Source organism: Streptosporangium sp. NBC_01469 (assembly GCF_036227305.1).
Lineage (GTDB): Bacteria > Actinomycetota > Actinomycetes > Streptosporangiales > Streptosporangiaceae > Streptosporangium.
In genome coordinates, this window is record NZ_CP109465.1 from 1725755 (window position 1) to 1782872 (window position 57118).

51 protein-coding genes and 2 tRNA genes (1 of these 53 only partly in view) are annotated in these 57118 nt (G+C 69.1%); 26 read left to right on the top strand and 27 right to left on the bottom strand.

The genetic code is table 11. The annotated features are described in order from the left end of the window. The 4 genes from OG587_RS07690 to OG587_RS07705 all read left to right on the top strand — a co-directional run. On the top strand, window positions 1–2260 hold the 3' portion of the coding sequence (locus tag OG587_RS07690) for a helix-turn-helix transcriptional regulator (protein ID WP_329088188.1). The gene continues 545 nt to the left of window position 1, outside the view; only the last 2260 of its 2805 coding nucleotides appear in the window; its start codon lies beyond the left edge, outside the window; the stop codon is at window positions 2258–2260. Then, on the top strand, window positions 2257–4332 hold the full coding sequence (locus tag OG587_RS07695; protein ID WP_329088190.1) for an ATP-binding protein: 2076 nt from the start codon (window positions 2257–2259) through the stop codon (window positions 4330–4332). Before OG587_RS07690 ends, OG587_RS07695 begins: the two co-directional genes overlap by 4 nt. A gap of 9 nt (window positions 4333–4341) precedes the next feature. Beyond that, window positions 4342–5001: a helix-turn-helix transcriptional regulator gene (locus OG587_RS07700; RefSeq protein ID WP_329088192.1), complete on the top strand. Its 660-nt coding sequence runs from the start codon at window positions 4342–4344 to the stop codon at window positions 4999–5001. A 73-nt stretch (window positions 5002–5074) separates the two neighbouring features. Further along, entirely contained in the window at window positions 5075–5872 is a 798-nt protein-coding gene (locus OG587_RS07705) for an alpha/beta hydrolase (protein ID WP_329088194.1), read from the top strand. A gap of 239 nt (window positions 5873–6111) precedes the next feature. On the opposite strand, the gene OG587_RS07710 is transcribed toward OG587_RS07705, so the two are convergent. Both OG587_RS07710 and OG587_RS07715 read right to left on the bottom strand, forming a co-directional pair. Next, complete coding sequence (locus OG587_RS07710; RefSeq protein WP_329088197.1) at window positions 6112–6780, bottom strand: response regulator transcription factor; 669 nt, start codon at window positions 6778–6780, stop codon at window positions 6112–6114. Then, the gene (locus OG587_RS07715; RefSeq protein ID WP_329088199.1) at window positions 6777–8087 is read right to left on the bottom strand and encodes a sensor histidine kinase; all 1311 of its coding nucleotides are present in this window, start codon (window positions 8085–8087) and stop codon (window positions 6777–6779) included. Before OG587_RS07715 ends, OG587_RS07710 begins: the two co-directional genes overlap by 4 nt. A 146-nt stretch (window positions 8088–8233) precedes the next feature. Here OG587_RS07715 and OG587_RS07720 point away from each other — a divergent pair, with 146 nt between their 5' ends. The 5 genes from OG587_RS07720 (at window position 8234) to OG587_RS07740 (ending at window position 13694) form a co-directional block, all read left to right on the top strand. Beyond that, on the top strand, window positions 8234–9859 hold the full coding sequence (locus tag OG587_RS07720) for an alpha/beta fold hydrolase (protein WP_329088200.1): 1626 nt from the start codon (window positions 8234–8236) through the stop codon (window positions 9857–9859). A 166-nt stretch (window positions 9860–10025) separates the two neighbouring features. Then, window positions 10026–10613, top strand: a complete 588-nt coding sequence (locus OG587_RS07725; protein WP_329088202.1) for a hypothetical protein — start codon at window positions 10026–10028, stop codon at window positions 10611–10613. A gap of 71 nt (window positions 10614–10684) precedes the next feature. Continuing rightward, window positions 10685–11740: a peptidoglycan-binding protein gene (locus OG587_RS07730; RefSeq protein WP_329088205.1), complete on the top strand. Its 1056-nt coding sequence runs from the start codon at window positions 10685–10687 to the stop codon at window positions 11738–11740. After that, complete coding sequence (locus OG587_RS07735; protein ID WP_329088207.1) at window positions 11737–12501, top strand: ABC transporter ATP-binding protein; 765 nt, start codon at window positions 11737–11739, stop codon at window positions 12499–12501. Before OG587_RS07730 ends, OG587_RS07735 begins: the two co-directional genes overlap by 4 nt. Further along, a complete protein-coding gene (locus tag OG587_RS07740) occupies window positions 12498–13694 on the top strand; it encodes an ABC transporter permease (protein ID WP_329088210.1) in 1197 nt (398 codons plus the stop codon). The genes OG587_RS07735 and OG587_RS07740 overlap by 4 nt, the downstream gene beginning before the upstream one ends. A 57-nt stretch (window positions 13695–13751) precedes the next feature. On the opposite strand, the gene OG587_RS07745 is transcribed toward OG587_RS07740, so the two are convergent. The 5 genes from OG587_RS07745 to OG587_RS07765 all read right to left on the bottom strand — a co-directional run bounded on the left by OG587_RS07745 (window position 13752) and on the right by OG587_RS07765 (window position 19571). Then, complete coding sequence (locus OG587_RS07745; protein ID WP_329088211.1) at window positions 13752–15317, bottom strand: GMC oxidoreductase; 1566 nt, start codon at window positions 15315–15317, stop codon at window positions 13752–13754. Between the two features lie 325 nt (window positions 15318–15642). Further along, entirely contained in the window at window positions 15643–16230 is a 588-nt protein-coding gene (locus OG587_RS07750) for a calcium-binding protein (RefSeq protein WP_329088213.1), read from the bottom strand. 383 nt (window positions 16231–16613) lie between these two features. After that, window positions 16614–17834, bottom strand: coding sequence for a cytochrome P450 (locus tag OG587_RS07755; protein WP_329088215.1), 1221 nt, complete (start codon window positions 17832–17834; stop codon window positions 16614–16616). Between the two features lie 70 nt (window positions 17835–17904). After that, complete coding sequence (locus OG587_RS07760; RefSeq protein WP_329088217.1) at window positions 17905–19296, bottom strand: NAD(P)/FAD-dependent oxidoreductase; 1392 nt, start codon at window positions 19294–19296, stop codon at window positions 17905–17907. Further along, window positions 19293–19571, bottom strand: a complete 279-nt coding sequence (locus tag OG587_RS07765; protein ID WP_329088219.1) for a ferredoxin — start codon at window positions 19569–19571, stop codon at window positions 19293–19295. The genes OG587_RS07760 and OG587_RS07765 overlap by 4 nt, the downstream gene beginning before the upstream one ends. Before the next feature lie 261 nt (window positions 19572–19832). Here OG587_RS07765 and OG587_RS07770 point away from each other — a divergent pair, with 261 nt between their 5' ends. Genes OG587_RS07770 through OG587_RS07780 form a run of 3 tightly spaced genes read left to right on the top strand, consistent with a single transcriptional unit; the run spans window position 19833 to window position 23150 of the window. Beyond that, a complete protein-coding gene (locus OG587_RS07770; protein ID WP_329088221.1) occupies window positions 19833–20450 on the top strand; it encodes a helix-turn-helix domain-containing protein in 618 nt (205 codons plus the stop codon). After that, window positions 20443–21453: an ABC transporter ATP-binding protein gene (locus OG587_RS07775; protein WP_329088223.1), complete on the top strand. Its 1011-nt coding sequence runs from the start codon at window positions 20443–20445 to the stop codon at window positions 21451–21453. Before OG587_RS07770 ends, OG587_RS07775 begins: the two co-directional genes overlap by 8 nt. Further along, window positions 21450–23150: an ABC transporter permease gene (locus OG587_RS07780; protein WP_329088225.1), complete on the top strand. Its 1701-nt coding sequence runs from the start codon at window positions 21450–21452 to the stop codon at window positions 23148–23150. Before OG587_RS07775 ends, OG587_RS07780 begins: the two co-directional genes overlap by 4 nt. A 204-nt stretch (window positions 23151–23354) precedes the next feature. Here OG587_RS07780 and OG587_RS07785 read toward each other — a convergent pair whose 3' ends face one another. From OG587_RS07785 to OG587_RS07795, 3 genes are all read right to left on the bottom strand, one after another. Continuing rightward, window positions 23355–23879 carry an ATP-binding protein gene (locus OG587_RS07785; RefSeq protein ID WP_329088227.1) on the bottom strand — a complete coding sequence of 175 codons (525 nt, stop codon included), beginning with the start codon at window positions 23877–23879 and terminating at the stop codon, window positions 23355–23357. A 193-nt stretch (window positions 23880–24072) separates the two neighbouring features. Then, complete coding sequence (locus OG587_RS07790; RefSeq protein WP_329088228.1) at window positions 24073–24444, bottom strand: STAS domain-containing protein; 372 nt, start codon at window positions 24442–24444, stop codon at window positions 24073–24075. Window positions 24445–24657: 213 nt separating this feature from the next. Beyond that, on the bottom strand, window positions 24658–25002 hold the full coding sequence (locus tag OG587_RS07795; protein ID WP_329088231.1) for an STAS domain-containing protein: 345 nt from the start codon (window positions 25000–25002) through the stop codon (window positions 24658–24660). 352 nt (window positions 25003–25354) lie between these two features. Here OG587_RS07795 and OG587_RS07800 point away from each other — a divergent pair, with 352 nt between their 5' ends. From OG587_RS07800 to OG587_RS07815, 4 genes are all read left to right on the top strand, one after another. Beyond that, window positions 25355–25639 (top strand): GNAT family N-acetyltransferase, encoded by a 285-nt coding sequence (locus OG587_RS07800; RefSeq protein ID WP_329088232.1) that lies wholly within the window; start codon window positions 25355–25357, stop codon window positions 25637–25639. A 412-nt stretch (window positions 25640–26051) separates the two neighbouring features. Beyond that, entirely contained in the window at window positions 26052–26201 is a 150-nt protein-coding gene (locus tag OG587_RS07805; protein ID WP_425580427.1) for a DLW-39 family protein, read from the top strand. 29 nt (window positions 26202–26230) lie between these two features. Further along, on the top strand, window positions 26231–26968 hold the full coding sequence (locus tag OG587_RS07810) for an HAD-IA family hydrolase (RefSeq protein ID WP_329088234.1): 738 nt from the start codon (window positions 26231–26233) through the stop codon (window positions 26966–26968). A gap of 114 nt (window positions 26969–27082) precedes the next feature. After that, a tRNA-Ala gene (locus tag OG587_RS07815) sits at window positions 27083–27155 on the top strand. Between the two features lie 182 nt (window positions 27156–27337). Here OG587_RS07815 and OG587_RS07820 read toward each other — a convergent pair. The 5 genes from OG587_RS07820 to OG587_RS07840 all read right to left on the bottom strand — a co-directional run bounded on the left by OG587_RS07820 (window position 27338) and on the right by OG587_RS07840 (window position 31446). Then, window positions 27338–28012 carry a hypothetical protein gene (locus tag OG587_RS07820; RefSeq protein ID WP_329088236.1) on the bottom strand — a complete coding sequence of 225 codons (675 nt, stop codon included), beginning with the start codon at window positions 28010–28012 and terminating at the stop codon, window positions 27338–27340. A gap of 113 nt (window positions 28013–28125) precedes the next feature. Further along, window positions 28126–28428, bottom strand: a complete 303-nt coding sequence (locus OG587_RS07825) for a tyrosine-type recombinase/integrase (RefSeq protein ID WP_329088237.1) — start codon at window positions 28426–28428, stop codon at window positions 28126–28128. A 105-nt stretch (window positions 28429–28533) separates the two neighbouring features. Then, the gene (locus OG587_RS07830) at window positions 28534–29325 is read right to left on the bottom strand and encodes a S1 family peptidase (protein ID WP_329093788.1); all 792 of its coding nucleotides are present in this window, start codon (window positions 29323–29325) and stop codon (window positions 28534–28536) included. A 640-nt stretch (window positions 29326–29965) separates the two neighbouring features. Continuing rightward, window positions 29966–30832: a nucleotidyl transferase AbiEii/AbiGii toxin family protein gene (locus OG587_RS07835; protein WP_329088239.1), complete on the bottom strand. Its 867-nt coding sequence runs from the start codon at window positions 30830–30832 to the stop codon at window positions 29966–29968. Then, entirely contained in the window at window positions 30832–31446 is a 615-nt protein-coding gene (locus OG587_RS07840; RefSeq protein WP_329088241.1) for a type IV toxin-antitoxin system AbiEi family antitoxin domain-containing protein, read from the bottom strand. The genes OG587_RS07835 and OG587_RS07840 overlap by 1 nt, the downstream gene beginning before the upstream one ends. Window positions 31447–31805: 359 nt before the next feature. On the opposite strand from OG587_RS07840, the gene OG587_RS07845 reads away from it, so the two are divergent. Continuing rightward, on the top strand, window positions 31806–33038 hold the full coding sequence (locus tag OG587_RS07845; protein WP_329088243.1) for a hypothetical protein: 1233 nt from the start codon (window positions 31806–31808) through the stop codon (window positions 33036–33038). A 112-nt stretch (window positions 33039–33150) separates the two neighbouring features. Further along, window positions 33151–33242 (top strand) — tRNA-Ala (locus OG587_RS07850). A 673-nt stretch (window positions 33243–33915) separates the two neighbouring features. Here OG587_RS07850 and OG587_RS07855 read toward each other — a convergent pair. Then, the gene (locus OG587_RS07855) at window positions 33916–37014 is read right to left on the bottom strand and encodes an AfsR/SARP family transcriptional regulator (protein ID WP_329088245.1); all 3099 of its coding nucleotides are present in this window, start codon (window positions 37012–37014) and stop codon (window positions 33916–33918) included. A gap of 228 nt (window positions 37015–37242) precedes the next feature. Here OG587_RS07855 and OG587_RS07860 point away from each other — a divergent pair, with 228 nt between their 5' ends. From OG587_RS07860 to OG587_RS07870, 3 genes are all read left to right on the top strand, one after another. Further along, the gene (locus OG587_RS07860; RefSeq protein WP_329088247.1) at window positions 37243–38457 is read left to right on the top strand and encodes a hypothetical protein; all 1215 of its coding nucleotides are present in this window, start codon (window positions 37243–37245) and stop codon (window positions 38455–38457) included. Between the two features lie 299 nt (window positions 38458–38756). Next, window positions 38757–39269 (top strand): hypothetical protein, encoded by a 513-nt coding sequence (locus OG587_RS07865; protein ID WP_329088249.1) that lies wholly within the window; start codon window positions 38757–38759, stop codon window positions 39267–39269. Beyond that, entirely contained in the window at window positions 39266–40234 is a 969-nt protein-coding gene (locus OG587_RS07870) for a carbohydrate kinase family protein (protein ID WP_329088251.1), read from the top strand. Before OG587_RS07865 ends, OG587_RS07870 begins: the two co-directional genes overlap by 4 nt. Before the next feature lie 97 nt (window positions 40235–40331). Here OG587_RS07870 and OG587_RS07875 read toward each other — a convergent pair whose 3' ends face one another. The 10 genes from OG587_RS07875 to OG587_RS07920 all read right to left on the bottom strand — a co-directional run bounded on the left by OG587_RS07875 (window position 40332) and on the right by OG587_RS07920 (window position 50317). Continuing rightward, entirely contained in the window at window positions 40332–42536 is a 2205-nt protein-coding gene (locus tag OG587_RS07875; RefSeq protein WP_329088253.1) for an ATP-binding protein, read from the bottom strand. 51 nt (window positions 42537–42587) lie between these two features. After that, window positions 42588–42908 carry a hypothetical protein gene (locus OG587_RS07880; protein WP_329088255.1) on the bottom strand — a complete coding sequence of 107 codons (321 nt, stop codon included), beginning with the start codon at window positions 42906–42908 and terminating at the stop codon, window positions 42588–42590. Between the two features lie 97 nt (window positions 42909–43005). Next, a complete protein-coding gene (locus OG587_RS07885; protein ID WP_329088256.1) occupies window positions 43006–43935 on the bottom strand; it encodes a CU044_5270 family protein in 930 nt (309 codons plus the stop codon). Further along, complete coding sequence (locus OG587_RS07890) at window positions 43932–44519, bottom strand: RNA polymerase sigma factor (RefSeq protein ID WP_329088258.1); 588 nt, start codon at window positions 44517–44519, stop codon at window positions 43932–43934. The genes OG587_RS07885 and OG587_RS07890 overlap by 4 nt, the downstream gene beginning before the upstream one ends. Window positions 44520–44783: 264 nt before the next feature. After that, the gene (locus tag OG587_RS07895; protein ID WP_329088260.1) at window positions 44784–45038 is read right to left on the bottom strand and encodes a hypothetical protein; all 255 of its coding nucleotides are present in this window, start codon (window positions 45036–45038) and stop codon (window positions 44784–44786) included. Between the two features lie 111 nt (window positions 45039–45149). Further along, window positions 45150–45662, bottom strand: coding sequence for a YcxB family protein (locus tag OG587_RS07900; protein WP_329088262.1), 513 nt, complete (start codon window positions 45660–45662; stop codon window positions 45150–45152). A 101-nt stretch (window positions 45663–45763) separates the two neighbouring features. Next, window positions 45764–47125: a GH1 family beta-glucosidase gene (locus tag OG587_RS07905; RefSeq protein ID WP_329088264.1), complete on the bottom strand. Its 1362-nt coding sequence runs from the start codon at window positions 47123–47125 to the stop codon at window positions 45764–45766. Beyond that, window positions 47122–48000 (bottom strand): carbohydrate ABC transporter permease, encoded by an 879-nt coding sequence (locus OG587_RS07910; RefSeq protein ID WP_329088266.1) that lies wholly within the window; start codon window positions 47998–48000, stop codon window positions 47122–47124. Before OG587_RS07910 ends, OG587_RS07905 begins: the two co-directional genes overlap by 4 nt. A gap of 1 nt (window position 48001) precedes the next feature. Beyond that, window positions 48002–48928 carry a carbohydrate ABC transporter permease gene (locus OG587_RS07915; RefSeq protein ID WP_329088269.1) on the bottom strand — a complete coding sequence of 309 codons (927 nt, stop codon included), beginning with the start codon at window positions 48926–48928 and terminating at the stop codon, window positions 48002–48004. Window positions 48929–49039: 111 nt separating this feature from the next. Further along, on the bottom strand, window positions 49040–50317 hold the full coding sequence (locus OG587_RS07920) for an ABC transporter substrate-binding protein (protein ID WP_329088271.1): 1278 nt from the start codon (window positions 50315–50317) through the stop codon (window positions 49040–49042). A gap of 250 nt (window positions 50318–50567) precedes the next feature. On the opposite strand from OG587_RS07920, the gene OG587_RS07925 reads away from it, so the two are divergent. Together OG587_RS07925 and OG587_RS07930 are read left to right on the top strand one after the other, a co-directional pair. Beyond that, on the top strand, window positions 50568–51572 hold the full coding sequence (locus OG587_RS07925; RefSeq protein WP_329088273.1) for a LacI family DNA-binding transcriptional regulator: 1005 nt from the start codon (window positions 50568–50570) through the stop codon (window positions 51570–51572). 489 nt (window positions 51573–52061) lie between these two features. Then, on the top strand, window positions 52062–52436 hold the full coding sequence (locus tag OG587_RS07930; RefSeq protein WP_329088275.1) for a hypothetical protein: 375 nt from the start codon (window positions 52062–52064) through the stop codon (window positions 52434–52436). Between the two features lie 271 nt (window positions 52437–52707). On the opposite strand, the gene OG587_RS07935 is transcribed toward OG587_RS07930, so the two are convergent. Further along, window positions 52708–54510 (bottom strand): FAD-dependent monooxygenase, encoded by a 1803-nt coding sequence (locus tag OG587_RS07935; RefSeq protein ID WP_329088277.1) that lies wholly within the window; start codon window positions 54508–54510, stop codon window positions 52708–52710. 121 nt (window positions 54511–54631) lie between these two features. Between OG587_RS07935 and OG587_RS07940 the strand changes: the two genes are divergently transcribed. The 3 genes from OG587_RS07940 to OG587_RS07950 all read left to right on the top strand — a co-directional run bounded on the left by OG587_RS07940 (window position 54632) and on the right by OG587_RS07950 (window position 57087). Next, window positions 54632–55264, top strand: a complete 633-nt coding sequence (locus OG587_RS07940) for a TetR/AcrR family transcriptional regulator (protein WP_329088279.1) — start codon at window positions 54632–54634, stop codon at window positions 55262–55264. Between the two features lie 229 nt (window positions 55265–55493). Then, window positions 55494–56462 carry a GlxA family transcriptional regulator gene (locus OG587_RS07945; RefSeq protein WP_329088280.1) on the top strand — a complete coding sequence of 323 codons (969 nt, stop codon included), beginning with the start codon at window positions 55494–55496 and terminating at the stop codon, window positions 56460–56462. Window position 56463: 1 nt separating this feature from the next. After that, the gene (locus OG587_RS07950) at window positions 56464–57087 is read left to right on the top strand and encodes a DJ-1/PfpI family protein (RefSeq protein WP_329088281.1); all 624 of its coding nucleotides are present in this window, start codon (window positions 56464–56466) and stop codon (window positions 57085–57087) included. Window positions 57088–57118: the final 31 nt, after the last annotated feature.

Sequence of the window (57118 nt, forward strand, 5' to 3'; positions counted from 1 at the left end):
GGACGAGGCCTCCGGGCGGCTGCTGGACGCCGTCGCCCCCGAACTGGCGCCCACGGTCCGGCGACGGGTGCTGAGCGAGGCGAACGGCAACCCGCTGGCGCTGACGGAGTTGCCCGGCGCCTGGGGAGACGGGGACGCCGCGCTCCGCACGTCCGGGCTGCCGCTGACCGCGCGCCTGGAGGAGTCGTTCGGCTCCCAGGTGGCCGGGCTTCCCGCGGCCACCCGTGAGCTGCTGCTCGTCGCGGCGGCCAATGACGGAGGCGCGCTCGCCGAGACGTTGTCGGCGGCGGCACGGCTGGACCGCGACGCCGACGGCCGGGGCCTCGCTCCGGTGGACCGCGACGCCGACGGCCGGGGCCTTGCTCCGGCGGGCCGCGACACCGGCGACCGGGACCTCGCTCCGGCGCTGGCCGCGCGGCTCGTCGCGGTGAGCGGGCCGCGGCTCTTCTTCCGCCATCCGCTCATGCGCTCGGCCGTGTACCGGGGAGCGGGCCCGGCGCGGCGCCGGGCGGCCCACGCCGCGCTCGCGGACACGTTGGCCGAGCTGGCCGGGGGACGCCCGGGTGACCTGACGGACCGCCAGATCTGGCATCGGGCCGCGTCGAGGGCACACCACGACGAGGAGATCGCCGCCGCGCTCGACGCCATGGCCTCCCGGGCCCAGCACCGGGGGGCGGCGGCCGTGGCCGTCCCCGCCCTCGAACAGGCCGCCGGCCTCAGCCACGAACCTCGGCAGCGGGTGGAAAGGCTGCTGCGGGCCGCCGACATCGCCGTCGAGCTGGGCAACCGGGACGTCGTCGCCCGGCTCCTGCGCGAGACCGAGTCGCTGGAACTGTCTCCGCAGCAGCACACCCGCATGCTCTGGATCAAGGGTGCCTTCGACGACGGGACGGGAGACCATGCGGTGGGTCCGCTCGCCTTGGCCGAGCTGGCCGAATCGGTGGCGCTCGGCGGCGACTCCCGGTGGGCGCTGCGCATCCTGTGGAGCGCGGCACTGCGCTGCTTCTGGGTCGAACCGGGGCAGGATGCCCGACAGCGGGTCGTCGCGGTCGCCGAGAGCCTGCGGGTCGAGCGTGACGACCCCCAGTTGCTGGCGATCCTGGCCTACGCGGCCCCGATCGAGCGCGGCGCCGTCGTCATCGAGGGGCTCCGGCGCATGAGCTCGCAGCCGATCGTGGACCCCCAGGCCGCTCGTCTCCTGGGCAGCGCCGCCGTTCTGGTGGGCGCTCTCGACCTGGCGGAGAGCCTGTCGGCCGCCGCCCTGACCGGCCTGCGCTCGCAGGGACGGCTGCAACTGCTCGCCCGCGCCCTGGGCGCGCAGGCGTGGAGCGCCGTCCTGCTGGTCAACCTGGACGTGGCCATTCCCGCCGTGTACGAGGCCGCACGGCTGGCCAGGGAGACGGGCCAGCCACTCATGTACGGCACGGCGGTGTCGACGGAGGCGCTGCTGGCCGCGCTGCGTGGAGAGGGCGAGCGCGCCCGTACCCTGGCGGCCGAGGCGGAGGGGCTGAGCCTGGCCGCGGGTGTGCGCCCGGTGCTGGCGACCGTACAGGCCGCGCGTGGTCTGGCGGCGCTCGGCGAGGAGCGTTTCTCCGAGGCGTATGACCACCTGGCGCGCATGCACGACCCCGCGGATCCCAGCCATCATCCGGCGTTGCGCTGCTACGCGCTCGGACCGCTGGCGGACGCGGCGGCGCGCGGCGGCCGGGTGGAGGAGGCACGCGGGATCCTGCGCGAGATGGAGGTGGTGGCGGGCAGGACGCCGTCCCCCGCCCTGCACGCCGGTCTGCGCCTGGCCCGAGCGCTGCTCGCCGACGAGACGCGGGCGCCGGCGCTCTTCGACGAGGCACTCGCGTCCGACGCGGCGCGCTGGCCGTTCGCCCGTGCCCACACACAGCTCGCCTACGGTGAGTGGTTGCGGCGCCGGCGGCGCAACGGCGAGGCGAAGCCGCTGCTGCGGGCCGCGCGGGAGACCTTCGACGCGTTGGGGGCGATCCCCTGGGGTGAGCGGTCCCGGCGGGAGCTGCGCGCCTCGGGCGAGCGCAGCGATCAGCGGGTCAGCGAGACGCGTGACCTGCTCTCCCCGCAGGAGTTCCAGATCGTCCAGCTGGTGGTGTCGGGGATGACGAACCGGGAGATCGGCCAGCGCCTCTACCTGTCGCATCGCACCGTCGCCGCGCACCTTTACCGGGTCTTCCCGAAACTGGGCATCACCTCCCGGGCCGAGCTGGGCGCCATCTTCGCCTCGGGCACGAGGTGACCTCGACGCGGCTGTTCGGCCGAGAATCGCAGGTCGATCGCGTGCGGGAGGCGATCGAGCACATCGAGGAGCGCGGAGCCGCCCTGATCGTGCGCGGCGAGGCAGGGACGGGGAAGACGGCGCTCCTGGCGGAGGCGTCGGCGGTCGCGACCGCCCGGGGCGTGCGGGTCCTCACCATCGCCGGTGTCGAGTCGGAGACCCGCCTGCCCTTCGCGGCGCTGCAGAGCCTTCTGCACCCGGTGCGCTCGGCCTTCGACCGCCTGCCGGAACCGCGGCGGCAGGCCCTGCGGGTGGCCTTCGGCATGAGCGACGCGGCGGCGCCGGACCCGTTCCTGGTCGCGTGGGCCACCCTGAACCTGCTGGCCGAGATCGCCGCCACCACACCCGTCCTGGTGGTCGTCGAGGACACCCACTGGATCGACCGGTCCAGCGCCGACGTGCTCGCCTTCGTGGCGCGGCGGCTGGACGCCGAACCGGTGGTCATGCTGGCCGCCGTTCGCGAGGAGAGCCCCTCCCGCCTGGACGGCGTGGGACTGCCGGAAGTCGTTCTTGGGCCGTTGACCGACGACGCCGCGACCGCGCTCCTCACGGCGTGCGCGCCGGATCTCAGCCGGGAGGCGCGGCGACGGCTGCTCAAGGTCGCGGCAGGCAACCCGCTGGCCCTGCTCGAACTGGCCTCCCTCGCCCCCGAGCACAGCCGCGACCTCGACCGGCTACCGCTGACGGCCCGCCTGGAGCGGGCGTTCGCCTCCAGGTTGTCCGATCTGCCGCCCCATACCCGTACCTTGCTTCTCGTCGTCGCGCTCAACGACGGCGACACGCTCGCCGAGTCGTTCGCCGCGGCCGCGCTGATCATCGGCGAGCCCGTGGAGGCCGGCGCGCTCACGCCCGCGATCGGCGCGCGGCTGCTCAGCGTGAACGGCCCCGGCGTGCGTTTCCGGCACCCCCTCATGCGCTCGGCCGTCTACCAGGCCTCCGGCGCGGCCGATCGCCGGCGAGCACACGCCGCCCTGGCCGACGTCCTGGGCGAGAGCGACGACAGGGCCGTCTGGCACAGGGCCGCCGCCGCTTCGGGACCCGAGGAAACGCTGGCCGAACGGCTGGACGCGAGGGCGCTGCGGGCGCGGCGTCGTGGTGACGTCGTGGCGGCGGTCGCCGCGCTGGAACGGGGCGCGGAGCTGAGCCAGGACCGGAGGTGCAGGGCCGAACGGCTGCTGACGGCCGCCGCCCTCGCCGTCGAGCTCGGCCGGCGGGACATCGTCGCCCGGCTGCTGGCGGAAGCCGAGCCGCTGGCCCTGTCGCCCCAGCAGAAGGCACGCGCGGCGTGGATCAGGGGCGACTTCGACGACGGCATGCGAGAGGACCGGGTCGGCGCGCACGCGCTGGCCTCGCTCGCCGAACAGGTCGCCGCCGGTGGCGACGTCGACCTGGCCGTGCGGATCCTGTGGAGCGGGGCACTGCGCTGCTTCTGGTCGGAGCCGGGGAGCCAGGCGCGGCGGCGGGTCGTCGAGGTCGCCGAGTCGCTCCCCGTCGACGCGGCCGATCCCCGCCTGCTGGCCATCCTCGGGTACGCGGCCCCCATCGAGCGCGGCGCCCGTGTCATCGCGGGCCTTCGGCTGCTGGCCGACCAGGCGGGTACCGACCCGGAGTCGACCCGGCTCGTGGGCAGTGCCTCGGTGCTGGTGGGCACCCTGGACCTCGGCCTGGGGTTCTCCGCCGCCGCCCTGGACGGCCTGCGCGCCGAGGGCAGGCTCCAGCTCCTGACGCGCGCCCTCGTGGCACAGGCCTCGAGCGCCGCCCATCTCGGGTATCTCCGGGTCGCCGGCCCCGCCGCGGCGGAGGCGGTCCAGCTCGCGACGGAGACCTCCCAGCCCTATCTGTACGGCATGGCACGGGCGATCGAAGCCCAGGTGGCGGCGCTGCGCGGGGAGGAGGAACGCGCGTACTCCCTCGCGGGCGAGGCGGAAAGGGTCGGTCTTCCCGTCGGTGCCCGGCCGGTCCTGGCCACCGTCCAGATCGCCCGCGGCCTCGCCGCGCTCGGTGCCGGGAGGTACGCCGAGGCGTACGACTAGCTGCGCCGAGTGCATGATCCGGCCGATCCCGCCTACCAGCTCGCGCTGCGCTGCCACACCCTGGCCGATCTCGCGGAGGCCGCCTCGCACAGTGGCCAGGAGGTCTCGATGCGCGGCATCGTCGCGGAGATGGAGGAGGCGGCGTTGCTCACCCCCTCGCCGTCGCTGCACATCGGCCTGCGGCACGCGCGGGCCGTGCTGGCCGACGGCGTCCGGGCGGAGTCACTGCACGTGGCCTCGCTGGCCGCGGACCTGTCCCACCACCCGTTGGCCAGGGCCCGCGCGCAGCTGGCCTACGGCCGGTGGCTGCGCAGACACCATCGGGTAGCCGACTCCCGGCCGCCCCTGCGCGCCGCCCGGGACATCTTCGACACCCTGGGGGCCCTGCCGTGGGGCGAGCGGGCACGTCAGGAACTGCGTGCCTCCGGCGAGAGCGGTGAACCCCGCGTGCGCGAGGCGTCGGACAGGCTCACGCCGCAGGAGCTACAGATCGCCCTGCTCGTCGCGGAAGGGCTCACGAACAAGGAGATCAGTCAGCGCCTGTACGTGTCCCACCGCACGATCGGCACCCATCTGTATCGGATCTTCCCCAAACTCGGGATCACCTCCAGGTCCGAGGTGAGAGCCGCGCTGTCGCGACCGGACGGGACGCCTGACGCAGTCACATGACGGACGCGAGGTCCGGTCCGGCCGTCGTACGTTGCAGGTCCATCACCGACCGGATGACTCCGAGGAGATCCCCATGAGCGCACCGACACCCGTCGTCTTCATCCACGGCCTGTGGCTGCACGCCACGTCCTGGACAGCTTGGTCCGAGGTGTTCCTCGACGCCGGTTACGCCCCTCTCGCGCCTGGCTGGCCAGGCGACGGCGCCACGGTCGAGGAGTCGCGCGCCGACCCCGACCGGATCGCCGGCCACGGGATCGACGACGTCGTCGAGCACTACGCGAAGATCATCGCGGGCCTGAGCGAGCGGCCGATCCTGATCGGCCACTCGTTCGGCGGCATGATCGCCCAGAAGCTCCTCGGCATGGACCTCGCCGTCGCGGCCGTCGCCATCGACGCGGCGCAGATAAAGGGCGTCCTGCCGGTGCCGCTGACGGCGCTGCGCTCCGCTCTGCCGGTGTTCAGGAACCCCGCCAACCGCAACCGGGCCGTCTCGCTGACCGAGGAGCAGTTCAGGTACGCCTTCGGCAACGCCGTCCCCGCCGAGGAGTCGGCCGAGCTGTACCGGCGCTGGGCGATCCCCGCCCCGGGCAAGCCGTTGTTCGAGGCCGCCGCGGCGAACTTCAACCCGCACTCCCCGGCCAAGGTCGCCACCGAGAACGAGTCCCGGGGGCCGCTTCTGCTGATCACCGGCGGTCAGGACCACACCGTGCCCGAGGCGGTCACTCGGGCCACGCTCAAGCAGTACCGGCACTCCGGCGCGGTCACCGACTTCCAGGAGTTCCCCGACCGGGCGCACTCCCTCACCATCGACCACGGCTGGCGGGAGATCGCCGACGCCTCGCTGGCCTGGCTGGCCCGCCAGTCCCTCTGATCCCTCTGACGCGCACGGGCGACCCATGCCTGTCGGCCACACCCGACGGCGATCTCCCACAGTGCCGTTTCTGCCGCTCACCGTGCCGGCCGTGCCGCTCGCTCCGGCGGCCGTCGCCGACCGCGGTCCGGAAGGCGACCGCGGTCCGGAAGGCGACCGCGGTCCGGAAGGCGACCGAGGCCGGATCCCCGCCGGGCTCACCCCCCCGCGGAGCTCACCCGCCGCCTCCAGCGCCTCGGCTATTCGGCGGTTCCGGCACGCACCAGACCGCATTCGTAGGCGTGGACGACGGCCTGTACCCGATCGCGCAGGCCGAGCTTGGACAGCACCCGGCTGACGTGCGTCTTGACGGTTCCCTCGGACAGGTAGAGGCGGCCGGCGATCTCGGCGTTCGACAGGCCGCGGGCGATGAGCCCCAGCACCTCGCGTTCGCGTTCGGTCAGGACGTTCAGGTCGGCGGTGGAGGTGGCCGGTGCGGACGCGGTGCCGACGTATCGTTCGAGAAGCCGGCGGGTCACGCTCGGCGCCACGACCGCGTCGCCGCGCGCCACCATGCGGATGGCCGAGAGCAGGTCGGACGCGAGCGTGTCCTTGAGCAGGAAACCGCTCGCGCCTGCCTGGAGCGCGGCGTAGACGTACTCGTCGAGGTCGAAGGTCGTCAGGATCAGCACCCGGGTCCGGCCGGCGTCGTCGCGGGCGCATATGCGGCGGGTCGCGTCGACGCCGTCGACGCCGGGCATCCGGACGTCCATCAGCACGACGTGCGGCCGCAGTTCGAGCGCCATCGCCGCGGCCTCGGCGCCGTCACCCGCCTCACCGACCACCCGCATGTCCTCCGCGTTCTCCAGGATCATGCGGAAGCCGGTGCGGACCAGGGCCTGGTCGTCGGCGATGAGTACGCGGATCACGCGTCGTGTCCCCGGATCGGAAGCGTCGCTCGCACGACGAACCCGCCGCGGGGCCCGGGGCCGGTGGCGAGCCGGCCTTCGAGCAGCCTCACGCGCTCACGCATGCCCCGCAGCCCGTTGCCGCCGCCATCGCTCTCGGCCGCGCTCCGCCCGTCGTCGACGATCTCGATGCCGACCTCCGTTTCGCCGTAGGAGAGGACCACGTCCGCCCTCGCGCCGGTACCGGCGTGCTTCATCGTGTTCGTCAGCGCCTCCTGCACGATGCGGTACGCCGACAGGTCAACGGTCGACGGCAGCGCCGCGGGGGTGCCTTCGACGTGCAGCCGCACCGGCGTGCCCGCCCTTCTCACCTGGTCGAGCAGCGTGGACAGCTGCGCGAGTCCGGGCTGCGGGTGCCACGTGTCGTCCACCTCGCCCACCGCGGCGAGCACCCTGCGCATGTCGGCGAGAGAGTCGCGCCCGGTCTTGACGATCGCCTCCAGCGCGGCCCGGGTGTCGGCGGGCCTGTTGTCCAGCGCGGCGCCGCCGCCCTGCGCCTGGATCACCATCACCGACAGGCCGTGCGCGACGACGTCGTGCAACTCCCGACTGATCCGCCCGCGCTCGGCGGCCACCGCGAGGGCCGCCTGCTGGTCCCGTTCCCGTTCGAGATCCTGGGCATGCGCGTGCAACTCGTCGAGGTAGGCCCGGCGGCTGCGCGAGCCGGAGCCGATCGCCCAGGAGGCGACCAGGGCGGATCCGAGCACGGGAAGGCCGCTCCAGGCGTTCCACGCCTGCCGGCCGACCAGGTGGACCCCGTCGGTCCCGGCCGGCGGGGCGGTGACCGGAGCCGTCGGGAGGGCGGTCACCGCCTGGAACGCCTCCGGGAGCCCGCGCACCGGACTCGCCGCGAGCGCGTGGTACAGGCTCAAGCTCGTGGCGATCAGCAGCAGGCCGGCCAGTGCCGTGAGGGAGACGGCCCGCTCGTAGCGGGTGGCGACGGTGTACAGCAGGATCGGCACGCCCAGATCAACGATCATGAGGGGCAGGGCCTGGGCCATGTGCGTCACGGCGGACAGCGTGCAGACGGCGAGCATCGGCAACGGCCGGCGCCGGCGGAGCGCGACACCGGCCACGGCGGGCACGGTCGCGACCCACCAGAGCACGCCCCGCCCGTCGCCGGCCGGGTCGCCGGCCAGCTGGCGCACGATGGCGTTCGGGTCGTTCACCAGCACGAGGATCGCGAGCATCGCGAACGCCAGCGCCGCGTCCTGCGACGCGGGCCGGCGCGACCAGGTGCGGAGGGTGACGGCCAACTGCTGTGTCATGACTGTGTGAGCTTACGGCTCGGCCCGGTGCCGCCGCGTCCGTCGCAAGACAGATCCCGCGGGGCCGGGATACATCCCAAGACAGATGCGATCGTGTGCCCGAGGACAGACGCGGGTACAGCGCGGCGGGCAGCAGGGTGATCCGCATGATTCAACGTGCATACCGGGCCGGCCAGACGGCACGCCGGTCGGCCGCCCCGGCGATGGCCGTGGTCGCGCTCGCGACGGCCTCCCTGGTCACCGGTTCGCCCGCCGCGAAGGCGGCGGGAACTACCGAGCCCGAGGTCAGGTGGCGGGCCTGCCCCGCCTACTCCGACGACGTGCTCCGGTCCCGAGGCGTCACCGACCAGCGGATGCCGGAGTTCCGCGCCCTGATGAGCCGTACGGAGTGTGGAACGGTCGACGTCCCGCTGGACTACCGCAAGCCGGACGGCCGGCAGATCACCGTCGCGATCACCCGGCTCAAGGCCGCGGACCAGGCGCGCCGGCTGGGCGGTATCGCGCTCAACCCGGGCGGGCCCGGCGGTAGCGGATATCTCATGCCCATCGACACCGTCATGCGCAACAAGGAGGCCGCACGGCTCGGCGACCGGTACGACCTGATCGGCTTCGATCCTCGCGGCGTCGGCTACAGCACCAAGATCGACTGCCTGCCCTCGGGCCCTGGTGGGGGCGAGCCGCCTCCGAGTCCGGGCGAGGGCGAGCCGCCCCCGAGCCCCGGCGGGGAGAAGCCGGGGCCGCTGACCGAGGAGGCGGCCAAGCTCATCTATGACCGCGGCGTGGCCATGAACGACGCCTGCGGGCGGTCCGATCCCGCCTTCCTCGGTCGGCTCACCACGGTGAACGTGGCCCGCGACCTCGATCGGGTGCGGATCGCACTGGGCGAGAAGAAGTGGAACTTCCTCGGCGTGTCCTGGGGCACCCGGCTCGGCGTGGTCTACCGCAGTACCTTCCCCGGCAAGGTGAACCGCATGTTCCTGGACAGCGTGGTGAGTCCGCGGTACAGCGTGGACGACTTCGTGGTGGACACCGCCGCGGCGGCCGAGCGCAACTTCTCGCGCATGGCGGCATGGATCGCGCTGCGCCATGACACCTACGGCCTCGGTACCACCCAGAAGGGGGTGCGGGCCGCGGTTCTGGAGCTCCGCCAGAAGTACGACGCGGACCCGAAGAGGTTCACCGATCTGGGGATGGCCGTCGACGGTTCGGTGATCGCCAGGTTCGCCATGCAGGACTCGCCGGAGTGGCCGCAGGTCAGCAAGGCGCTCAAGGAACTGCGGGGCGAGACCGGCCCCACCGCGCCGCCCACCGTCAAGGAGATCCTCGACAAGGGCGCGGGCCGCATGGTGCCCGGCGCACCGGAAGTTCAGAACGCGACGATGAGACAGGCGGTCGCCTGCAACGAGGACCCCAGCCGGCTCGGCTTCTCCGCCGCCTGGGCCGCGCACCAGCGGCTCCTTGAGCGGAACCCGGTCACCGGCCGGGCCAGCAGGTTCTTCATCGAATGCGCCGGCTGGCCGCTGCCGGTGCAGAAAATGCCGGTACGCCGTACCGGAGGGTCGCTGGTGCTGTCCGGACACCGCTACGAGGCCGGGACCCCCTACGAGTGGACGACCCAGACGCGATCCGCCATCGGCGGCACGGTGTTCACCGTCGACGACGACGTGCACGGGTCGGTCCTGAAGAGGCCGGACTGCGCCGCCGATCTGGTGGCGTACTTCACCACGGGCCGCATCGACCGGGGCTGCGACGGCGTTCTCTCTACGTCGTAGAAACCGGCCGGCGGTGATCTCGCCGCGCCTGACCTCGGACTTCCGGATCTGACCCCACGACCCTCGGGGAGCGGGCAGGCCACCGCACCCAAGAGCACGCGCACCGAAGCCGATGCCCGCTCACCGATGCCCGCCCACCGATGCCCGCCCACAGATGGAGAACGAGATGGAAGCCATCACCTTCAGGAAAAGGCGCGTGCGCCGGACCAGCGCGACGGCCGTCCTGCTGACGACCGTCGCGCTGGTCTCCGGGGCCTGCTCCAGCGGCGACGAACCGGGCAGGACCAGGACCGTGGCGTCCGTGGCACCCGGGGCCGGTTCGACCTCCGCCGCCACGCAGGCCCCCCAGGAGAAGGCCGACGTGCTGGCCTACGCCAAGTGCATGCGCGAGAACGGCATGCCCGACTTTCCGGACCCGCAGCCCGGAGGAGGCCTCGCCCTGCCGTCCGGGGTCGATCCCAACTCTCCGGAGTTCAGGAAGACGGAGGACAAGTGCCGGCACTTCATGGGGCCCGACCAGGAGAAGAGGGACGGGGAGGAGACGTGGCCCTCGGCGGAGAAGCTCAAGTACGCCCAGTGCATGCGTGACAACGGCGTGCCGAGGTTCCCGGACCCCGACGCGCAGGGCGGCTTCAGATTCAAGGAGGGCGGCCCTGTCGACCCCCAGTCGCCGCAGTTCAAGAAGGCGGAGGCCGTCTGCGCGAAGTACCAGCCGCGGAACATCGTGAAGGCGGGTACCGGGGGCGGGCCGTGAACGCCACGCGGATCTCGACGGGAGACACGGAGAGTCCGTCCGGTGGGAAGCGCCGACGGGGACGCGGACGGATGGTGGCGGTCGTCGTGGCGATCCTGGTCGCGGCGGGCGCGGGGATCGCCCTCGCGGATCCGTTCGGCGCCCAGACCAAGGCGGCGCCGGTCGAGAGCACCGCCAGGACCGGGCTGGCGCGGGTGACCGAGGGAACCCTGTCCGCCAGGACCCTGGAGAACGGGACGCTGGGCTACGCGGGTGACTACCAGGTGGTCGACAAGGCCGGCGGCACGGTCACCGAACTGCCGGACGTGGGCCGGGTGGCCGGTCAGGGCGAGGCGCTGTATCGGGTGGACGGCAAGCCGGTGATCCTGCTGCGGGGTGCCCATACGTCGGTCTACCGGGACCTGTCCTGGGGGATGGAGGGTGTCGACGTCAAACAGCTGAACGCCGCGCTCGTCGCCCTCGGATATGCCACCAGGGACGAGCTCGACCCCGATTCGAACTACTTCGGCCGGCAGACCTACTACGCCCTCACCGAGTTGCAGGAGGACGTGGGCCTGACCGGGACCGGGCAACTGCCGCTCGGGCAGGCGGTGTTCCTGCCCACCAAGGAGATCAGGATAACCAAGGTCATCGCGGTACGCGGTGGCTCGGTGGCGCCCGGCGGAGTGGTCCTGCGGGCCTCCTCGACCCGACGGCAGGTCACCGTCGCGCTGAGCGCGAGCCGGCAGTCCGATGTCGCGGCCGGCGACAAGGTGACCATCTCACTGCCCAACGGCAGGACCACACCGGGTGTCGTGTCGTCGGTCGGGAAGGTGGCGACGAAGGCGGACGACGGCACGACCGTCGAGGTGCGGATCAGGCCGTCCAGGCCGAAGGCGACCGGCCGGCTCGACCAGGCGCCGGTGCAGGTGTCCATCGTGTCCGAGACGGTGGAGGACGTGCTGTCGGTGCCGGTGAACGCGCTGCTGGCGCTGGCCGGCGGCGGGTACGCCGTGGAGGTCGTGGAGGGCGGCGCGCACCGTCTGGTCCCGGTGGAGACGGGGTTGTTCGACGACAGCGAGGGCACGGTGGAGGTCACCGGCGAGGGCCTGGTCGCCGGTCAGAACGTCGTGGTGCCGGCCTCATGACCGATGTGGACGCGGAGACAGGCGTGGCCGGTGGCCGGCACACCGGCGAGCCGGTCCTGCAGCTGGACGAGGTGACCAAGATCTACCCCGGAGTGTCACCGGTGGTGGCGCTGGACAAGGCCTGTTTCACCGTCCGCCGGGGCGAGCTGGTGGCGATCGTGGGCCCGTCGGGTTCGGGGAAGTCGACCCTGCTGCAGGTGATGGGCACCCTGGACCGCCCCACCTCGGGGACGGTCCGGATCGTCGGGGACGACGTCGCCAAGATGTCGGACCGAGCTCTGGCGGGACTGCGGGCCACCCGGATCGGGTTCGTCTTCCAGCAGTTCTTCCTGGCCGAGCACGCCACCGCACTGGAGAACGTCGCGGACGGGATGCTGTATTCGGGGGTCAGGCACGGTGCGCGGACGCGGGCCGCGGCCGCGGCGCTGGTCCGGGTCGGGCTCGGCCACCGGCTCGGCCACCGGCCGCCGCAACTGTCGGGCGGTGAACGGCAGAGGGTCGCGATCGCCCGAGCCCTGGTCGGCAACCCGGCCATCGTGCTGGCCGACGAACCCACCGGCAACCTCGACAGTGTCTCCGGAGCCGCGATCTTCAAGCTGCTCGGGGAGCTCAACGCCGAGGGCGCCACCATTGTCATGATCACCCACGACCGTGAACTGGCCGCACGACTGCCGCGCCGCATCGAGGTCCTCGACGGACGTGTCGTCGCCGACGTCACCGCGGCGGAGCGGCCTCTGTCCACCGGAAGGCACCTGCCATGACCACCACGGTTCCCGGCCGGTCGCATCCGGCCGACCTGGCCCGGACCGCTGTCGTGGGGCTGCGCACCAGGCGAATGCGGGCCGCACTGTCGGCGCTGGGCATCGCCATCGGCGTCGCGGCGATGGTGGCGGTGACGGGGCTGTCCGCCTCCTCCCAGGCGGGGCTGCTGGCCGAGATCGACAAGCTGGGCACCAACCTGCTGACGGTCAGCCCGGGGCGGGTCCTGGGCGGCGGGGACGCCAAGCTCCCGTTCGAGGCTCCGGGGATGATCGCTCGGATCGGCCCGGTGGAAACGGTCCAGCACACCGGCAGGACCAAGGCCGACGCCTTTCGCAGCCCGTACATCCCGAGCATCAACACCAACGCGTTGACGGTCGACGCCGCGAGCCTGGACCTGCCCGCCGCCGTGCGCACGACCGTCGCCCAGGGCAGGTACCTCAACGCCGCCACCGCCGAACAGCCGGTCGCCGTACTCGGTTCGGCCGCCGCCGCCCGCCTGGGCATCGCCCGGATCCACCCGGGGATGCGCGTCTGGGTCGGCGGGCAGTGGTTCTACGTCGCGGGGATCCTCAACCCCGCGACCCTGATGCCCGAGATCGACTCCTCGGTGCTGGTCGGCTACCCGGCCGCGCGGAGGTATCTGCACTTCGACGGCCACCCGTCCACCATCTACGTGCGGGCCCAGACCGACCGGGTGCAGGACGTCCAGAAGGTGCTGGCCGCGACGGCCAACCCGAAGAACGCCGGTGAGGTCAGCGTCAGCCGGCCCTCGGCCGCTCTCGTGGCCCGCGCCGCGGTCCAGTCCGCGCTGAACGGCCTCTTCCTCGGGCTCGGGGCGGTGGCCCTGCTCGTCGGCGGTATCGGCGTCGCCAACACCATGGTCATCTCGGTGCTCGAACGCCGCTCCGAGATCGGCCTCCGGCGCGCGCTCGGCGCCACCAGGGGCGACATCCGCCTGCAGTTCCTGGCCGAGGCGATCCTGATCGCCGCGATCGGCGGCGTCGTGGGGGTGGCGATGGGAACGACCGCCACGGCGATCTACGCCCACGTCAAGGGCTGGGCCACGGTGGTTCCGCCGCTCGCCTGGGCGGGAGGACTCGGTGCGGCCGTCGCGATCGGCGCGGTCGCCGGCCTGCTCCCCGCACTCCGCGCCGCACGCATGCAACCCACCGAGGCCCTCCGGACCGCCTGAACGCCTGAACGCCTGAACGCCTGAACCAGGCGCCTCGCCAGGCATCGCGGATCATCGTCACAGGTCGGTGGCTATGATCCTCTCGATGTTCCGTTCGGCGAGCGCCGTGATGGTGACGAACGGGTTGACGGTGGTGTTGCCGGGGATCAGCGAGCCGTCGATGACGTACAGGCCGGGGTAGGCGGTGAGGCGGCCGTAGTTGTCGGTGGCCCTGTTCAGCACCGCGCCGCCGAGCGGGTGGTACGTGAGGTGGTCGCCCCAGACCTTGTACACGCCGAAGAGGTCGGTCCGGTAGATCGTCCCCTCCTTCGCGTTGATCTTGTCGAAGATCGTCTTGGCCATGTCGATGGACGGCTGCTTCCAGGAGGTCTGCCAGTTCAGGTCGACCCTGCCCGTCGCGGCGTTCCAGGAGAACTGGGCGCGGTTGGGGTTCCTGGTGATCGACAGATAGAACGAGGCGAAGGTCTCGATCCCGACGGGCAGTGGCGCGACCTCGGCGAACGCGCCGCCGGCGGCCCAGTTGTCGATGCCGGAGCAGGGAATGGTCGACTGGAGGCCGCCGGTCGGGTCCCACAGATGGTTGGCGCGGCCGCACATGACGTTGCCGTTGTCGCCCCAGCTCTTGCCGATCTCGCTGTTCAGGTTGGGCAGCGCGCCGGTGGCCTTCAGCTTGACCAGCAGTTTGCTGGTGCCGACGCTGCCGGCGGCGAAGAACACCCGGTCCGCGGTCACGGTCTTGGTGGCCGTGGTGTCGCCGCCGGTGTCGAGCTGCTCGATGACGACCGTGTAGCCGCCCCCGGTCGCCGGGGCGACCGAGGTGACCCTGTGCAGCGGCGAGACGGTGACGTTGCCGGTGGCCCTGGCCAGGGCGATGTAGGTCTTCTGCAGCGACTTCTTGCCGTGGTTGTTGCCGTAGAGGATCTCGCCGGCCAGCGCCGACCTGGTGGCGGTCCCGGCCGCCTCCTGCTTCATGTGATTCCAGTCGTACACGTTGGGCACGAAGACGAACGGGAAGGCGGAACGCTGGGCGTGCTTGCGGCCGACCCGGGAGTACTGGTAGCAGGCGGTGGTGTCGAACCAGGCCGGGTCGATGGTGGTGACCCCGAGTCCGGCGTTGGCGCGCGGGTAGTAGGTGTCGTACATCTCGTCGGCGTTCACCGACGGGAGGACGGCGCCGAAGTTCTCGCGCTTGGGGGTGACGGCCATGCCGCCGTTGACCAGCGACCCGCCGCCGACGCCGCGGCCCTGGTAGACCGTGATGCCGCCGAACTCCTCGGCGTCCAGGATCCCGGTGTAGCGGGTGATGTCCCTGTCGATCGGGAAGCCGAGGAAGTAGTTGAGGGGGGCCTTGGTCCTGGTGCGCAGCCAGTAGGACCGGTGGTCCGGTGCGGTCGTGGTGCAGAAGATCTTGCCGTCGGAACCCGGGGTGTCCCAGGCCATGCCCATCTCGATCATGTGCACGTCGACGCCCGCCTGGGCGAGGCGCAGGGCGGCGACGGAGCCGCCGTAGCCGGTGCCGATCACCAGGGCCGGGACGTGGGCCCCGTCGGCGATCGGAGCCGCCGCGGTGCCGGCCTGCGCCTGGGCCGCGGTGGGGTGGCCCGCGAGGGCCGCGATTCCCAAGATAGAACCAGTTCCAGCAATGAAACCCCGGCGCGACACGCCTTTGGAACCAGATCCAGCTGAGGCTTTTTCACTCATGTGATTTTCCTCACTCTTGATGGCTGGAACCAGTTCTATATGTTTCTCAGGTGTTAATCCACCGCGTGTCCGCGAGTGATTTGTGTCCTGCCGGCTACCTGAAACTCCAGGTCGCGGTGCGCCCGCCCGGCCGGGTGCGGTCCGGTGTTTCCCCGGCTCGGCCGGGCGTCGTGATGACGGCCGCCACCGGGAGACACACATGAGGGGCGTACGGATGCGGCATCCGTACGCCCCGGTGCTCGAAACGTCAGCTTTCGCAGGACTCCCGGACTTCGGCGGTGCAGATGTCCCTGCCGGCGCCGCCGACGACGGAGTCGGGGCCCGCGTTGCCTTCGAGGACGTCGTCGCCGTCGTTCCCGTGCATGGTGTCGCCGCCGGTCTGGCCGGAGACGGTGTCGCGGGCCGAGCCCCCGGAGAAGCCGTCCTTACCGGCGCCGAGGAAGGCGCGCATGGGCAGGGCGGTGTTGTTGCGCAGGGTGTCGGCGCCGGCCTGGAGGCTGGCCTGGATACCGGTGATCCCGGTGGCGGGGCAACGGACCGTGTTGTCGTCGACGTTCTGGCAGACCCCCGCGGTGGAGAGCGTGTCGCCGGAGTTCCTGACGACGAGCGAACCGTCGACGTCGAGGTCGACGCTGATGTCGTCGGACAGGTTTCCCGCGTTGATGGACAGCAGGCTCCCGGTCACGGTCACGTTGGTGCCGGCCAGCGCGGGTCCGGCGAGGGCCAGCGGCGGGGTGACCACCAGGACCCCCACCGCCAGCGCCCGCAGCCCGGCCCTGCGGACCACGCCCGGCCGCGACGGCCCGTGCTTCGTGATGTTCCTCCGTGTACGCATGAATCCCCCGTGCGTTCGGCCGCCGATCACTTCTGGCGGTGACCGGTCGGCGGGCTCCTGTGCCCGGGACGATTACATCCCGTGACCGCCCGCGACCCCGCGTCGCTGCGCACGGTGAGCGAACTGTTTTACGGAGAGTTCCGAAAGCTGGACCGTCCCCGTGGCGCGGGCGCCCCGGAACTCCGCCGAGGTGCCTTCGCCGGACGCGATACCGGGATGAAACGGCGATGCAGATCCACCTGGACCAGGACCTGCTCCAGGCGGGAGGGCTCGACGCCCCGGACCACCCTCCCGTGCTGCACGCCTCAGCCGGGGTGCCGGTACGGATCGGGATGTGGACCCGGTGACGCGCGAGCCCTTCTGCCCGGCTCGGCCCCGTACCGTCACTCCTGCCTGACGAGGAGGTGGCGCGGGCCGCGCAGGACCGCGCTCTGCCGGTACGGGGGCGGGTCGGCGACGAGCCGGGGACTCTCCAGGTTGCGGAAGAGCTCGTTCAGCGCGATCTGCGTCTCCAGCCGGGCCAGGGGAGCGCCGAAGCACAGGTGGACGCCCCCGCCGAAACCGAGGTGCTGGTTGTCCCGCCGGTCGGGATCGAACCGGTCGGGGTCGCGGAAGTAGGAGGGATCGCGGTTGCCGGAGGCGAGCACGAGCGTGATCCGCGAGCCCTTCGGGATGGTGGTGCCCGCGACGGTGAGGTCGCTGTACGCGGCCCGCCAGAGGATGAGCTGCACCGGAGGCTCGTAGCGCAGCAGTTCCTCGACCGTCCGGACGATCATTCCGGGCTCGCGGCGCAGGCGTTCCAGCACGTCGGGGTGGCGCAGCAGCGTCAGCGCGCCGTTGGTGATCAGGTTGACGGTCGTCTCGTGGCCCGCGATGAGCAGCAGGTTGGCGGTGCTGACGATCTCCTCGTCCGTCATGCGCCCGTCGGGTCCGTCGTCGTTGGCCAGCCGGGACAGCAGGTCGTTTCCCGGTGGCCGGCCGCGACGGCTCTCCAGGAGCTCGGCGAGGTACGCCCTGAGGTCCTCGCGGGCCCGTACGCCCTCCCGCATGCGGTCCTCGGGGTCCGTCGCGGGGTTGAAGTCGAGCAGTGCGACGATCGCCTCGACCCACCCGTGGAACCGCGGCTCGTCCTCGCGGGGTACGCCGAGCAGATGGCAGATCACGGTGACGGGGAAGGGGTAGGCGAAGTCGTCGACGACGTCGATCTCGTCCTTGCTCACCAGGTTGTCGATCAGGTTCGTGACGATGGCGTTCAGGTCGGGACGCATGTCGTCTATCAGCGTGGGCGAGTGCGGGGGGCCGAAGTAGCGCATCGCCATGCGGCGCAGCCGGTCGTGCTGCGGCGGGTCGAGGCCGATGAAGGCCGGTGAGTCCCCGCGTATGGCGACGGAGGGTCCCGGATCGTGGAGGTTGTCCGTGTCGGAACTGACGTGCGGGTCGTGCAGCAGCGCGGTGATCTCCCGGTAGGTGCTGACGATGTAGCCGCCGTCCTCCTGCCGGGCCACCGGGGTCCTGCGCAGTTCGGCGTAGAGCGGGTACGGGTCGGCCCGGCTGGAGTGGTCGAGGATCCGCTGGAAGGTGCTGGACGCCTGGGTGACTGTCATGGCCGCTTCTCCTAGGGTGTGCCGGTTCCCGCCGTCCCCGCTTGGACCCGGTCGGACCCGGTCGAACAGGTCAGCCGCCCGGCCGCGCGAACGCCACGCGCCGCTCGCTGGGCTCGTAGCCGGTGACCACCACCGTGGCTCCTTGGGTGATGATCACCGAGTTGGGGAAGTGGGCGGGTACCGGCTTCATGTCGGCGGGCTGGTCGGGTGTGGGACAGGAGGGCGGGAAGGGCGCCGCCGTCTCGATCAGGTGCCGGTAGTGGTCGAGCCACTTGGCGTTGTCGAAGCTGACCGCCGCGGTGACCCGGCCGCGGTAGCCGTACGCGGCGACGAAACGGTGCTCCTCCACCGATCCCTGCGTCACGACGACCTCGTCCGACAGGACCGGGACACCGACGGACTTGATGTTGACGCCGAACTGCATCGACCAGAACGCCGGCATGGACAGGTGCGGCCAGCGGTCGGTCGGGGAGCTGACCATGTTGTGGGCCGCGACCTGGGCCTGTTCCACCGCGTTGGCCCAGTGTTCCAGCGACAGGAACCGGTACTCGTAGACCGGGTGCGGGCAGCGTGCCACGTCCCCGGCGACGAAGACGTCGTCGGTGACCAGGCCGTTGACGTCGAACGCCCGGCAGCCCGAGTCGCAGGCCACCCCCCAGACACCGGCGGCCAGTCCCGAGTCCCGCAGCCACTCGGTGTTGCGCACGCCGCCGAGCGCGACCACCACCACGTCGGCGTCGACCGTGCCGCCGTCGGAGAGGTGGGCGCGGCGCACCCGTCCCCGCTCGTCCCCCTCCAGCCGCGTGACCTTGACGCCGCAGCGCAGGTCGACGCCGTGGGCGCGCTGGAGGTTCGCGGCGATCGAGCCGACCATGCTTCCGAGCGCTCCCACCAGCGGGGCCTCGGCGGTCTCGGCGACGGTCACCGGTATGTCGCGCTCGCGGCACACCGAGGCGATCTCGGAACCGGCGAAACCGGCCCCGATGACGAGCACCCGGCCGGGCCCGGCGGCCAGCCGCTCCCACAGGCGGCCCGAGTCGTCGCGCGTGCGTACCACGAACACGCCGTCCAGGGCGGCCTCGGCCCTGTCGGCCCAGGGCCTGGCGCGCACACCGGTGGCGATCAGCAACCTGTCGAAGGGGACCTCCCGCCCGTCCGCGAGCTCCACCCGCTTACCCGCGAGGTCCAGCCCGGAGGCGGGCACGCCGAGCAGCCACTCCGCGTCGATCTCACGACGCCGGGGCAGCGCGGTGCCGTCCGCGGGCACCCAGCCGGTCAGGACCTGCTTGGACAGCGGCGGCCGGTCGTAGGGTTCGCACGCCTCGTCCCCGACGAGGGTGAGCGACCCGGTGAAGCCCTCGTCGCGGAGCGCCTCCGCGGCCCGCAGTCCCGCGAGGGAGGCGCCGACGACGACGATGCGGCCGTCGTGCCTGAACGTCTCCCTGCTCCGCTCGCTGGTCACGCCGTTCCCGTTCCGGTCGCCGTCGCCGCGGCGGTCGCGGCCGTCGCCGTTCCGGTCGCCGTCGCGGGCGGGATCCCGGCCGCGTCCAGCAGGTCGACGAGGATCGCCTGGACCGGGCAGGCGGCCACCGCGCGCAGGACCTGGTCCCGCTGAGCCTCGTCGGGACTGGAGTGGAACATGAGCGCCTCCTCGCCCCGCATCCGGAACGTGTCCGGGGCCAGGAAGGCACACTGCGCGTATCCCTGGCACCGCGCCAGATCGACGACAACTCTCATTCGGACCATCCCTTCCGAACCTGCGTACGGCTGAGTGAGACGGAGAGAACCGGGACGGCGGGGTCGACTGACATCACCCGATAAGGCGCTTAACTGCACATATAAGCGTATCTCGGACATTTGGCCGGTACATCGATCTTCCGCCAGATGACGGTCAAGGATTGCGTACGGAGAGGGGTGGGTCGGTGACAGAGAGATGACTCGCGAACGCCTGCCTATACAGCTGACTTTTTTACAAGTCATATGTATAGGATGCCGTACATGAGACCAGTCGAAGACCTGACCGCTCGGGCGCGGATCAGGGACGCCGCGCTCGCGCACTTCGCCGAGCACGGGATCCGGGGGGCCACCCTGCGGGCCATCGCCGAGGAGGCGGGCGTGTCGCTCGGCCTCGTGCAGCACCATTTCGGATCGAAGGACGGCCTGCGCGAAGCCTGTGACGCCTACGTGCTGGAGTTCGTCAAGCTGAACGTTCACGAGGCACTGGACGAGCACCGGCTGGACGAGCCGGAGTTCGTCTCCGAGGTCTATCGGGCGGGACCGCCCGTCATGCTCTACCTGTCGCGGGCCCTGGCGGACGGCTCGCCGGGCGCCGCCGTGCTGTTCGACGACATGGTGGCGCTGACCGAACGGTTCCTCGGCGACCGCCCGGACGTCCGGGCCCAGGCGGCGGTCTTCACCGCGATGAAACTGGGCGTCCACGTGTTGCGGGCGCACGTCGCCCGCGCGATGGGCGCCGACCCCATGTCCGCCGAGGGTGCCCCCCGGGTCAGTGCCGCGATGCTGGAGATCGTCTCCCCGTCGTTCACGGGTCCGGAGCTGGCGGAGCAGGCCCGTGACGGGCTGGACCGTTACCGCAAGGAGCAGGGTGATGACTGACGCCGTACGCGCCGAGGGCCTGGTGAAGTCCTTCGGCAGGACCCGCGCCCTCGACGGCCTGGATCTGTCGGTACGGACCGGGGAGGTCCACGGTTTCCTTGGCCCGAACGGGGCGGGAAAGACCACGACACTGCGCGTCCTGCTGGGCCTGATGAGGGCCGACTCCGGCTCCACCCTGCTTCTCGGCGGCGACCCCTGGCGCGACGCCGTCGAACTGCACCGCCGCCTCGCGTACGTGCCGGGCGACGTCGCGCTGTGGCCCAACCTGTCGGGAGGCGAGGTGATCGACCTGCTCGGCCGCCTGCGGGGCGGGTTCGACGCCGCGCGGCGGGCGCGGCTGCTGGAGCGCTTCGACCTCGACCCGACGAAGCGGTGCCGCGCCTACTCCAAGGGCAACCGGCAGAAGGTCGCGCTGATCGCCGCCCTGTCGTCGAACGCGGAGCTGCTGCTGTTCGACGAGCCCACCGCCGGCCTCGACCCGCTGATGGAGGCCGTTTTCCAGCGATGCGTCGAGGAGGAGCGCCTGCGGGGGCGTACGGTCCTGCTCTCCAGCCACATCCTGGCCGAGGTCGAGGCTCTGTGTGACCGCGTGACGATCATCCGGGACGGCCGGGCCGTGGAGAGCGGCACCCTCGCCGAACTCCGCCACCTCACGCGCACCTCCGTCTCCGCCGAGCTGGCCGGCCCGCCCGTCGGCCTCGACGGCCTACCGGGCGTCCACGATCTCCGGATCGACGGCACCGGCGTGCGCTGCGACGTGGACACCGCCGAGCTCGACGGCCTCCTGCGGCGGTTCGTCGAGATCGGGGTACGCGGGCTGACCAGCCGTCCACCCACCCTGGAGGAGCTCTTCCTGCGCCACTACGAGGTGACAGCCGGGCATCCCGATGAGAGGACCCCGACGAGGGTGGCAGCCGGAAAGAAAACGGTGAAGGCGATGCCCGGAGCGGAAACCGCCAAGGCAGCCGAGGGAACGGCGGATTCGCCGGGATCCGCGCGATGAGCGGCCCGTTCGCCGCGACCGGCGCGATGCGCGGCCGGCTCACCGGGACCGGCGCGCCGATCCCGGTGAGCGGCGAGGTCGCCGGGGCCGGCGCGCTGGTCCGGCTCATCCTGCGCCGCGACCGCCTCCTGCTGCCCATCTGGCTCGTGGCGGTGCCGCTGATCGTCCTCGCCATGGCCGCGGGGGTCGCCGACCTCTACCCCACCCAGGAGGCGCTGCGCCAGTACGCCGAGATCGCGACGCTGAATCCGGCCCAGCGAGCCCTGCGCGGGCCGATCTACGCGGCGACCGCGGGCGGGATCACCGCCTGGAGCGCGGGCATGTCGAGCGCGATACTGACCGGTGTCGCGAGCATCCTGCTGGTGATCAGGCATACCCGGGTCGAGGAGGAGACCGGGCGCCGCGAGCTGCTCGGCTCGACCGTCGTCGGGCGGCACGCGCCGCTGGTCGCGGCACTGGCGGTGACGCTCTCGGCCAACCTGCTGGCCGCGGCGCTCATCATCGTCGCGCTCGTGTCCGCGGGGCTTCCCGCGGCGGGGGCGGCGGTCCTCGGCCTGTCGGCGGCGGGCTTCGGCTGGGTCTGCGCCGGAGCGGCGGCCGTGGCCGCCCAGCTCACCCGGGGTGCCTCCGCCGCCCGAGGCATCGCCTTCGCCGGGCTGGGCCTGGCGTTCCTGGTCCGGGCCATGGGCGACCTTCTCTCCGTCCCCTCGGATGCCGGGGAGGATCTTCCCGGTAACCGTCCGGCCGGTGGTGAGACGGGCGGGGCGGCGTGGCTGCCGTGGCTGTCCCCGCTCGGCTGGGTCAGGCTCACCCGCGCCTTCGCCGGTGAGCGCTGGTGGATCCTGCCGCTCTTCGCCGTACTGACCGTGCTCCTGGTCGGTGCCGCCCACGCCCTGTCCGCCCGCCGCGACCTCGCCGCGGGCCTGCTGCCCTCCCGTCCGGGACCCGCCGTCGCGGCGCCCGGCCTGCGCGGCGCCCTCTCCATCGCCTGGCGGGTGAACCGCGGCACCCTGCTGGCCTGGACGGCCGGCTGCGCGGTGCTCGGGGTCGCATTCGGCGGGGGTGCGCGGGGCGCCCAGGACCAGTTGGGCGACCTCTTCCCCGGGGTGAACGGGACGGACGCCCTGTTCACCTTCTCCACCATGGTGTTCAGCCAGGTGATCGCCTGCTACGCGATCCTGACCATGCTCCGCCCGCAGGCCGAGGAGCGCGGCGGCCTGGCCGAGATCATCCTGGCCACGGCGGTCGGCAGGGTCCGCTGGGTGGGCGCCCACCTGTTCTTCGCTCTCGCGGGACCGGCGCTCATGGTGTCCGTACTCGGTCTTGCCGCGGGTCTCACGTACGGCCTGGGCACGGGCGACGTCGCGAACGAGTTTCCCCGCGTCCTCGGCGCCACGCTGCTCTGGATCCCCGCCGTCTGGGTCCTCACCGGGATCACCCTCGCCCTGTACGGCCTGCTGCCGCGCCTGGCCGCCGCCGTCAGCTGGACGTTCCTGGCGGTGTTCCTCGTCCTGGAGCTGGTCGTGGAGTTCGGTCAGGCCTCCGCCGATGTCATGATCTTCTCCCCGTTCGCCCACATCCCCAAGATCCTTCTCGGCGTCGGCTTCTCCGTCGTGCCTCTTCTGGCGCTGTCCGCCCTCGCCGCCCTGCTCGCCGTCGCCGGGCTGCTCGGCCTCCGGCGCCGCGACATCACCTGATCCCGCCTCCGGCCTTGACCTCTGGGCTCTGGCCTTGGTTCCGGCCGGCCCGTCACGGCCGGCGGGCTCGCGTCCGCCCGTCAGGCCCGTCAGACCGCGTCCACACGTCACGCCTCATCACGGACTTTTCGTGGCCCGCCGCCGACGGGCCACGAAGGCCGCCGGGCTCGTGACCGGCATTTCCCCGGAATTCTCCGGGATCTGTCAGAAGGAGACCTGGAACTCGTCCTGGCCGGGATCGTCCCGCGTGGAGTCGGGGGCACCCCGTACGGGATCGGGGGTGCCGGAGGTGAAACCCTCCCGCGCGGAGTCGGCCGAACCACCGGACCCGTTCCCGTCCGCCGGACGGCCAAGGCGCATGCGCAGGCGGACGCGCGACCCCTGCTCCGTCTGCTCGATGGCGAACTCGTCACACAGCTGGTTCATCAACCACAGGCCGAACCCCCGCACGGTCCCCGTCGGACGTTCGCCGGGGACGTGCCAGATCGTCAGGAGGCCCAGGGTGTCGGTGACGTCGATGGTCAGGTGGGTCTCGTCCTGCCAGATGGCCAGCGTGCCCTTGCCCCCGCCGTGCTCCAGGACGTTGATGACCGCCTCGTTGGTGACGAGGAGAAGGTCGTCCAGCCGCTCGCCCCGCATGCCGGCTCGAACGGCATGATATTGGAGACGCTCCCGCAGAGCGCTGAGATCCTCGTCGATCGGCCAGTGCTGGCCGTGGTCGCCGGTCACGACACCCCCTTGAGGTCGCCTTATCTGGCAGTCACCGGGGGGCGAGCCGACTTGCTCCAGAATCAGGGCGTTGCTGACGAGTTACACGATGCTAGACACCTGCCCGCTCATTGCCAACTTACGACCGCCCGAGCCAACAGATGTTCGCTCGGTCGTACCCCGGAAAGCGACGGCCGAGCGGGGCCGGGATCCGCTACGACGGCCGGCTGGGCCGCAGCGCCTTGAGGGCATCGGCCACGGTGGGCTGGATGCCGAAGGCCTGGGCGAGGCCGGTCAGGTGGAAGAGCCTCTCCAGGCGGGGGTGCAGATTGACCAGGACGATGCTGCCGCCGCGGTCCTGGACGGTCTGTCGGGTGTTCAGGAAGCTCTGGATTCCCGTGGAGTCGCAGAAGGTCAGGTCGGTCAGGTCGATGACAAGGTCGCCCCTGTTCTCGCCGATGGCCTCCTGCAGGTCGTGGTGGAACCGCTCGGCGTTGCTGTAGTCCAGCTCGCCGGCCAGGGCCAGGAGAAGCGTCTCCTGCGCAGCGGGGTCGGACACGTCGGTCACGCGGACGGCAGCGCTCACGGATATACCTCTGCAGACAGTCGGTGGGAGGAAGACTCGGCAGGGAGACGGCCGCCGGGCATGATGCCCGGATCGGAACGGGAGAGCAGCGACCCGATCACGATCACCCAGGGGCCGGGAGCCGGGGAGGGGGCCGATCTGGTAACTCTCAGCGTACGATCCTCCGAATTCCTCTAGAGAACTCTTACGGTACAACTGAGGAGCAATCAGGCGTTATCCCACTGTGGTTACGGTGCCCGGACCGGCGGTGAGTACTTCCGTCCAGCCGCACAGCTCGACGATCCGCCGCGTGTGCGGGCGGAGACCGTCGACGATCAGTCTTCGGCCGCCCGCCATCCCGAACGCCGTCTCCGCCAGCACTCTCAGGCCGCCGACGTCGACGAAATCGACGCCCCGGAGGTCGGCGTACAGATCGCCGTCGGTCCGTTCCACCGCTGTGGCGAGCGCCCGCACCAGAACGCGCCGCGTGCAGAGATCGATGTCTCCCTCGCAACACACGCCGGCGGGACGGCCGGTGAAGAGAATGCGCAGTGAACCGTGGTCGACATCACCTGTCATCGCGATCACCTTCTGGGAGCGCATAAAGGTCAGTCAACGTCTGTCGGGCCGGCACAGATGGGTCGGCTGATCGCCATGGGACGCCGGCCGTGCCGGGCGCCTGCCTCCATCATCCTTCAATCGGGCGGCTTCCGGTACGGCCCGCGGCCCGCGAGTTCCAGCCAGGGAGAATCAGCGGTACACCGTACCCGGGCGGCTACTTTCCGTGACCGGACGCTTCTGTCTGAGGCTCGCTGTTTGGCAGGTATGTCCGGTTTGGCTGCGGGTAGGCGGGAGACCGGGAATGAACGCCGCGCGGGATCGGCTGACCAGGGAACCGCCGTACGGCGGGCCTGGCTCAAGGAGGACCTTCATGCAGGCGGACGTCAAGCTCTCCCCCGGCGGTGACGCCTACGTGGCGGAGGTGGACGGCAGGCAGGCGGGGCGGCTGGACCTCGTCCGGCGTGACGGGGTCATCGTCTACCCCCACACCAAGGTCCAGCCGGAGTACGAGGGCAAGGGGGTGGGGGCCGCGCTCGTCCGTACGGCACTGGACGCGGCCCGCGCGGAGAACGCGAAGGTCGTCCCCCTCTGCTGGTTCGTGCGGGAGTGGATCGACCGTCACCCCGACTACGCCGATCTCGTCGAAGGCGCCTGACTCATCTGGGCCTGTCCGGAGCTGTCTTGGCCTGTCCGGTCTTGCCTGGTCCGGAAAGTTCCATACCGAGCGGGTTTGTGTCATTCGCGCTCAGGATAATCGGGCCGGAGCGGGCGGATGCACTGGTCGTGCCCATGGTGGGCGGCACAATTCCCCGAGCGGCCGGGGACCGAAACCCCTGGCAGGGCAAAGCCGGGGCGTCGCGGGGGTTATCGTGAGAACCAGGATGGTTTCGCGATAAGACTCACGGCGGATCGTGATCGTCGGAACGCGTGCCGTACGGCATGATGCTGAAAATCGCCCGGTTGGTGTAGATCGGCCCTGGTGGCTTGTCGTGCAGACCGGATCATGGCTCGATCCCTTGCTAGGCTGCAGGGAACCGTTCGAACCGGGCGTTGTCTCACCCCGGCAGGTGAGACTTCTCAAGAAGTGGGGTCACACCGTGAAGAAGTTGCTCGTTCTGGCGCTTGTCGCCCTCGGGGGGCTGCTGGTCTGGCGCAAGGTGCAGGCCGACCGCGCCGAGCTTGACCTGTGGACCGAAGCCACCGGCAGCGAGAACTGACAGACGCGGCTACCGATTCGGGTGCTTTCATGGTCCTTGCCCAAGATGGAATAACACTCATCAGGCTTGTCTGCCTGGATCTGGCAGGCACCACGATCGGTGATGTCGCCATGGTCGAGAGGGCGTTCGCCGAGGCGATCGCCACGCAGGGCATCGTGCCCGGGACCGGTGCGTACGCTCGCGCCATGGTGCACGTGCACCGGTCCCGGGGATGCTCCACGATCGATGTCTTCCGGGGCATCTTCCCGGACAACGAGGCCCAGGCCCAGGCGGCCAACCTGACCTTCGAGCGCTCCTACGAGGGCGCCATCGCACGCGCGGGCCTGGTCCCGCTGCCCGGAATCGTCGAGGCACTCGACAAGCTCCGCGGCGCCGACATCAGGATCTGCCTCACCACCGGCTTCAGCCGCGCCATCCTCGGCCGCGTGCTGGGCGCCCTGGGCTGGTCCGACAAGGTCGACCTCGCCCTGTGCCCCGAAGACGCCGGACGCGGTCGCCCCCTGCCCGACATGGTCCTCACCGCGGTCATGCGCCTCGGCATCGAAGACGTCCGCCAGGTCGCGGTCGTCGGTGACTCCGAGAGCGACATGCTCTGCGGCCGTCGCGCGGGCGCCTCGGTGGTGGCCGGCGTCCTGACCGGCGTCCACAGCAAGGAGCGCCTGATCAAGGGCGGAGCCACCCACCTCCTCGACTCCGTCACCGATCTTCCCGAGCTCCTCCTCACCGGCGCACCGATCGAACCCCCCATGGCCGCCGCCGCCCGCTGAACCCCGCCCCGCCACGCGGATCCAAGTGGCGTAGGTGCGGGTCCTGTTGCTACCGTGTACGACTGAAGCAGGCCGCGTGCAAGGGCGTCTCCCCAGGCCACCGGCTTGAATCTCGGGGCCTTAGCTCAGTTGGCAGAGCGCCTGCTTTGCAAGCAGGATGTCAGGAGTTCGAATCTCCTAGGCTCCACCTGTGGAAACGCTCAGTCTGTGATCATGGAAACCGGGCGTGAGTGACTAACCGGGTGACTAAGAGCGCCTAACAGAATGCCTGCCGCACTGTCTTTGAGGATCTCTTTCCATGGGAGCGGAGGGATTCGATGTCCGGCGATGCCCAACGAGCGTTGCTGGACATCGGCCGAGAGCCGGCAATCATCCTCGCCGAGTACACACGCCGGGAAGGTCGCAGACCTTCTTGGCCATCTTCTTCGCCCTGTTGGTGAGTATCTTGGTCGTGTCCTCGCCGGCCCAGTAGGAGTCGGCGGTGTAGAGGACCAAGGCGCTCCCGCGGCGGACGACGACGTACCGCTCTCCGCTGGAGATGTACAGCTCGCCCTTGAGGGGCTCCTCCGTGCCCCTTTCGTAGGAGCTCCCCTTGACCAGCAGGGCCTCGTCTGCGATGTTCACCTTCTTGCCGGTGTAACGGTGAAAGTCCCCGGCCACGGTCGCCGTCTGCGGGGCCTTGGCCTTAGCGCATTTTTCCACGTCGGCGCGGAGCTTGCGGAACGCGGCCCCGGCGTTCTTCGCGCTGGGATACAGCACGAGCTGCTCGGCGACGTACGAGGGGGCGCTGGTCCCCTCGGTGATGGTCCGCATCGCGATGCGGCCATCGCGGGGCTTCTCCTTGGAGCGGCAGGGGTTGAGCTCAAGCGGCTTGGTCAGCTTGTCGCTGACCGTCCACCACTCATCGGCCGCCTGATCCTCAGTGAGGGGCTTGGTCGCCTCGGCCTCGGTCAGTAGAAACCCTTTGGGGATCTTGACGGTCTCCGCCTGGGCCGTACTGGCCCCGCCGACCGCCGAGGCCACCATGACCGCCGTTGCGATCACCGATATCATCGCTCTCTTGCCCGACATTTCGATCATGAGCTGTTAGATGCGTGATCCTGCTGAAAAGTTCCCCGGCGTCGAGACGGGCAGGGGGCACAGCGAAAGTCATTCCGTTAGGAGCTGTAAGCCTCCCGCCCGCCTCCGAAAAGACCGTCCATCGCCGTCGCGCCTTCCTGCATGACGGGCCGGATCTGGAGCCGGTAGACCGTCTCGGTGACCACGGTGTTGGCGTGGCCGACCAGGCGGGAGATGTGCTCGATGGGAACGCCGGAGTCCGAGAGCAGCGAGACGAAGCTGTGCCGCATTTCCCTGGGCGTCCACTCCGTGTCGACCAGCCCGGCTTCCTTGAGGATCTTCCGGAAGTCCCGCCGGACGTTGCCGGCACTCAGCGCGGTCCCGTTCTTCGTGCAGAACACCAGCCTGCCGGTTCCGCCGTGGTCGGTGGTCCCGCTGGTGAGCCCGGTCCGTCACCGGGCCTGCTGTGCTGCGGCTCAGCTGTTCGCGCGGATGGTTTTGTTGATTCAGTCGCTGTAGGCGGGCACGTTGGTGTAGAGGCCGGGACCCTGCTCGCAGGAGGGGCTCTTGGCGCCTGGGCCGGAGGTGACGCCGATCAGCTCCCACCTGTTGTTGCGGCCGCGCTGGATCTGGGGGCCGCCGGAGTCGCCGTTGCAGGCCATGGCCTTGGGCTTCTGGCTGACGGTGCACAGGCGGGTGTCATCGGCGAAGCCGGGGCCGCACTCGGAGACCGCGCCACGCCGGGTGTCGAGCTGGCGCAGCTTCTTGGCCATCTTCCACTCAGCCGGGTTGGTGCTGAACTTGGTGATGCCGAAGCCGATGATCCGGGTCGGCGTGCCGGGCTTGCCCGCCTGCTCGGCGATCTTGATGGGCTTGATGCTGACTGGGCGGTCCAGGCGGACCAGCGCGATGTCGTTCTTGTTGGGTGAGTTCTGGGCGTAGTCCGGGTGCAGGAACGCCTGCGCGATCTTGCGGACGGTTCCGCCGGACTTGCGCTTGTCGCTGCCGATGCGCACCGTCCCCTTCGAGATCGAGCCGATCTCCATGTCGAGGCAGTGCGCGGCGGTCACGACCCACTGCGGGTTGATCAGGGCCGCGCCGCAGTTACCGTCCGTCAGGCCCATGAGCGGGGCCGTGGTCGGGATGGTCGCCATGAAGGGGTAGGACTCGGTGGACTTGGAGCCGTTGATGATCGCTCCGGCGCTCCCGGCGGTGACCGCGAGGCAGGCCGCGCCGACCAGCGCGACGACGGCGGAGCAGAAGTCTCTACGGTTCGAGGGGATTGCCAGTGGTGCCAGACACGAGTGAAGCCCTTAATCGGTTGTTTGTGATGTTATGAAGCCATATGTCCGGTTTCGCCGAGGTGGCCATGCCAGCAGGCCAACACGCGGTAGGGATAACCCCACCCGACCAGGGCAGATGCGCCCAGCGGCGCCCTGGCTACTCGAGTCGATGGGTGGCACCTCTACGAAGCTTTGATGACTGCCCAGAACGCCGAAGCTTGACGACGCGGCTGCTGTACAGCAGCGAAGTACAGCAACCGGGCCGCACAAGCACTTACATCGACAGGCGCCACCACACGCCGGAACAGGCCGAGACATGGCAGATCTGGTGACTGGCTCCCGTTTGCAAGCAGGATGTCAGGAGTTCGAATCTCCTAGGCTCCACCCCGCTTCAACCATCTGACCAGGTGAAATCGCCTGGTCTTCTTCATGTCTTCGATCTTCGTCGCCTCTCGCGGGAGGAATATGGGAGATCATGCGGTTGGGTCCAGAAGGATCTTTGAGAGTTCGCGGGATGTCTTTCCCAATCTGGCTTTCTCTTGATTCGTTCGTTTCCCGCTTCTGTGACCGGTGTATTGCTGATCAGGTCATGATGGCCTGCCCTGGATGAGTGGTCCTGCTTCTCATGACCACATCCCTGATTTGGGATCCCAGTTCAGTGTGACGGCCTCATCGGTGAGGAGGGGATCCGCGAAGGCTGTGACCAGTGCATGACGTGGGTGAACAGGTCGGGGTAGCCGCTTGCTGCGGTTCCCTGTCGACGCAGCCAAGCCGTGTAGGACGATTGGCGACGTTCCCCGATATCGGTGATCGAGGATGTGAGTGTCCGCAGTGGAATGCCACGGTGCCGGGCGGTCGAGGTCAAGGCTTCGGTGAGCTCGCCGCCGTCGAGGGTGTGGAGGGTCACAAGGCGGTAAAGGTCAGCGTAGTCGCGCTCGCGGGTGTTGAGGTCGCCGAGCGAGACGGCGGTGGAGAGCTTCTCGGCGATGACCGTGGCGAGCGGATAACCGAAGATCTGGAAACTGTCGGCGGAGAGCTGCTGTGGATAGTTGATGATCTGAGGCTCGGGGGTGACAGGGTCGCCGAAACTGATGTCGAGCTGGAGCTTGAGGAGCGCGCGGGCAATTGTCGCGAGCATGGTCAAGCGCAGACCGTTGTACTCCTCGTCCGCGCGGATCGGGACGGTCTTGAGGGTGCTGGGATCGAAGGTGACGCCGTCGTCGACTTCGGTGGTCGCAATGATCGCGACTCTCCGGATGATTTCGGCTTCGTCATTGGGAAACGCGCGGCCCAGGATATCGATGTCGCGGGTCATCCGGCGCGCGCCGAACTGGGCGAGGAGGAGACCACCCTTGAGGATGAAGTGGCGACCGCCCACCGGAGAAAGTCCCATCCGGTAGAGGAAGCGTTCGAGTATGTACTCGACCATGATCTCATCGGTGGAGCGCCCGGTGCGGCGGGCCAGATTGCGCAGGTCGTTGTAGACACGGCCGGCGGTTGTGTCGCGTGTCGGGTTCGGCATCAGGCGAGCACCGCCTCGATGCTGGGGCGAATGGTCGACAGCGCACCCAGATCGCGAGCGATTTCCTGGAGGTCGCGGACCCCGTTGTGGCCTTCACGGCGGAGATAGCGGCCAAGTGCGGCCAGGGCGAGCGTTTCGCCGAAGCGTCGGCGATGGCGCATCGCGTCGACGACGCTGCGTGCGGCACTGTACATGGGAATCATTTCGCTCGGCGCCGCCTCGAACCGCTCGATAGCCAGAGAGAAGGTCTCGGCTGCGTACTGGGTGACCGTGGTCGGCGGGTAGGAGATCGAAGGGCGGTGGGTGCCGCGGGGGATCGCGATGTGGACGCTCGTCGGGATATCGTCGATCAGTTCGTGGATCGCCAGGGCGGACTCTCCGCACACAACGGCACGCGGAGCCCGTAGACAGACGGCGAGCAGGTCAAGGTGTGCGGTCGCGGGGGCGTCCGCGCGACGGTAGACCCCTCGTGAGAGTTCTTCGATGTCGCCGCTCGTGGTCAGGGTGGTCAGATCGCGTGATGAGATAGCTGTCTGTCTGGCCTGTGTCGCCGTGAATGTGGGAGGGAGCGCGGCCAAACGCCCTTCGAGGCGTGAGTGCGCAGGAGTGCCCATGTATTAAATGCTACCCCTCTCCTCGTTAGAGGGGACTGATTTAATGCATTGCCCGTGTCGTTGCTCCTACGAATGCAACGAACCGCAGGAGGCCGCGCACATGGCTTCGCGGAGCCTGGACATATCCGCTGACCTCACCACCTGGGGAAACTCGTACACCACCTCCGTGGACGCAATCGAATCAACAGCGCCTCACGGCGCACCCAGTGTGCGATCAAGGGACCCGTACGGCGTTACCGCGCCTGCGGGTTCCGCTTTTCCTGGTGCTCCCATGACATCGCCGGGTATCCCGCGCCGACAGTGAGAGTAGGGGAGACTGGGGGAGACAGGAGGACCCCACGTCCCCCGAGGTGCACACAATGGGTAACGTTCCGGCCTGGGCCGTACGGTTGCGCGCCGCGAGGCGTGGTGAGTTGTGGACGCAGCGAGAGATGGCCAGGCAGCTTGCCGAGGCCGCCGATCCGCGCACTCGTGCCCGCTTGCCCGAGCGGGACTCTCTGATCCGCACGATCAAGGATTGGGAGGCGGGCAAGCACCAGCCCAAGGACCCCTACCGGCTGCTCTACTGCCGGGTGTTCGGCATGGAAGAAGCCGAGCTGTTCAGCGAGGAGCCGGACAGCACGACGCCGGGTCCCCCTCACTTCGCCGACGAGATCGAGGCGCTGGAACTGGCCCGCCGTGTCGCCGCCAGCGACGTGGGCACCGAAACGCTCGACCGGCTGGAGCTGGCCGTCGACGACCTTGCGATGGCCTACCAGGGGACACCACCGGCCGAGTTGCTGGAGCGGGTGCGTCAGCACCTGTCGTACGTCTCGCACCTGGTCGACGCCAAGAAGACGTTCGCCGAGCACCGCCGCCTTCTGACGGCTGGTGGTTGGTTGGCGCTGCTGGCCTCCACCTGCCACATCGATCTTCGCCAGTTCGAGGCCGCCAGAACGTGGCTTCGGACGACCGCCCAGCTGGCCGAGTACGCCGAGCACGCCGAGATCGCCGCGTGGTGTCTGGAGACCGAGGCATGGCAGGCGGTCACCACCGGCGACTACCGTCGCGCCCTGACCCTGACCCAAGGGGCGCAGGCGATCGCACCGCGCACCAGTTCCGCTTACATCCAGGCGACCGCGCAGGAAGGCCGGATCTGGGCGCGGCTCGGGTCCGGCCCGGAGACGCGTGATGCGCTGAATCGTGTTGCCCGGCTGGTCTCGCCGCTGTCGGTGCCCGAGCATCCCGAGCACCACTACCGCTATGACCCTTCCAAGAGCGAGGCGTACGTGGCGACCACGCTGTCGTGGCTGGGGGATCCGGCCGCCGAGCCGTACGCCCGGCAGGTGCTTACCCGCCTGGAGTCGGCCGCGGACGGGTTGGTTCGCCCGCGTCGGGCGGCCTCCGCGCGCCTTGACCTTGCTCTGGCGCTTCTGGCCACTGACCAGCCCGACGAGGCGGGTCAGCTCGCCCTCACGACCATGACGAGCGGCGTGCTAGTGCCGTCCAACTACTGGAGAGCGCGCGAGGTGATCGGCGCCATCGAGACGCGCCGCATGCCGGAAGCCGCAGAACTACGCGAGGCGTATCGAGAGTTGAGCGGCCCGGAGTGAGACCCGGGGAAGGCTCGCTCTACCGGCTTGGACAGGCGAGTCACTGAGTGACCAACTGGGCGACAACAACCACGGACAAGGCCGGATGTCGATGGATCACCGTGGACCGTAAGCCCAGGTGGGAGCGGGTATCGCCCATGGTTCCGCCCCCGTCTGGGTTGCTTTGCAAGCAGGATGTCAGGAGTTCGAATCTCCTGGGCTCCACCTGCGGGAATGCTCAGTCTGTGATCATGAAAACCGGGCTTGGGTGACCAGCTCCCTCGCGCGCCTCCGAAGAGATCGTCCGTCGCCGTCGCGTCGGCCTCCTGCGCGGGCCGTATGTGACGGTACCGGAGCCACGTGTCATGGCCAGGTTCGGAAGCATCACGGTGGGAACCGGCATGCCTGCCAGTCTTCTCCTTCCGGAGGAACTCCGCGGCCGGCCGCTGCTCGGTCATGCCATGGCCGTGGGTGCGAGACCGTCGAGGTCAACAAAAAAGGAGGCGGCATACGCCGCCTCCTGCTATTCAATGCAATATTCAGGCGCCTGTGCCCAGAACAGAGCTGGCCGGTACCATATTAATATAGTAAATCATAAAAGCCCCAACCACAAGAATTGTGCCGATGGCGGCGTGATAGAAGCGCCTCATGCTGTTTTACCTTTTCGTGAAGGTGAAAAAGCCTTCGGTCTCAAATTTAGACCAGGCCGAAATCTGGCTTTAGACTACCCTGAACTGCCACTCATTCCACATGGTTTATGACGTCTTATGGAAGGTTTGAGAGCAAAGGCGGCAAATTAGCGAGAAGAGCTATATGTCCATCTTGGCCACTCCTGGGGGCTGTAAATGATCATACAGCAGTACGGATCACCCTGACGCCTGGCGAGTCCCCGTCGGTTCTACCTGGCGAGTCTCGCCCGGACGAGCTCCGCCTCCATCACGCCGAGAGACTCGTAGAGATTAAGTGCCCGCCGCCAGCACTCCTCTGCCCGCGCCTCCTGGCCGGCGTCGGCAAGCGCGGTGCCCATCTCGTCGAGCGTGCGGGCCTCCTGATGGACGTCCCCGATGGCGTGCGCCACGGCAAGGGCCTTCTCATAATGGGCCAGGGCGGCGTCGTGGTGATTCGCGCGATGATGGATGCCGCCGATACTGAGAAGAGCCTGGCTCTCCTCGCTGCGTTCCGATATCTCGGTCGAGATGCGTAATGCCTTCTGGTGATGGACGAGCGCATCCTCGTCCCTGCCCATGCGCGCGTAGCAATTGCCGATGTTGTTGAGGGCGTCCACCTCGTGCCGCCGGTCGCCGATGTCACCGTGAATCCGCAGTGCCTGTCTGTAGCACTCAAGGGCGTCGGCGTGTCGGTTCAGGAGCTGGTAGACGTTGGCGACGTTGTTGAGCCAGATGGCCTTGTTCTGCGGGCCCATGTCGGGGTAGACGGACTCGGCCTCCTCGTAGTGACCCAGCGCGGTGGTGTGGTTGCCCAGCTTGAACTCGATCTCGCCGATGTTGTTCAACGCGACCTGCTGCCCGCGCCGGTCGCCGTCCTGCCGGTACAACCCGAGCGCCCCCAGCAGGTGCTCGGTGGCCTTCGGGTAGTCCCCCCGATGCGAGTGGATGATCCCGACATGGGTGAGGCTGGCGGCCTGACCGTGACGGTCGGCCAGCGCCCTGCGCAGTCGCAGCGCCTGCTCGAAGCAGTCCAGGGCGACGTCGAACTCGGAACGTTGCCAGTACACCAGGCCGCTGTTGTCGAGCAGGTCGGCGATGGCCCGCTCGTCGTCGAGGGCACGCTGGATCGTCAGCGCCTCGTCCGCCAGCCGGAGCGCCTCCTCATGTCGGCCGGTCTGCCGCCGCACCACGCTGAGGTCGGCCAGCGCGTACGCGGTCCCCGAGTGATTCCCCAGCTCGCGCCACGCCTCCACGGCGCGCGTGTGGAGCTCGGCCGCCTCCGCCCAGCGGACCCACACGTCGAGATATCGGCCGAGGACGCGTGGAAGCAGTGCCGCGTGCCTTGTCCACCCGTGATCGGCGGCGTAGCGCGTGACGAGGAGCAGGTTGTCCACTTCGGCGTTCATCCAGGAGAGGGCCTGCTCCTCGGTGGCGATGCCGGGTCTGGGGCCCGGCGGGTGGAACAGCTCGGCCGGGCCGCGGGTGCGGTGCGGGTAGAGCAGCCGGTCGGCGGTGTCGGCCATGAGAAGGTAGTGGTCGAGGACCCGGCGGAGCACCTCGGCTCGCGCGCTCTCCGGCTCCCGGTTCGACAGCAGGCGGGCGTACTCGCCGATGAGGTCGTGGAATCTGTACCGACCTCGGCGGGGCTCCGAGATCAGGTGGTGGTCGAGGAGATCGTCGAGCAGCCTCTCCGCCTCGGCCCGGTCCGATTCCAGCAGCGCCGCCGCGCAGTCCGCGGTGATGTCCGCCCCGGGATGCAGTCCGAGCCGCCAGAACGCCCGCTGCTGCCATTCGTCCAGGCCGTTGAAGGAAAGCTCGAACGCCGCGATGATCCCGCGGTTCCCCGCCCGGATCTCGGTCAGCCGCCGGTCGTTCCTGCCGAGCAGCTCGGCGAGGTCGGCCACGCTCCAAGCGGGCCGGTGCCGGAGCCGGCTACCGGCCAGCTGAATCGCCAGGGGGAGATGGCCGCAGAGCCGCACGACCCGCACGACATCGTCCGGATGGAGCGCGCGCCGCGAACCCACGACGCGGCCGAAGAGGGCGGCCCCCTCCTGCGGCGGCAACACCTCCAGGGAGAGCGAGTGAATGTCGTCCAGCCCCGCCAGCCGCCGACGGCTGGTGACCACGACAAGGCAGCCGGGTGCCCCCGGCAGGAGGGGGCCGACCTGATCATGCCCAATGGCGTTGTCGAGGACCAGGAGCACCTTGCGGCGGGCGAGCGCGGTGCGCCACCTCGCCACCCGCTCGTCCAGGCTGTCAGGGATCGGAATGCCGAGGAGGCGCAGGAGACGTTCGAGGGCGGTCGCCGGGTCCATCGACGCGTGCTCGGCGTCGTAGCCCAGCAGGTCGAGATAGAGCACGCCGTCGGGGTAGTCATCGGCGAGCCGGTGGGCCAGGTGCACGGCCAGCGCAGTCTTCCCGACCCCCGCCATGCCGTCGATCGCGAGAACGGCGACCGCGTCCTCCCGTATCCACTCGTCGATCAGCCGGTTGATCTCGGGCGTCCTGCCGACGAAGGTGTGGACGTCGCGAGGAAGACTGGTCAGCGGCGTGTTTCCCGAGGTGCCGCGCCAGGACTGGGGCAGCAGCGCTGGATCGCCCTGGAGGATGCGCTGGTGCAGTGCCCGTAACCCCGGTCCCGGTTCGGCGCCGAGCTCTCCGACGAGACGCCTGTGCGCCTGACGGTAGGCGCCGAGGGCCTCCGCCTGCCGGCCGGCGCGATAGAGCGCCAGCATGAGCAGCTCGACCAGTTTCTCGTCGAATCGAAATCGGTTGACCAGGTCGTACAGTTCCGGCACGAGGTCGGTGTTCGAGCCGTGAAGGAGTTCGAGTTCGACGCGTTCGACGGTGCCGGCCAGAAGATCGCCTTCGAGCTTTCGGCGGGTATGGACGACCCAGGAACCGGAGAGTCCGGACAGCGGCTCTCCCCGCCACAATCGGCCCGCTTCGCCATACAACCGGAAAGCGTCGTCGACGTCGCCGTTTTCGGTTATCGAACGGGCTTGCGAGCACAGCGCGCGGAAGTGATGGTAGTCGATGTTCTCCGGATCTGTTTCAAGGGAATACGTCCCCGAACCACCTCTCAGCCGCACGTCCTCTCCGGCGCCGTGGAGGTGGCTCTTCAGCCGGGCGACGTGACTGTACAGGCTACTGCGGGCATTGGCCGGTGGATTTTCGTCCCACACCTTGCGGATGAGCGACTCGGTGGAAACCGGCTTGCCCGGCGTCATCAGAAGGACGGCCAAAACATGACGTTCCTTGGCCCACCCCAGGTCACGGCGTTGACCTCGAGACCAAAACTCGACCGGACCGAGAATGCGGAATTCCATTCTATTCCCCTTCCCGGGGGGAGTGGTCTTCCCGTCTGGCGCATTTAACTGGCAAGAGTCAACTGAGCAGTAAGTGATTCGACCAGCCCTATGACCTATTTATCCTCAATCCCCTTGGCTGGCAACAGGATCGCCGCAAGGGTTTCCGCAAGTTTCGGCGGCGACGCTCTACAGAGGGCGATGAACCTCGCCCGTCCGCCGGAACAGGTCAGGGGTGATGACAGGCAAATGTCCGATCACGAATGGAGCAGGGTTCCTATCGGGCTCGACTCTCGCCGATGGGTGACGCGCAGGAACTGCAAAGTGGTGCTGGTGGTCGTCCACACCGTCACATCGGGACAGCGCCTGATGGACACCGTACGTCTCGTGGAATCCGACCTGAGAATCCAGGTCGTGTTCACCATCGCCCCGGACGTCTTCAGCAACGGGGTCGCGGAGTTCGTCGGTGGCCTGGGGGCGGTGGTGCTGCCCTGGGAGCAGTCCAGGAACCAGCGGTTCGATCTCGCCGTCGCCGCCAGCCTGGGCGCGCTCCACGAGATCCACGCGCCACTGATCGTCATTCCGCACGGTGCCGGTTTCAATAAGCTCGTGGCCGTACGAGACGGTGTGCGTGCCGTGGGGGATCGGGTGGCATACGGGCTCGACCCCCAGCGCCTGTTGTACGACGGCGCCGTACTGCCCTCGGCGGTGGCGCTCTCCCACTCCTCCGAGCTGGGACGGCTGGGCCGGACCTGCCCGGAGGCGCTCTCTGTGGCCACCGTCGTCGGCGACCCGTCGTACGACAGGCTGGCCGCCGGCCTGCCGCACCGAGATCTGTACCGCCGCGCGCTGGCCGTCGAGCCGGATCAGAAGCTCGTCGTGGTCAGCTCGACCTGGGGACCGGCGTCGCTCTTCGGCCGATGGCCCCGGCTGCTGCACCGCCTGGTCACCGAGCTGCCCCGGCAGGAATACCGCGTCGTGCTGCTTCTGCACCCCAACATCTGGTTCGGGCACGGCATCTGGCAGGTGAGAGCCTGGTTCGCCGATTCCCTGCGGCGCGGCCTGAGCCTGGTGCCACCGGAGGCGAACTGGCACGCGGTCCTCGCGTCGGCCGACTGGATCATCGGAGACCACGGATCGGCGACCCTGTACGGGACGGTCACCGGGGCACCGGTCGTACTGGCCGGCTTCCCCCGGGACGACGTCGACCCGGCGTCCGCCTTCGGCGGGCTCGCCACCGTCGCACCCCGGCTCTCTCCTCGCGGCTCGCTGCGAGAGCAGCTGGTCAGGATCGCCGCGGAGGTGGAGCCCGGCCACTATCGGGCCGTCGCGGAAGGCATCACCTCCGCGCCAGGCCGTTTCGACCGGAACATGCGCCGGCTCATCTACCGGTTGCTGGACCTGAGGCAACCCGCGACCATCCCGGTGACCGCACCGGCTCCGGCGCCCTTTCTCGTCAGGTAGACCACCCAGATCGGAGAATCGACGTGTTCGGCACACTCGTCTCAGTTCACCTCTTCCGGGTGGAACACGCGCTCAGGTTGCGCCGGATCCCGCCCCCACCCGCGGCCCCCGCTCCACCTGGACCCGCGGCTCCCGCTCCACCTGGACCCGCGGCTCCCGCTCCACCCGGACCCGCGGCTCCGTCCCGGATCGCCGTCCCGCCGCGGATCCCCACCACGCGCGGAACCACCGCATCGCGGCGGAGTGACCCGGCGATCCTGGTGATCCCCCGCGAGGGCCCGCTCCGTGCCCCGCACCTCATGATCCTGTCTCCGGCGGGACACCACCGCGGCCTGCCGCCCGGCAGGCGCGTCTTCGACGGCACGCACATCGTCGCCACCCTCGACGACCCCATGGACCGGACCTGGTGCGAGGTCGCCGACGTCCTCGTGGGCCCGAGGATTTACTGGAACGTTCCACAGAGCGATATCTCCGGCCTCCTTGACCGGTATCCCGGTTGCGAGGTCGCGGTCGGCGGACACGAGGCCGGAGGCGGCCTCCTGGCCGGGCTGCGCGACGGATGGCTCGCCGCGATCACCGAGGTGGGAGGTCTTCCCGGCGGCTCCGACCCCTGGCCCGCCGTCTACGGGTCGTTCCTGTACGGCTGGCGGACCGCCGGAATGCCGTTCGAGAGTCTGGCCACCGCCTCGGTGATCGTGGGCCGGTACGCCGACTCCTCGGCGGTCCGGATCGGAACGCTCGAAGTGGCGGGCAGGACACAGGTCAGACCCACCCACCTCCGGACGTACGACACCGGAGGGATGTCCGCATGACCCGCGGGATCCTCGTGGCCGGTGCCGTCAGCTTCTACATGTCCGTGGGGGTGAGGGAGTTCCCGGTCCGGTACGCCGCCACGTCGTCGCCACGCTGGTCATGCGCCGGCGTGTCAGGGGCCGCGGGCCACATCGCGCGGACCCTGAAGACGCTCGGCGACAACGTGCGTCTGTGCACCGTGGTCGGCCGCGATCTCATCGGCGCGGGTATAACGACCGAACTCGGCCGTGCGGGCCTGCTCGGACCCGGGATCGTCGAGAGCGCCGAATCGTCGTCGGGCGTGACACTCGTCACGCCCGACGGCCGTCGCATGGGTTTCCCGCATCTGGCGCCCGTCGACCGGGTTGCGTATTCGCCGGACCTCTTCGAGGCGCAGGCCCGTGGCGCGGACCTTCTGGTCCTGACGAACGCGAAGTTCGTCCGGGACCTGGTGCGGCCCGCGGCTCGGCTCGGCGTTCCCATCGCCGTGGACGTCCACCTCATCCACGATCTCGGCGACGAGTACAACCGTCCGTGGCTGGAGGCCGCGCGGATCGTCTTCTGCAGCCACGAGCGCCTTCCCTGTCCGCCCGAGCAGTGGATGGCGAAGATGTTCCGGCGCTACCCACGCTGCCAGGTGGTGGGCGTCGGGCTCGGCGAGCGGGGGGCGGTGCTCGGGATGAGAGACGGGTTGCTCGTCAGGGCGGAGGCCGTGACGCCACGGGAGGTCGTGAACACCACCGGAGCCGGTGACGCGCTGTTCGCCACCTTCCTGCACGTCTGGCTGAACACCGGCGATCCGGTACGGGCCCTGCGGGCGGCGGTGGTACACGCCGGCTGGAAGGTCGGGTCCCGCACTCCGGTGACGGCGTCACTGACCTGCGAGGAACTGTCGAGGCTGGCAGCGGCGCGTTCGCCGCACGTCGTGACCGGACGCTGGGACCCCCGCCCGCCGACCGTCCGTCGGGACGTCGGGACGGCCTGACCGCCGAGACCGCCACGACCGCCGAGATCGTCGAGATCGTCGAGACCGCCCCGGCATCCCGCCGGGGCGGTCTCGACCGTCGGGCATCACCCGGCCGTCAGTTTCCGCCCAGACGGGACAGCTGATCGTCCAGCCTTCCGCTCCGGCCCCCCCGCCGGACGAGGATCCGCCGCGCGTCCTCGTAACGTTCACGAGCGTCGTCCCGGTGGCCGTTCTCCAGAGCGAGGTCTCCGAGTGCTTCCAGGGCCTGGGCCTCGCCGTTGTCCGAGCCGATCCGCCGCATCTCCTCCAGCGCCCGTTCCAGGAGATCGGCCGCCGCCGTGGGTCCTCCGGCCCGCGCGCGGCCGAGCAGGATGAGCACGCGTGCCTGGTTGTAGGGGTCGGGTTCCGGCGTGAGGAGCCGTCGCGCCTCCGTCAGGCATTCGACGGCCTCCGCTTGGCGATCCCTCCCGGTCATCGCGTCGCCGAGGTCGCACAATGTCAGAGCCACCTTGCGTGACCCGCCCACCGCGCGATAGCCGTCGAGCGCCTCCCTGAAGAGCGCGATGGCCTCGTCGACCCGCCCCCGATCCTTCTCCACCAGGCCCAACCGGCGCAGGCTGCCGGCCACCCGCTGCCGGTTTCCCTCGCGACGCCAGATCTCCAACGCCCCCCGGAAGTCGTTGGCGGCCTCGTCCAGCCGACCGAGGGTGCGCAACGCCAGACCGGTCCGGTTCAGCATCTTGGCCTCGCCCACGGAGTCCGAGCAGGCGCGCGCCGCCGCCAGGCCCAGCCTGTCGACCTCCAGCCGTTCCGCGTGATGACCGCGGTACTGGAACAGGGGCCAGATGCCGTCGACCAGCTGCCAGGCCACGTCGAACAGGCCTCGCTCGAACGCGGCACGGACGGCGGCCCTGAGGTTGGCGAACTCGTCCTCCAGCCAGTCGAGCGCCTGCACCGGGCCGGTGAAGACGACCGGCTCGGCGGGCTCGTGGATCACCGCCTCCAGGGAGACCCGACGGTACGGCAGCACTACCCGGCTCGCGCTCCAGGCGGTGTACAGGAACCAGTCGAGCGCCCTTCGCGCGGTCTCCTCACGGGTCGCCTCGGAATCCAGTTGCTCGGCCAGCTCCCGGGCGTGCAGCCGGGTCAGGTCGTGGAAGCGATAGTGCCCGCCGGGCACGTCGTCGAGCAGGTTGGCGTCCGTCAGGACCTCCAGCAGGTGACGGGCCTGGACAAGTGGGAGCCCCGCCGTTGCGGCTACCGCCCGGCTGTCGAAGGTGGTGCCGGGGAAGAGCCCGAGCAGCCGGTAGACACGTGCCGCCTCCCGCGGGGAGAGTCCCCTGTAGGAGAGCGTGAGAGCGGCCCGGATCGTCATGTCGTCCTCCACCGACAGCTCGTTGAGGCGCCGCCGCTCGTGGCTGAGGGCCTCCACCATTTCCGACAGCGGCCAGTGTGGCCTGGTGGACAGCCGGGCGGCGGCCACGCACAGGGCGAGCGGTAGTCGCGCGCACAGTTCCACCAGCTCGCCGGCCGCCTCCGGCTCACCGTGCACCCGGTCGTCGCCGACGGTCTGTTCCAGCAGCGTCAGCGCCGCGGCCGGACTGAGCCGGCCCAGCTGGATCCCTCTCGCCCCGCGCATCAGCAGCCCCGCCAGCCGCCACCGGCTGGTGACGATCGCGATGCTGTCCGCGGATGCCGGCAGCAGCGGGCTCACCTGGGCCGCCGACAGGGCGTCGTCCAGCACGACGACCAGACGGCGCCCGCTCACCAGCGACTGGTAGAGCGCCGAACGCTCCGCCAGGTCACCGGGGATCCGGCCGGGCGCGACCCCGAAGGCGCGGATGAACCGCCCCAGCACCTCCGCCGGTTGCACGGGGGCGTCCACGGAGTGCCCACGCAGGTCGGCGAAGAGCTGACCGTCCGGGAAGGCGCCGTGCTCCCGATGCGACCAGTGCAACGCCACCGCGGTCTTGCCGATGCCTGCCGGGCCGCTGACGACAGCGACCTTGGGTACCCCCGTCCCTCCCCGGACGGAACACACGGCGTCCAGCAGGGCGAGCGTCTCGGCACGATCAACCAGGATGCCGCCGGCCGGCAGCTGGGTCGGCCGCGGCAGGGGGGTGGATGCCTGATGCAGGTGGATCCCGCCGTGGACGTCCCGGGCCTGGACCGCCGACCCCAGCACGGTTCCGTTCAGCTCGTTGACATGATCTTCGGGTCGCTGGTTCCTGGAACTGGAGTCGGCACTCATCGCCCTGCTCGTGTCACGGGCGAGAAACCGCACCCGCGAATAATTGTTGACCGAATCGGTTGTTTCCATACATGAGAAAATGAACAGCAGCTTCCATGCTCACGTCATCGGACGTCTTCGTCAAGACGAAAAGGCGCTATTTTGTTTGTTCTCATCCAGTAAATAGGGCCAGATGTACGCCTTGAGCAGGAGATATATCTTTTTGTGGTACTTGAAAAGATATGGGGCTTGAGTGATGGAAGTAGTGGTGTGAAAGCGTACAGAGTTTTCCGTGATAGTCCCCGGCGCTCCCCCATGACCGATGCGCATCCTGTCGTCCGAGCCGACGTACCCCGTCGTTCTTTCCCGCAGTTCTTCGAAGGTCGTCTCTTCGAGCTCACCGATTCCCGCTCCGAGACGGGTCAATGTCTTAACAGGGGAGGGATCGAACGAACGCGTCATGTTCGGTGCTGGTTCACCGGAGAACCGAAGGCCTAAGATCAACTACTGGCGGCTTCGGGTATACCCAGGTCGCACCCTGCTTGACCAGGTAAATTCCCTATGGCTGCGCGCCTGCGGTATCCGTCACGCCGACCGCCAGCTGCGCGGCCCAATCGACGATCTTGTCTCCCTCGGCGACGCCGTCGCGGCCGACGTCCTCTACGTAAGTGTGGCGGGTACCGAGGTAGGCGAAGGTGTGAGGGTCGAGGATGAGGATCATCTCCGAGCCGCCGAACTCCGACCCGGGTTCCCACGCGATGCCCAGCCCTCGGCGATCCGTCACGTCCATGACGTCCTGAAGCACTCGTGTCCCAGGCACTTTTGCCAGCGCCCGGTAAGCCGCGGGCCGCAGGTCTGAGGGGAGTACGGGGTTGGCCAGCAATCCGGCGAGGTATCTGGCGACCCCCTCATCGGAGTCCTTGGCGAGAAGGTTCCGTGTGTAAAGCTTCCGCATGTGGGCGAGTAGTTCGTCGGGGTCGGTCGGGAGCGCCCGTAGCTCGGTGTAGCGGATCGGCAGGATGTGATACTCGCCCGGCTTGGGCGGGGGAATCACCGCGCGCTTGCCGTGTTCGATCCTCAGCCCCGCGCGGCTGCCGTCGACAGATTCCCACCGTTCGTCGGTATAGGCGTGAGGGGTGCTGCCGGGCGCCCCGGACCACTGCGCCTTCTTGACATAGACGAATTGGTCGTCGCGTGGGGTGGGATCGGGCTTGGCCTCTGCCGCCTCGGCTGCTCGATCGAGTACGGCGGCGGCTGCGACGGCGGACGGCTGACTCGGCGTCTCCCCCGTTACGTTCACAGCGATCAGCCCGACGGCCATGGTAAGGGCGAGCGCGCCGGTAACCGCGAGCCGCGGCCACCGGTGAGGCGTCCTGGTCGTGCTCGTGCGTGTGGCGGTGAGTAGCCGGTTGCGGCCCAAGGCCAGTGCATGTGGTGAGGCGGGCGCCACTTCGGCACACATCCGTTCGAGTTCGGTCAGTTCGTTCATCGGTTGCCTTCCTTCTGTGCAGGATCAGTGGGGTTCACTCCGCCCAGCGCTTCACGCATCTTCTTTCGAGCGCGATGCAGCCGGGAATGCACGGTCCCGACGGCAATGCCGAGTGCCGCGGCCACCTGCTCCTGATCGAGGCCGCCCGCCGCGACCAGCAGCAGCACGTCGCGCTGCCCCGCGTTGAGGCGGGCCAGGGCGTCAGCCAGTTGCCGCCGGACGCTCTGCGCGCCGACCCGCTCGGTCACCTCCTCGGCGATCGACTCGATAGCGGGGTCGACTCCGGTGCGCGCGATGGCACGAAAGAACCGCACCTCCGCGCGCCGGTGCTTGCCGATCAGGTTGGTGGCCATGCCATACAGCCAGGGGCGGGCGTCGTCGCAGGTCAGGTCGTACCGGTCCCGGCGGCGGAACGCCGCGAGGAAGGTCTCGGCCGTGATGTCGTCTGCCGTTTCCCGCCCTAGCCGGCGCGTGACGTATCGATGTATCTCCTCCGCGTGCCTGTCATACAGGTCGGCAAACCGGTCGGGCTCATGACGGGACCGCTCGATGATGGTCGCGTCACAGATCCGCTCGACCTCCACGCTCCATCCCGTCGTCATCTCCGGCCCTGTTCACTCATGCGCGATTCCTCGAAGCTCGGGTAGCAAGGTGGGTCATCACCCGCTTTCACCCGTTCACCCGGATTAGCTTCCCGCCCAGACGATCGGTGTTTCGCGCTCTTCGCTCGCCGGTTCGGGTTGCGTCTGGGGGCTGGGCCGGTTCGGTTGCCGACGATCACACCGGTGGTGCCGGTTCCACGGGCCGGACGAGAGTTCTCCTTGGTGCCAGGAACGTTGTGGGCGTGGTCAGATCGGGGCGGGGAGCGCGAGAAGGAGTGAGATCGCGCGTTGCAGGTCATGGGCCCATGGCCAGGTCTGGGGGATTTCGATGGTGCGTCGTCGCCGGCCGCGGACCAACCGGGCGCTGGTGTGCAGCAGCGTGCAGCGCAGGGTGGATGGTTCAGCGATCGCGAACTCACCGCCCGGGCAGAGCAGCCGAAGCACGGACGCAGTACGACGATCGCCATTTTTGAGCCCCTGATCAGGGCCGTTCAGCACCATCCGGAGGCGGGTCAGAGGCCTTTGATCATGGGTGGGATGGTCCTGATACGGAAAAGGTCTGATTTGGGGTGTCGTAATCGTCAGGAGGCAAGGGGAAGACAGGCCAGTTTTTCAGGCGACCCCTGCGTTCTGACGCGCGGCGAAGAAGCCGTCGAGTTCGGCCTGTTGCTCGCTGTCGAAGGCGCGTCTGGGGAGGAAGCCCGTGCACTGCTTGTTCACGAAGAACAACCAGAACTCGGGGGTGGTCTCAACTCGTCCGAACAGGGACCACTGCATCGTGGTGGTGAATCGGTCGGTTCGACACTCGTACCCGTCGCTGGTCATCCGGAGGGTGGTCGGCACGCAGAGGTGTGTGAGCTGTCGCTTGGCGGTCCGGCCGATCGACCGGGTCAGCACGAGCGGGAACACGACCGCTCCGACGAGCATGCCGACCCCCAGGCCGACGGCATCAACCAGGATGCAGACGAGGCCCGACACGATCAGAACCGACGGCAGCACCAGATAGGTGACTTTGAGTTGTCGTTTGAAGCCCTGTTGGAGCGCTCGCGCCACTTCGTCGGGAGTGGGTTCGTATCTGACCGTGAAGTCCACCATGCCGCCTTCATCTGAGGTGGTCCCCATCATTCAGGGCGCTGTACACCCTTGCAATGTCGTTCCTGTGAGGATGGCTTGCGAGAGTCGTGAGGAGGCGGGCCAGGGCGATCGCCGGGCCATTGCCGGGATCCTCACCCCTGTTTCCCGATGAACTCGCGCAGCCAGTGGAAGCTCGCCTTCTCGGTACGGGCCTGGGTCTCGTAGTCGACGTGAACGAGCCCGAACCGGGCGGCGTACCCGCGGGCCCACTCGAAGTTGTCCAGCAGCGACCAGCAGAAGTAGCCGCGCACGTCCACACCGTCGGTCATCGCGGCGCGGATGGCGGCCAGGTGGTCGCGCAGGAAGTCGACGCGACCGGTGTCGTCGAGAGTCCCGTCGTCGCCGTAGCCGTTCTCGGTGATGAAGATCGGCGGCAGCGCGGGGTAGCGCCGGGTCAGGCCGAGGAGAGTCTGGTGGAGCCCCTGTGGCTCCATCGGCCAGCCCAGTCCGCTGGTCGCCGCGCCGTCCGGGGTGACGCTGCGCACCCCAAGGTCGAAGGCGGAGCGCAGCGCGGGGTCCGCCTGCTCGTACGGCGTCGCGGCAGCGTGGATGCGGTAGTAGTAGTTGACGCCCAGGAAGTCCAGCGGAGCGCCGATGATCTCCAGGTCGCCTTCGCGGCGGAAGGAGAAGTCGCTGATGGTGCCGAAGGTCTCCGGCATGTCGGACGCGTAGGCGCCGAGCAGCAGCGGGTCGGTGAACTGCCGGTTGACCAGCAGGTCCATCTTGCGCGCCGCGTCGGCGTCGGCCGCCGAGCCGGTCGCGGGCACCGTGGGCGACATGTTGAGCGTGATGCCGACCTGCTGCCCCGGCCTCGCTCGTGCCCGCAGCCTGGCCGCCGCGAGGCCGTGGCCCAGCAGCAGGTGGTGGGCGGCGGCGAGCGCGCCGTGACCCTCGCGTGCGCCGGGTGCGTGGCGGCCTTCGGCGTAGCCGACGATGGACGAGCAGTACGGCTCGTTCAGCGTGATCCAACGCGACACCGTGTCGCCCAGCGCCTCGTGCGCGACCTCGGCGTAGTCGGCGAAGCGCTCGGCGGTGTCGCGGTCGCGCCAGCCGCCGCGGTCCTCCAGCGCCTGGGGCAGGTCCCAGTGGTAGAGGGTGACGTACGGCTCGATGCCGCGCTCGCGCAGGGTGCCCGCGAGCCGCCGGTAGAAGTCGAGGCCGCGCCGGTTCACCCGGCCGTCGCCGTCGGGCACGATCCTGGGCCAGGCCAGCGAGAAGCGGTAGGCACCGGTGCCGAGCCGGTCCATCAGCTCCACGTCCTCCTGCCAGCGGTGGTAGTGGTCGCAGGCGTGCTCGCCGCTCTCGCCCCTGGCCACCGCGCCGGGGACGCGGCAGAACGTGTCCCAGATCGAGGGCCCGCGCCCGTCGGCGTCCACGGCACCCTCGATCTGGTAGGCGGCGGTGGCCGTCCCCCACACGAACCCGGCGGGAAAGGCGGTACGTTCCTGGGTCATCCCTTGATCGCTCCTGACATGATTCCCCCAATGATCTGACGGCCCAGCGCGGCGAAGACCGCCACGATCGGCACGATCGCGAGCACGGTGCCGGTGAGCACTAGCGCGTAGTCGGTGGTGTAGCCGCTGGCCAGGCTGGAGAGCGCGACCTGGACGGTCGGGTTCTCCGGCGTGAGGACGACCAGCGGCCAGAAGAAGTCGTTCCAGGCCTGCATGAAGGTGAACAAGCCGAGCACGGCGGCGGCCGGCCGGGCGGCGGGCAGCACGACGTGCCAGAAAAGCCGCAGCGTGCTGCACCCGTCGATGCGACCGGCCTCCAGCAACTCGTCGGGGATGGCGCTGGAGAGGTACTGGGTCATGAGGAACACGCCGAACGCGGTGACCAGGCCGGGCACGATCACCGCCTCGAGTTTGCCGGTCCAGCCGAGTTCCGCCATGAGGATGTACAGCGGGATGATGCCGAGCTGCTGCGGCACGGTGGTGGTGGCGATGGCCATGACGAGCAGCACGTTGCGCCCGCGGAAGCGCAGCTTGGCGAAGGCGAAGCCGGCCAGCGTGGAGAACAGCACGACCGAGACGGTGACCGAGCCGGACACGAGGAAGGAGTTGAACATCGCCTGGCCGAACGCGGTGGTGTCGAAGACCCGGGTGATGTTCTCGAACAGGTGGCCGCCGGGGGTGAGGACCGGCGGGACGCTGGCGATGGCGTCGTTGTCATGGGAGGCCACGACCAGCGACCAGTAGATGGGGAACAGCGAGCCGAGCAGCACGGCGACGAGCGCGGCGTAGGTCCAGAACCCCGCCCCCCGGGGGTTCAGGCCGTGTCGGACGGCCCGGAGGTTCAAGCCGCGTCGGACGGCGGTGACGGTTGCCATGTCAGCTGCTCCTGATCCTGCGCGTGATGGCGAAGTTGACGAGTGCCATGACCACGATGATCATGCAGAGCGTCCAGGCGATCGCCGAGGCGTAGCCGAACTCGTACATGCTGAAGCCCTGCTCGTAGAGGTAGAGGCCGACGGTCTGGAACTGGCGGTCCGAGCCGCCGGTCGGGTTGCCGGTGCCGGCCTGGAACAGCAGCGGCTCGGCGATGATCTGGAAGCCGCCGATGGTGGACACGACGGCGGTGAAGATGATCGTGGGGCGGAGCATCGGCACGGTGATCTTCCAGAACTGGGTGAACTGGCTCGCGCCGTCCAGCCGGGCCGCCTCGTACAGGTCCTCGGGGACGGTCTGCATGGCGGCCAGGTAGATGAGGGCGTTGTATCCGGTCCACCGCCAGATGACGATCATCGAGATCGCGACGTGCGAGGAGAGCGTGCCGGCCTGCCAGTCGATCGGATCCAGGCCCACCAGGTCGAGGGCCCAGTTGACCATGCCGAAGTCGCGGCCGAAGAGCTGGGCGAAGATGATCGTGACCGCGACGATCGAGGTCACGTTGGGCAGCAGCACGCCCATCCGGAACAGCGTGCGGGCGCGCAGCCTGCGGTTGAGCATGTGCGCGATGAACAGCGCGGCCAGCAGCTGCGGCACGGTGGACAGCAGCCAGATGCTGACGGTGTTGAACAGCGCGTTCCAGAAGTAGTCGTCGGCCAGCAACCCGGCGTAGTTGGCCGGCCCCACCCACTCGCGGGCCGGGTCCAGCAGGTTCCAGTCGGTGAGGGAGACGTAGGCGGTGTACAGCAGCGGGAACATGCCCACCACGCCGAACAGCAGGAAGAACGGGGCGATGTAAAGGTACGGTGAGCCCTTGACGTCGAGCTGGTAGGCCCAGCGGCGCCGGGGCCCTGATCTGACGGAGGTCACGGTCGGGGCTCCTCGGGGGAGACGGAGGTCACGGTCGGCTCCTCGGGGGAAGGGGTGCGACGGCGGGCCCTTACCGCCCGCCGTCGCCCGGCTCTCACGGATCGACGCGCGTCACTTGCTGATGCGCTCGACGTCCCCGAGCATCTGAGTCCACGCCTCGGCGCCGTCCTGCTTGCCCTCCTCCACGCGGTTGATCGCGTCGCGGATGGCGGTCTGGATGTCGCCGGCCCTCGGGCCCTGGTACTGCGGCTTGAGGGTGCGGGCGGCGGTGGTGAAGATCTGCCCGATCGGCGCGTCGTTGAAGAACTCGTGCTTGAGCCCGGTCACCTCGGGCTTGTCGTAGGTGGCGACGGTGGAGGGCAGGATGCCGTGCTTGGTGAACACCTCGATCTGCTGTTCGGGCGCCGTCAGCCAGGCGATCAGCGCCACGGCCTCCTTCAGGTGCTTGCTCTGGGCGGGGACGGTCAGGTAGGAGCCGCCCCAGTTGCCGCCGCCGCCGGGGACGGCGGTCACGTCCCACTGCCCGGCGAAGGCCTTGCCCTGGTCCTGGATCTTGGCGAGCATCCAGGCGGGGCAGGCGATGGTGGCGAACTGGCTCTTGGCGAAGCCGGTGTTCCAGGCGGGTGAGCTGCCGACGAGCTCGGCCGACTGGCCGTCAGCCACGGCCTTGAGCACCTCGTCGTAGGCGGAGCGGATGGCGGGGTTGGTGGCGACCACGACGTTGTCCTGGGTGTCGTAGTAGCCGGTCTCGGCCTGGCCGATCATCGCGTTGAACACCTGGGGGCCGCCGTCGAAGAACGCGGCGCCTTCGGGCTTCTTGGCGGTGTAGCGCTTGCCGGTCTCGAAGTAGGACGTCCAGTCGGGCCAGAGCTTGGCGACCTCGTCACGGTCGGTGGGCAGCCCGGCCTTCTCGAACAGGTCGCGGCGGTAGCACATGGCCAGGCCGCCGACGTCGGTGCCGTAGCCGATCTGGGCCCCCGACTTGGCCAGCGACGCCTCCCACTTCCACGGCAGCCAGCGGTCCTTGAGCTGGTCGGCGCCGTGCCCGCGCAGGTCGGCGAAGTGTTGGGGCTGGTTTCTGAACTGGGCGACGAAGCCGGTGTCGATCGCCTCGATGTCGGCGGTGCCGCTGCCGGTGGCCAGGTGCGCCGCGAGGTTGCGGTGGTGGTCGTTGTACGCCGACGTTCTCTCGACAATCTTGATGTTGGGGTGGGCGGCCTCGTACTTGGCGTAGAGCTCCTTGAAGCCCATGTTCCCGAACAGGTTGAGGGTCAGGGTGACCTTGCCGTCGGCCGGCGTGGAGCCGGTGGAGGGGGAGCCGCCACAACCGGTGGCGAGCACGCCGATGACCAGCACTCCGGCGGCGAGACGGATTCGTCCAGCAGACACCTGGGACTCCTTTGAAGGGAGAGGAAGGGTGACTGCGAGATGCGACGAGAAGGCCGAGCCCCGCGGCAACGGTGCGGCATCGGCCTGTCAGTGGGATATTCCACAGAACGCCACCATCCCCTGTCAAGTCACAGAAACGTCACGCGCCGGAAATTTGCGGCATTGGGTTGACATGGTGCGGACTCTCACATAACTTCCATGCAACCGGTTACATGAAACCGGTTTCAGCGAGGTGCGATAACGTACGCCCGTGGCAACGATTCGAGAGCTGGCGCGCCTTTGCGGGGTGTCGTCGGCGACTGTCTCCCGCGTGTTCAACAACCCTGAGGTGGTGAACGCCCAGACCCGCGAGCTCATTCTCAGCACCGCGGCACGCATCGGATACCTGCCCAACGAGTCGGCCCGCACCCTGGCCACCAAGAGGTCCCACATGGTCGGCCTGATCTGGGACACCGACCACCGCCGCCCCGGCTGGCGGCACCCGTTCTTCCAGGAGATCCTCATCGGGCTGAAGACCGCGCTGAGCGAGCGCGGCTATCACCTGCTCATGCTCGCCACCAGCGAGGACGGCACACCCGACAGCTTTCTCCGCGCCGTGCGCAGGCACAACCTCGACGGCGTGGTCTTCATAGACAACGGCAGGGCCGACCCCTCGCTCCAGCCGCTGGCAGCGTCGGAGGTGCCGTGCGTCTCCCTCGACCGGCCCGTCCAGGGGCCGTGGACCACCTATGTCACCTCCGACAACGTGGGCGGGGCGCGTGAGGCGGTCCGTCACCTGCACGCGACCGGGCGCCGGGTCATCGCCACCATCACCGGCCCGGCCCGCACCAGTCCGGGCGCGGAGCGGCTGCGCGGCTACCTGGAGGAGCTGGCCGCGCTCGGCCTGGCGCACCGGCCGGAGCTGGTCGTCGAGGGCGACTTCTACCTGTCGGGTGGTTACGCCGCGATGCGCGCCCTGCTGGAGCTGGAGGAGCCGCCCGACGCTGTGTTCGCCGCGGGCGACGAGATGGCGATCGGCGCGCTGCGGGCCGTGACCGAGGCGGGGTTGAAGGTGCCCGAGGACATCGCGCTGGTCGGATTCGACGACATCGAGCTGGCCGCGCTGGTGCCGCCGGGGCTGACGACGCTGGCCCAGGACAAGGCGGGCTTCGGTACGGCGGCGGCCGCGGCGGTCATCACGATGATCAACGAAGGCGTCACCCCCCTCCCGCGGATCCTGCCCACCCCGCTGGTCGTCCGCGGTTCCACCGGGTAGGCCCGGCCCGTGGTTCGGCACACTGATCACTGAGACTTTCCATCCCGAGCTACTGACCGGATGCGTCGCCCGGACCAGGCTCATGATCTCCAACCCGATGCGACCCGCGATTTTCTCGCTCAGTACGGCGGCCACGTACAGCAACAGGGGCAGACAGCACCACATCATGGTGGTCTTGAACAGTCGCCGGCTCGATCTCTGGCCACAGCGCGCGCGACGTGCGCCGTACGTGGAATGATCATGATGGTGACGGCGGCGCGAGCACGCTGCGCAACGGGTTGTCGTACGTCGTCGCTACAGCCCGGCCATGGAAGCTGATCTCATGAATGGTCTCATTTGGTGGTCCATTCACCGCACCACCATCGGGTTGGTCGTGCGTGACGGCACAGTGGTGGAGTCGGCCCCGTATGCGCGGAGGTGGGCTTAGGGAAACAGTATCGTGACGTGTCCAAGGTGCATGTCCACCATCGTGCGCTGCTATGGAGATCCATGACCGATACCGTCGCACCTCCGAGGCGAATCGCGTGGTTGGCCCCGCTCGCGGTCAACATCCTGTTCGGTTGCCTCGCGCCTTTTCCGCTGTTTCTCGTCTGGTACTTCCTCGCCAACTACCCGCTGGCCGCTCTGGGCCTGACGGAACGGGACCCCACCGACAACGACGGAATCCTGCCTCACCTGATCATGCTTGGCGGTGTAGGACTCTTCGTCGCCCTGTGGGCGGTGGTCAATCTCGCAGTCCGGGCACTTTCGAGGTTGCCCGCACGGTCCTATTGGCTGGTCTCGGTGGCCCTGTTTTTCGGTCCGTTCATCCTGATCTGGATCTCTTTTGCCGCGTACGGTCTATGGAAGGTGTCGCTGGGCTGACTATGACCCGCTCCTGCTCTCAACGGCGGCATGATGGTTCTCATGTCAACGACGTCTTAATCTTTGACCCCTTGGCTCGCCTGAGTTCATGCCGGACGAGCTGGATTGCCTGCTTCTCGTAACCCACTGGCGGACCCGTCCGGTGAGCTCTTCAGCTCTCATTCGGTCGGTGTATCGGAGTACGCGACGCTGCCTGAACGTCCGAATCATGCCCACCGCCCATAAGGCGAAGCCGCAGATGAGGAGTACGGGGAAGATCAAGCCGATGACTTCAGGGAGCGTCTCTGCCGAAAGCGCCCCGATTCGCGTCGATGCGCCGCAGGCCGGCGGTCGTGTCGACGAACGATCCATGCGCGGGGTCGGGCACGCCCGACCCCGCCTTGAGGTCTCCACCACCGGTCCCGACGCCGCCGCCCCGATGATCGCCGGTCCTTCGCCGCACGTCCCCCGCCGCTGACGAGGTTTCGATGAGAAGGGTGCTCAGGTATTTGATGACGGCATCGCCACCGCCCCGCGGACTGCGCAGGGCCACGTAGCCATCCGGGCGGATGAGGATCAACTCGCCGCGGCTCGCGCGGTAGGTGCGATGCGCGGCGCCGAGCAGGACTCTCGCCGCCGTGCCGGCCGCAGGGGCGCTGACGCGGAGAACGTGGCGGACATGGACGTCGTCGCCGAAGAGCTCCTCGATCCTGTCCGCGAATTCGGTGTCGATCGCGCCGAACTGGAGCAAAGTGAAGTGCGTGCCTCGAAAGACGTCGAACAGCCGTGCCTGCTCTCCGGTCGATGCGTCCAGGCAGGCGTCGGGCGCCCGGTCGCCGGCGCGAACCCGGCCTCTCCGCCTCTTACCGTGCGCGGACAGCACGGACTTGCGATAGTTCACGTCCAGTTGCGACGTCTTGCCGACGAGGGCTCTGGTCACGGCGGGCAGGCGCAGCAGCGGGAGTACGACCTTGTCGCGGAGCAACGTCATGAGCGGCTTCGTAGAGAACAACGCGGTCATGCTCGCTCCGCTGGTCCTGAGCACCGACTCGGCCACCGGACGTCGCTCCTGCTCGTAGGTGTCCAGCACCGATTCGGGCGCACGGCCCTGTACGGCGAGCGCGAGCTTCCAGCCCAGGTTGTAGGCATCCTGGATACCGGTGTTCATGCCGAGGCCGCCGGCGATCGGATGGACGTGCGCCGCGTCACCGGCGATGAAGACCCGCCCGGCCCGATACCGGTCTGCCAGCCGCACCTTGTAACTGAAGTGCGAGAGCCAGGTGGCATCGTGCAACCGGACATCACGCCTGCCGGTCCGCTGCTCGAACAGGCGCTGGAACAGCTCCAGTGAGGGCTCCTCGCCCGCGCCCTCCTCGCCGGGGCGCACGGTGAGGCCGAACTGCCAGGCATTCGTGCCGGGCAGCAGGGCAAGCCCGACGGAGGACTGGTCCTCGCCGTACCAGACGTATGACGCGTCCCGCGCGAGGCCGTCGACCTCGACATCGCCCAGCAGGTACCGCTCGGTTTCCGAGACGAGGCCGGGAAAGGAGATGCCGGCGCACCTTCGCACCGTGCTGCCCCCTCCGTCGCATCCGACGACGTAGGAGGTGTAGATCGTTCGTCTGACCCCCGTCGCGACCTCGGCGACCTCCACCTCCACATCGTGGTCGGACTGGCGCAGCCCCACCAGTTGGAGCCCGAGCTCCACCCGCACGCCCCAGCTCGCCAGGCGATCGCGAAGAATCTGCTCGGTGCGCCACTGCGGCAGGAGAACCAGGCTCGGGTACGGCACGTCCGGACGCGGCTCGATGCCGGCCAGGAGATGCAGCTCGGCCACGAACCGGGTGCCCGTGTAGATCCGGGCCGGCATCTCGGCCGTCGCGGAGTCCTGGAACTCCCGCACCACTCCGAGGTCATCGAGGATTTCCAGGCTGCGCGGCTGGATTCCCTTGCCACGTGACTGGCGGTGAAAGTCGGTAGATCTGTCGATCACTCTTGTGGAGACACCGCGTCGGGCCAGCTCGCACGCCAGCGTCAGCCCGGTCGGGCCGCCACCGACGATCAGCACGTCGACGTGGTCCTGCAAGTCAGCCATCGCGTCTCGATTCTCCGTATGCGCAGCCGGCAGCTACGAGGCGGAACGGTTGCGTTCCGTTTGCAGGTTAGTGTGGCGCCAATCGGAACGCAACCGTTCCGTCTCGCGATATTGTGGTTGCATGCCCGACATCCCCGCGCGTACCCGCGGCACCGCCGCTCTGCGACAGACAGTCACCGACACGATCGTCGAGGCCGCAGCCCTCGAGCTCGCCGAGATCGGGTATGCGGGGCTGTCGATGGGGGCGGTCGCCCGCCGGGCCGGAGCGGGGAAGGCGGCGCTTTACCGGCGCTGGCCGTCCAAGGAGGCCATGGTGGTGGACGTCGTCGCCATCATCGCCGGCAAGCAGGTTCCCATGACCGACACCGGGAACCTGCGAGACGACGTCCGTGCCTATGTCAGTGCCACGGCCACGACGTTGAGCGACCCGCTCTTTGCTCGCATCGTCCTTGACATGACGGCCGAGGCGAGTCGCAATCCACGGCTCGCCGAGGCCTTCAACGTCACGATCCGAGTGCCCCGCCGGGCCACCTGCGAGCACATGCTGCAACGGGCCGTCCGCCGCGGCGAGCTACCCGCCGACCTCGATCTTCAGCTGGCCCTTGACCTGCTGGCGGGCTTCACCCAGTTCCGGACCCTGCTCACGGGCGAGACAGGCGACCACAACCGAATCGAACAGACGAGCAGCCTGATAACCGCCGCGCTGCCGCTCTGCCGGCTTCAGGGCGGGGTGACCGGTCAGACGCTCCAGTGAGGTTCCCCCTGTAGCCCGGACACGAGTGGCGTGCCGGTGCCGTCCAACTACCAGCCGGGCTGGAGATCCTTCGTTTCACACAGGCGGTTCCCGGCCGCGTGTCAGGAGCCCGTCGACGGCTCGACTTGCCAACGGGCTTCCCCTGTAAGGTCCACGGCTCTTCACCATGGCTGAATCTGCAAGATATGTGTCCTTGCAGCCAAGGCTGCGGAGGGCCAAGTATGGCGGCATGTCGCAACGCGTCGTCATCGTGCTTTTCGACGGCTTCCAGTTGCTCGATCTCGCGGGTCCGGTCGATGTCTTCTCCGCGGCCGGACTGCTGAATCCGAGGGCCGACTACCGGGTGGAGGTCACGGCTGTCCAGGCGGGGGCCGTGCGCTCCCTGTCCGGCGTCACCGTGGTCGTTGAGACGCCGCTGCGAAGTGTGAAAGGTCCGATCGACACGCTGCTGGTTGTCGGCGGTCTCCCCGCCCTTACGGCTGTCGCCGACACGGCGGCATTGGTTCCGGAGGTGCGCAGGCTCGCCGGGGAGTCGGGTCGTGTCGGATCCATCTGCTCGGGCACGTTGCTGCTGGCCGAGGCCGGCCTGCTGGAGGGACGGCGGGCAACCACCCACTGGGCGGTGGGGGACATGCTCGCCCGCGAGCATCCCAACGTGCGGGTGGATGCCGATCGCATCTACGTGCGCGATGGCAACGTGTGGACCTCGGCGGGGGTCACCTCGGGGATCGACCTCGCCCTCGCTCTCGTCGCTCACGACCACGGGCACGATCTGGCCAGGGAGATCTCTCGTTGGCTGGTCGTGTACCTGCAGCGACCGGGCGGACAGAGCCAGTTCAGTACGCCGCTGAGCGCGCGGACGCCAAAGCGTGAGCCTCTGCGTGACCTGCAGGGATGGATCGAGGAGAGCCTGAACGCCGACCTGTCGGTGGAGGCCCTCGCAGGACGCGTGAACATGAGCGTCCGCCACTTCTCACGCGTGTTCAGGACCGAGGTCGGCGTGCCACCCGCACGCTATGTCGAGCACGCGCGGGCGGCGGCGGCCAGGCGACTGTTGGAAGGCACCGACGAGCCGCTCGACCGGATCGCCACCCGGGTCGGACTCGGGACGCCCGAGACCCTCTATCGCGTCTTCCGCCGCCACCTCAAGATCTCACCGGGAGAGTACCGGCGCAGATTCCATGACAAGGAGAGCTGACATGCACATCGCAATCCCCCTGTACGCGGGTTATGACGCCATGGACGCCTTGGGACCGTACTTCGTGCTCCGGAACGTTCCCGGCGCGACGGTCACCTTCGTGGCTGAGCGGCCAGGCGTCATCGCCGACGAGGCGGTTACGCTGACCGCCACCGCCTCCTTCACCGACCTGCCCAGCCCCGACGTCCTGGTGGTGCCGGGTACCAAGGACGTGAAGCGGAGCATGGCGGACCAGGAGTTGATCCGCTACGTGAAGGCGGCGCACCCGACCACCACATGGACCACCTCGGTGTGCTTGGGCTCGCTCACGCTCGGCGCGGCAGGCCTGCTGGAGGGGGTCAGGGCGACAACTCACTGGGTGGCCCACGACCTGCTCGCGCAGTTCGGGGCACAGCCGGTCAACGAGCGCTTCGTCAGGGACGGCAAGATCATAACTTCGGGCGGCGTGCTGGCCGGTATCGACATGGCGCTCTACCTCGCGTCCCTGCTGGCGGGCGAGGACATGGCCATGGCGATCCAGCTCGGGTTGGAATACGCGCCGGAGCCACCGTTCGACGCCGGGACGCCGAAGACCGCTCCCGCAGAGATCACTGAACTGGTGCGCTCCTTCCTGAGGGACGCTTGACCTCTCAGGAATGGTTACCAGAACCTGGGCC

Coding starts and splice junctions, on each gene's coding strand:
- OG587_RS07870 (WP_329088251.1), top strand. CDS start 39,266: ATGACCCGCGGGATCCTCGTGGCCGGTGCCGTCAGCTTCTACATGTCC.
- OG587_RS07950 (WP_329088281.1), top strand. CDS start 56,464: ATGCACATCGCAATCCCCCTGTACGCGGGTTATGACGCCATGGACGCC.
- OG587_RS07895 (WP_329088260.1), bottom strand. CDS start 45,038: ATGGTGCTGAACGGCCCTGATCAGGGGCTCAAAAATGGCGATCGTCGT.
- OG587_RS07715 (WP_329088199.1), bottom strand. CDS start 8,087: ATGACACAGCAGTTGGCCGTCACCCTCCGCACCTGGTCGCGCCGGCCC.
- OG587_RS07845 (WP_329088243.1), top strand. CDS start 31,806: ATGGGTAACGTTCCGGCCTGGGCCGTACGGTTGCGCGCCGCGAGGCGT.
- OG587_RS07905 (WP_329088264.1), bottom strand. CDS start 47,125: ATGACCCAGGAACGTACCGCCTTTCCCGCCGGGTTCGTGTGGGGGACG.
- OG587_RS07810 (WP_329088234.1), top strand. CDS start 26,231: ATGGTCCTTGCCCAAGATGGAATAACACTCATCAGGCTTGTCTGCCTG.
- OG587_RS07755 (WP_329088215.1), bottom strand. CDS start 17,834: ATGACAGTCACCCAGGCGTCCAGCACCTTCCAGCGGATCCTCGACCAC.
- OG587_RS07865 (WP_329088249.1), top strand. CDS start 38,757: ATGATCCTGTCTCCGGCGGGACACCACCGCGGCCTGCCGCCCGGCAGG.
- OG587_RS07940 (WP_329088279.1), top strand. CDS start 54,632: ATGCCCGACATCCCCGCGCGTACCCGCGGCACCGCCGCTCTGCGACAG.
- OG587_RS07860 (WP_329088247.1), top strand. CDS start 37,243: ATGTCCGATCACGAATGGAGCAGGGTTCCTATCGGGCTCGACTCTCGC.
- OG587_RS07800 (WP_329088232.1), top strand. CDS start 25,355: ATGCAGGCGGACGTCAAGCTCTCCCCCGGCGGTGACGCCTACGTGGCG.
- OG587_RS07720 (WP_329088200.1), top strand. CDS start 8,234: ATGATTCAACGTGCATACCGGGCCGGCCAGACGGCACGCCGGTCGGCC.
- OG587_RS07780 (WP_329088225.1), top strand. CDS start 21,450: ATGAGCGGCCCGTTCGCCGCGACCGGCGCGATGCGCGGCCGGCTCACC.
- OG587_RS07910 (WP_329088266.1), bottom strand. CDS start 48,000: ATGGCAACCGTCACCGCCGTCCGACGCGGCTTGAACCTCCGGGCCGTC.
- OG587_RS07875 (WP_329088253.1), bottom strand. CDS start 42,536: ATGGAAACAACCGATTCGGTCAACAATTATTCGCGGGTGCGGTTTCTC.
- OG587_RS07930 (WP_329088275.1), top strand. CDS start 52,062: ATGACCGATACCGTCGCACCTCCGAGGCGAATCGCGTGGTTGGCCCCG.
- OG587_RS07855 (WP_329088245.1), bottom strand. CDS start 37,014: ATGGAATTCCGCATTCTCGGTCCGGTCGAGTTTTGGTCTCGAGGTCAA.
- OG587_RS07765 (WP_329088219.1), bottom strand. CDS start 19,571: ATGAGAGTTGTCGTCGATCTGGCGCGGTGCCAGGGATACGCGCAGTGT.
- OG587_RS07885 (WP_329088256.1), bottom strand. CDS start 43,935: ATGAACGAACTGACCGAACTCGAACGGATGTGTGCCGAAGTGGCGCCC.
- OG587_RS07705 (WP_329088194.1), top strand. CDS start 5,075: ATGAGCGCACCGACACCCGTCGTCTTCATCCACGGCCTGTGGCTGCAC.
- OG587_RS07730 (WP_329088205.1), top strand. CDS start 10,685: ATGGTGGCGGTCGTCGTGGCGATCCTGGTCGCGGCGGGCGCGGGGATC.
- OG587_RS07880 (WP_329088255.1), bottom strand. CDS start 42,908: ATGACGCGTTCGTTCGATCCCTCCCCTGTTAAGACATTGACCCGTCTC.
- OG587_RS07750 (WP_329088213.1), bottom strand. CDS start 16,230: ATGCGTACACGGAGGAACATCACGAAGCACGGGCCGTCGCGGCCGGGC.
- OG587_RS07775 (WP_329088223.1), top strand. CDS start 20,443: ATGACTGACGCCGTACGCGCCGAGGGCCTGGTGAAGTCCTTCGGCAGG.
- OG587_RS07935 (WP_329088277.1), bottom strand. CDS start 54,510: ATGGCTGACTTGCAGGACCACGTCGACGTGCTGATCGTCGGTGGCGGC.
- OG587_RS07740 (WP_329088210.1), top strand. CDS start 12,498: ATGACCACCACGGTTCCCGGCCGGTCGCATCCGGCCGACCTGGCCCGG.
- OG587_RS07725 (WP_329088202.1), top strand. CDS start 10,026: ATGGAAGCCATCACCTTCAGGAAAAGGCGCGTGCGCCGGACCAGCGCG.
- OG587_RS07795 (WP_329088231.1), bottom strand. CDS start 25,002: ATGACAGGTGATGTCGACCACGGTTCACTGCGCATTCTCTTCACCGGC.
- OG587_RS07900 (WP_329088262.1), bottom strand. CDS start 45,662: ATGATGGGGACCACCTCAGATGAAGGCGGCATGGTGGACTTCACGGTC.
- OG587_RS07945 (WP_329088280.1), top strand. CDS start 55,494: ATGTCGCAACGCGTCGTCATCGTGCTTTTCGACGGCTTCCAGTTGCTC.
- OG587_RS07835 (WP_329088239.1), bottom strand. CDS start 30,832: ATGCCGAACCCGACACGCGACACAACCGCCGGCCGTGTCTACAACGAC.
- OG587_RS07840 (WP_329088241.1), bottom strand. CDS start 31,446: ATGGGCACTCCTGCGCACTCACGCCTCGAAGGGCGTTTGGCCGCGCTC.
- OG587_RS07735 (WP_329088207.1), top strand. CDS start 11,737: ATGACCGATGTGGACGCGGAGACAGGCGTGGCCGGTGGCCGGCACACC.
- OG587_RS07770 (WP_329088221.1), top strand. CDS start 19,833: ATGAGACCAGTCGAAGACCTGACCGCTCGGGCGCGGATCAGGGACGCC.